We start from the raw sequence: 57,029 nt of genomic DNA, 5'->3' as shown, positions 1-57,029 counted from the left end.
GTTGAGTGACGTAAGGCCAGTCACACGCCCTGTGAGCATCCGTGCGGCCCGGGGTATTTACGAGGTAGATTTCAGCTTCTAGACGGACGCTGAACATTGAGCAAGATGTGTTGGGCAGACGCTTACGGCCAATATACTTGGGCGGCTCCACGTGGCCACTCATACCAAGTGCTGAAGCATACTTGACCTCCTCACCCTACACCTAAACTTGCGCAGCCACCAAGCCTTAACGGCCTCTTCTTTGAGCTGAAAAGCTGCGATTTCTCCCCTAAACCTTTCGAAGATTCTCTTTGATTCAGCCTAAATGGCTCAGCTTGCATCGTCTAAAGAGAAGTCTGGGCACTTATTATAAATATTCTCCTTGCGTCGGTGTATCTCATTGATTATCATTGATAAATATTATATCGAATTTAAGATTCCAGGTCGGTTCACCCAGATAAGGGTTCGAACCGGCCCTGGGACACCAGATTCAGAGCCCCGCACAGCTCATTTGGCTGCCGGGGCTTTTTTGTGCGCGTTTGGCGCGGATCCAGTCGAACCTTGCTACTGATCCGGGTTCACAGCAGGGGCATCCTGTATTTCTCTTGAAGGTGTACCTTCCATGCGCTCGCGCGGCGTCTGAGCTGTAGTTAATCATTTTGAACAAATTAATCTCCGCAAACAGCGCGTATCGCCTGTCCGGATTCGGCGACACGGGACTATCATTCCGCTAGCCCTGACCCCCACTGCAAGGAGCCGCTCGGAACGCCGATGCGCCAAATCTGGAAATCTTTTCGAGCCCTTTATTTCGCCTCATTAATGATGCTGATCGGCTCAGGCCTGCTCAGTACTTACCTGGCACTGCGCCTTGCGGCCGATCATGTCGACAGCCTGTGGGTGGGTGCCTTGATGGCCGCCAACTATTTCGGCCTAGTGCTGGGCGGCAAGATCGGGCACCGCCTGATCGCCCGCGTCGGGCATATTCGTGCCTATGCCACCTGTGCCGGCATCGTCGGTGCGGCCGTGCTGGGCCATGGTCTGATCAATTGGCTGCCGGCCTGGATCGTACTGCGTGTCATCGTGGGCTTGGGGATGATGTGCCAATACATGGTCATCGAGAGCTGGCTCAATGAGCAGGCCGAAGCCAAGCAGCGTGGCCTGGTATTCAGCGGTTACATGATCGCCTCCTACCTGGGTCTGGTGCTGGGTCAGTTGATCCTGGTGATGCATCCCCAGCTCGGGTTGGAGCTGCTGATGCTGGTGGCTTTGTGCTTTGCCCTGTGCCTGGTACCGGTGGCCATGACGCGCCGCATTCACCCGGCGCCCCTGCACCCGGCGCCGATGGAGCCGCGCTTCTTTATAAAGCGCGTGCCGCAGTCGCTGAGTACGGTGCTGGGGGCCGGGTTGATCGTCGGTTCGTTCTACGGTTTGGCGCCGCTGTATGCGTCCCAGCAGGGGCTGACCACTGAGCAGGTCGGCCTGTTCATGGGCTCATGCATTTTTGCCGGGTTGTTGGTGCAGTGGCCGTTGGGCTGGTTGTCGGATCGTTATGACCGCGCGTTGCTGATCCGCTGTTTCGCCTTGTGCCTGGCGGTAGCGGCACTGCCATTGGCGATCATGACCAGGGTGCCTTTGGAAGTATTGTTCGTTGCGGGCTTTTTCTGTTCGTTGGTGCAGTTCTGTCTGTACCCGCTGGCCGTGGCGTTTTCCAATGACCATGTCGAAGGTGACCGCCGCGTGTCGCTGACAGCCATGCTGCTGGTGACCTACGGCGTGGGTGCCAGCATCGGACCGCTGTTGGCCGGTGTGGTAATGAAGATGTTTGGCAGCCACATGCTGTATGCGTTTTTCAGCCTGTGTGCCCTGATCCTTGTATGGCGCATCCGGCCGAAGGCTGTGACCAACCTGCATCAGGTGGACGATGCGCCGTTGCACCATGTGGCGATGCCCGACAGCATGTCCAGTTCGCCACTGGTGGCTGCGTTGGATCCGCGTGTGGATGAAGCGGTGGTGCAGGAACAGATGCAGACACCGGTCCCGGACGCTGAACCTGAACCTGAATCCGAGTCGCCGCCACCGGTTGACGAACCAGACGCTGAAGCAGCTGTGACACCAATGGACCCGGAAGAACACCCTCATGACCTCAGCAGGGCGCGCCCCTGAAAGCAAAAACGGGCAGATCCTGTCAGGATCTACCCGTTTTTTTGTCGCGATTCGCCCTGTCAGAAATCATCGTCCTTGTCGAACCGCCGCGCTTCGCGTTGCAGTTGATATACGAAGCGTTCGACCTGACGCTGCACAAGACCGCTCATGTTATGAAAGCGCACGCCGGCAAAGGTGGTATTGATGCGATCCTCGAAATGCAGGTGACGCAATTCGACGGACGTGGTCATGTTGCCAAAAGGCAGGGCTGCGATAAACCGGTCGTAAACCTGGCCCAGTTGCAGGCGCTCCGAGATATCGCCCTCAAAGCGTAGTTTGCAGCCAGTGGCGGAGATATCGAGCAGTTTTCCGTTGGCCGGAAATTTGAGCCTTTCGCCACCCAGCTCAATGTTCACCAGTTGAGCCAGCTTCAGCGCGGCGCGGAAGGCATTGCGGCGCTGATGATAAACCACCTCGTCCGGCATGTTGCCGGTATAGATACGGTGGCCATCTTTCTCGCTGATGGCGAGGGTGCCGTTGCTTTCCCAAGCGACACGCACGCCATCGTGGAAGCCCTCGATGCGAAACGGTTCGCCGCTCTCAAGGTGACGTTCACCATCGCGCGGGATCATTTCGTCCATGATCAGGATCTTGCCGTCGCGGTCCACGTCCACCAGGTAACTCTGGAAGCGCTGGCTGCGTTCGTGGAAGGTGATGATCAGCGGGTCATGGCTTTCTTGCAGCATCCGCAACGTGCTGGCGATTTCCAGAGGCGTGGTGAGCACCTTGGGTGGCTGCGGGGCATCTTCCGCATTAAGGGCGTTGAACACGGTTCTTCCATCTCCAGACAAAATACGACTACTCGCAAGAACCGGCATTTTGCCAGTATGTGGCGCGCCTTGGATAGGCCACGCTGCAAACCAAACTCAGGCTTGGCTGCGGGTACTGGGTTTGACCAGGCGGGAGGTGGAACCCTGAGCGTTGTACAGCGCAGGTGGCTCACCGCCATGAAGTATACGCAACTGATTGGCGGTCGTAGCTTGCTGCAGCTGGATCGACTGGCCGTTGAGCAAATTGGCTTCCTGGCACTGGGTGAGCAATTGGTTGAGCGCTTTGCTCTGTGCCAGCAATTGGTCGCCAACCGAGGAATGGCTGGCCAACTGGGCGAGGCCGTCGTGGTCGGCCGGCAGGCCGAGGCTGGTCAGAATCTGGCTGCGCTTCTTGCCGTGCTGTTCGAGCAGGACAATCAACGATTGTTTGCGCGCCAGTATTTCTTCGAGCAAGGGCATGTCCCGACCGTAGAGGGCCAGGGATTCTTCTTTGAGCAGCTCGAGCAATTGTTGCGTCGGCGCCAGATCATCGATGATCAGTTCAAGCAAGGTTTCGTCGTGGTGCATGGCAGGCCTTGGGGTTTAAGCGTCCAAAAGCCCGGCGCAGGCCAGTGCCTAGCGCTCGGCTTCGAAATTAAGCAGCTTGCTGGCTACGCGGTTGCTGTCGACTTTGTAGCTGCCATCGGCGATCGCCTGTTTCAATTCGGCCACGCGGGCTTTGTTGACAACCGGTTGGTCGCGCAGCGAGTCAGTGACCTTCTGCAACTGCTGAGCCTCATTGCTCAAGTGTACGGATTCCCCGCTCTGGCTGGCGCTGGCCTGTTCCGTCTTGGCGGCAGGCGCTGGCTGGGCCTTGGCTTCTGCGCTTTCTTTGGTGCCGCTGGTGCGCGTAGTACCTGGCAATGCCGGGGAGTTATTTAAACGGCTGAAATCGATGACCATGATAAAAAACCTCTGGGTATTTGGACGCTTGCCATGTTTTCGGCCATACCCAAACAAACTTTAGGCTCGATAGACAATAAAACTGTGCGCACGAAAGTCTCGCCCACAGTGTAGGAAAACCCGGCGTCCTATACCAGTGCTCTATAAAGCCACCTCCACTTGGCCAGGGGCCGTCACGCGTGCCTTGATCACGCGGTTGGAGTTGAGGTTCTTCACCCGAATCTGTTCACTCATGCCGCCGTTGGACAGCGCTTCCCCCGGCATTCTCACGTTCAGCCCGCCACTGCTGGCGGAAATCACCACCTGATCGCCTTTGCGGATGACCTCGGCCTGTTCCAGGTGGACGAGGGTTATTACCTGGTCGGTAACCACTGGTCGGGTCAGTTTCTGCCCGATGGCTTGGTCGACCGAGGTCAGATAGCCCTGGCTGATCTGGCTGATGTCGCGTTCACGCAGCACCACATCCTCGAAACCGATGATGCCGGTGCGCTTGAGTGGGCGCGCCACCACCACCACGTCGCGGAACAATTTGACCTGGGCCGGCACGAACACGGTCCAGGGCGACGCACCTTCGCAACGTACTTTTACCGTCACGCGCCCGATTGGCTGGGCCGGGCTTTCCAGGCTGGCTGTCAATTCCTTGTCGCACATCGGCATGCGCAAACGTGGGTCGAGCTGCTTGACCTCGATCTCATAACGGCCCGGCGTCTGTGTGCTGGCCAGATAATCTTCTACAGTGAACTCAAGAAAGCCCTGAGTGACGCCGATAAGGAGATCAGGCAGGGTGACGTTGTCGGCGCGAGCCGCTGCGCCTGAGCCCAAGGCAAGCAATGTCAGCGTGACGCAAAGCAATCTGCGGTACGTTGGAAGGCGTCGGGAAACTGTCGTTTTAAGGTCCATGACCAATAAATAGCAAAGCTCGTGCCGTTTAGAGTGGAGTGCGCGTCGCACCCCCAAAGGTTTAGCGTAGGAGTCTGGGCATGGCAGGTGTAATGGATTCAGTAAACCAGCGCACACAGCTGGTAGGGCAGAATCGCCTCGAGTTGCTGTTGTTTCGTCTGGACGGCAAGCAGCTGTATGGCATCAACGTGTTTAAAGTGCGGGAAGTGCTGCAGTGCCCCAAGCTGACAATCATGCCCAAGTCCAGCCCGGTGGTGTGTGGCGTGGCCAACATCCGGGGCGCGACCATTCCGATTCTTGATCTGGCGCTGGCCACCGGTTCCGCCGGGCTGCAGGATCGCCAGAGCCCGTTCGTGATCATCACTGAGTACAACACCAAGACCCAGGGTTTCCTGGTGCGCTCGGTGGAGCGCATCGTCAACATGAACTGGGAAGAGATCCATCCGCCGCCCAAGGGCACCGGTCGCGATCACTACCTCACGGCAGTGACGCGGGTCGACAACCAGTTGGTGGAAATTATCGACGTGGAGAAGATCCTCGCTGAAGTGGCACCGACCTCGGAGAACATCTCGGTGGGCGTGGTGGATGCCGACACGGCGCACAAGGCGATTTCGCTGCGCGTGCTGACGGTGGATGACTCTTCCGTGGCGCGCAAGCAGGTAACCCGTTGCCTGCAAACCGTCGGTGTGGAGGTGGTGGCCCTCAATGATGGTCGCCAGGCCCTGGATTACCTGCGCAAGCTGGTGGACGAGGGCAAGAAGCCGGAAGAAGAGTTTCTGATGATGATTTCCGACATCGAAATGCCGGAAATGGATGGCTACACCCTGACGGCCGAGATACGCAACGATCCACGCATGCAAAAATTGCATATCATCCTGCATACTTCGTTGTCGGGTGTTTTCAATCAGGCAATGGTCAAGAAAGTCGGCGCCGATGACTTCCTGGCCAAATTCCGCCCTGATGACCTCGCATCCCGGGTAGTCGACCGGATCAAGGCAGCAGATCACGGCTAGGGGATTCCCCTGGCGGTCACACGATTTAAGAGGCGGTATCTTTGTCTACGGGTAATTTGGATTTTGAACAGTTCCGGGTCTTCCTGGAAAAGGCCTGTGGCATATTGCTCGGTGAAAACAAGCAATATCTGGTATCCAGCCGCCTCAACAAATTGATGGAGCAGCAGGGCATCAAGTCTCTGGGCGAGCTGGTACAGCGCATCCAGGGCCAGCCGCGCAGCGGGCTCAAGGAAATGGTGGTCGATGCCATGACCACCAACGAAACCCTGTGGTTTCGCGACACCTACCCGTTCGAGGTGCTCAAGAACAGAGTGCTGCCGGAGGCTATCAAGGCCAGCCCGGGTCAGCGCCTGCGTATCTGGTCAGCCGCGTGTTCGTCGGGGCAGGAGCCTTACTCGATCTCGATGGCCATCGATGAGTTCGAGAGGACCAATATCGGTCAGTTGAAGGCCGGCGCGCAGATTGTTGCCACCGACCTGTCTGGCACCATGCTCACCAACTGCAAGACCGGCGAGTACGATAGCCTGGCCTTGGGGCGCGGCTTGTCGCCGGAGCGGCTGCAACGGTTCTTCGACCCCAAAGGGGCAGGGCGCTGGGCGGTGAAGGCGCCGATCAAGAGCCGGGTGGAGTTTCGCTCGTTCAACCTGCTCGACAGCTACGCCAGCCTGGGCAAGTTCGATATGGTGTTCTGCCGCAACGTGCTGATCTACTTCTCGGCCGAGGTGAAGAAAGACATTCTGTTGCGCATCCACGGCACCCTCAAGCGTGGTGGCTATCTGTTCCTCGGTGCCTCGGAGGCACTCAATGGTCTGCCGGACCATTACCAGATGGTGCAATGCAGTCCTGGGATCATTTACCAGGCCAAGTGATGCTCACTTGAAAAAACGGGAGGCCCTGCAAAGGCCTTCCTTTTTTATGCGCGCAGCAAAACCGGATCCCACCGCTGGCGGTATTCAGGGCCGGGGCTGCATCCGAATATTGCTCAAGGACAAGCGATGAGTGCCGTGAGGCACGCTCTGGTTAAAAATGCCCAGCCGAACATCGCCCGTCAGCGCTGCGGTGAATGATCCGGTGCCGGTTTGCGGTTGAGCCTGGGTAATGTTTTGTACGGTGGCGCCGATCCGGCTGCCGTTTATCGTCAGGTACAGGGCCGAGCCATCGGCCGCGGGCGAACCGCCAATAACCTCAAAGCTGCAATCATAGGTGCGCCCCGCAATCACCGGAACGGCACGGGTGATGAGGTGAGCACTGCTGGCCTGGCTGATGAACAGGTCAACGACCACGTTGCCATTGATGACATGCAATAACCCGCCTACGTAGGGGCCCTGGGGCACCCAGCCCTGGAAAGTGTCATCGCTGAAATCCCATACGGCGGCAGGCAGTGGCACGACGACGGGGCTTGAGTTGATAAGGACTTTGGCGGGTGGCGCAGCGGAGTTGCTCCCTGCACGGTTGATGGTCAGCAGCAATTGCACGACTTTGCCTGCGCTGGCTTCAACAAAGCCTTTGGGTATCAAAAACTCGAGCTTGGGAGCGTTCGTGGCGATCAGAAAGCTTTGGTTGAATTCGCCACCGCGTACGCTGCTGCTCAGGGTCAAAAAAACCCGATCATTCGGCATGACCGGGAAATCGGCGGTCAGCCCTGCGCTGTTACCGATAATAAGTCGGGTGTTCAGCTCCGGCGGGGTGGACGCGGAGTTTTGTTCGTTGAATCTTGGCGGCGGGATAATCAACATTTCGAACCTCTGCGGCATATATCAAGGGTGTCCGCCGAATAAGGCATTCAGACCATAGGCACGACAACTGTCAGAAATGACAGTCAAGACCAGCGGTGATCCCATCCCGCCGTCCAACTGACGTTATCGCCTGATTGCCGCCCCTGCGTAAAAGCGGCAAGCACTGTTGCCGCTTTACTGGCGCCACGCGGAAGCCTGTTGCCGCTTTTCTGGCATTGACGCTGCATCGATCCCCGGCAACCCCTTGAATTCAGGGGGTTGAGCACGTTGGCATGCGCCTTGCTATGACCTTGTTACGAACAGCAGGTCAGCCTAAAGGTTTCCGCCATGAGCATCAGCTTCGATAAAGCGCTCGGTATCCACGAACAAGCCCTTGGCTTTCGCGCCAAGCGTGCCGAAGTCCTGGCCAACAACATTGCCAACGCCGATACCCCGAACTACAAGGCTCGGGATCTGGACTTCTCCGCCGTGCTCGCCGCACAGCAGGACAAGACCCAGAACGGCACCTTCGCCCTGAATATGACCAACAGCCGTCATATCGAGGCGCAAGGCCTGAGCAGTGGTGACGAGTCGTTGCTGTATCGCACGCCGATGCAGCCGTCGATCGACCAGAATACCGTCGATGCCCAGCTGGAACAGTCGAACTACGCCGAGAACTCGGTGAACTTCCAGGCCAGCTTCACCCTGCTCAACAGCAAATTCAAAGGGCTGATGTCAGCCCTGCGTGGAGAGTAAGCCATGTCCCTGTCCAGTGTTTTCAATATTGCCGGTAGCGGCATGAGCGCCCAGACCACGCGCCTCAACACCGTGGCCAGTAACATCGCCAACGCCGAGACCGTGTCTTCGAGCATTGACCAGACTTACCGCGCGCGTCACCCGGTATTCGCCACCATGTTCCAGGGCGGACAGAGCGGCGGCAGCGATTCGTTGTTCCAGGATCAGGGCAATGCAGGCTCCGGCGTGCAGGTGCTGGGTGTCGTCGAGGACCAGAGCAACCTCGAAGCCCGTTACGAGCCCAACCATCCTGCTGCGAACGAAAAGGGTTATGTCTACTACCCCAACGTCAACGTGGTCGAGGAAATGGCGGACATGATCTCGGCCAGCCGCTCGTTCCAGACCAACGCGGAAATGATGAATACCGCCAAAACCATGATGCAGAAGGTCCTGACCCTGGGTCAGTGATAAGGGGCGCCAACTAATGGCCATCGTTGATACGTCAAGCAACTCGGCAGTCCAGGACCTTTTCAATTCGAAGGTCAAGACTGCCCAGGACAATACCAGCCTCACTGACGCCGCCGCAGGCGCGACGGGCAGCCAGGCCATGGGCAAGGATGCTTTCCTGAAACTGCTGGTGACCCAGTTGAAAAACCAGGACCCCTTGTCGCCTCAGGACAACGGTGCGTTCGTGGCCCAGTTGGCGCAGTTCAGCAGTCTTGAAGGCATCAATAACCTGAACGACTCGGTCAAGTCGATTTCCACCAACGTTACCTCGTCGCAGGCGCTGCAAGCGTCCTCGCTGGTGGGCCGCTCAGTGATCACCCAGACCGACAGGACACTGGTCGACACGAGCAAGAGCATGACCGGCTCTGTAAATGTGCCGGCGTCAGTGGGCAATGTCTCGATCAAGATCACCGACAAGGACGGCAACACCGTGCGCACCCTTGACATGGGCGCGCAAACCGCCGGCTCCCAGAGCTTTATCTGGGACGGCAAGAACGACAAGGGTGAGGTTGCGACGTCGGGGACTTACACGTTCACGGCCACCACCAAGAATGACGCGGGCGATTCCGTCGCCCTGGCCACCTCGCTGCCGGCCACGGTAACGAGCGTGACCCTGAGCCAGACCGGCGGCGAAATGCTGCTCAACCTGGCAGGCGGAAGCAGTATCAAGCAGTCGCAAATCCAGACCATCGGTTTATAGAGCCCGCTAACTACGGTGCAAGGAGAAATACATGTCTTTTAACATCGGCCTTAGCGGCCTCTATGCAGCCAACAAACAACTGGACGTGACCGGCAACAACATCGCCAACGTTGCAACCACCGGCTTCAAGTCGTCCCGTGCGGAGTTCGCCGACATCTACGCGGCGTCCAAACTGGGCACCGGCCAGAACAGCATCGGCAACGGTGTGAACCTGGCGGCCGTATCCCAGCAGTTCACCCAGGGTGACGTGAACGGCAGCGGCGGCGTCCTTGACATGGCGATCCAGGGTGGCGGCTTCTTCGTGCAGAAGGGCAGCGACGGTGCGTTGCAATACACCCGCAGCGGCGCCTTCCGTGCTGACAAGGACGGCTACATCACCAACAACACCGGCACCGCGCGCCTGCAAGGTTATGCTGCGGATGACAACGGCAAGATCATCAAGGGCGGCCTGACCGACCTGCAACTGAACCTGTCGAACCTGCCACCTAAGGCCTCCAGCAAGGTCGATTCGGCCAGTAACCTGAACTCCTCGGAACCGGTGATCGACCAGGTGGCCAAGCCGTTCAACCCGAACGACACCAGCACCTTCACCACCCAATACAGCACCACCTTGTATGACACCCAGGGCAACTCCCACGCCATGGTGCAATACATGGTCAAGTCGGACTCCAACCAGTGGAAGTCCTATACCTTGATCGACGGGCGCAACCCTGATGGCAGCGCGCCGACGGGCACTGGCGCTGTCGCTCCGGTCGCCTCCACGCTGTCGTTTGATACCGCCGGCAAGCTCACCGGAATCGTGACCCCGCCAAGCACGGCGTCCAACACCACGTTGACCATCTCCAACTGGGTGCCGGGCACTGTGACCGACGGCGTGTGGAAGGCTAACGGCGCCGCCGCCAACGCCGGTGGTGTGGCCGTCAACATGGCCACGATCACACAGTACAACTCGGCCAGCTACCGCAACCCGCCGGTCACCGACGGTTATGCCACCGGCCAGATCACAGGCCTGAAAATCGACGGTAACGGCGTGCTGTTCGCCACCTTCAGCAACCAACAGAGCAAGGCCGTCGGCCAACTCTCCCTGGCCAGCTTCAACAATGAACAAGGTTTGCAGCCGGCGGGCAGCACCACTTGGAGAGAAACCTTCGCTTCGGGCCAGCCGGGCTACGACACTCCGCAATCCGGTACTCTGGGTTCGATCGTGTCCAACTCCCTGGAAAACTCCAACGTCAACCTGACCAACGAGCTGGTGGACCTGATCAAGGCCCAGAGCAACTACCAGGCGAACGCCAAGACCATCTCCACCCAGAGCACCATTATGCAGACCATTATCCAGATGACCTGATGCGGTAGTGTTCCACAGAAAGCCCCTCTTTTAGAGGGGCTTTTTTGTGGGCGCAGGAAAAGCGCCTGGCGCCTATCAGGTGATGCCTTGAAATACCGGCAACGGGAACGCGCCATGCCCGCTTTACCACTGATGAGTCAGGGCCCACGAGGCTCACCAATCAAAAGGGCGGATTATGTGGAATTCAGGCGTATCAGGGTTTGCTGGCGCGCGTGCGGGCGTTACCCCAGGGGTGGTTCGTGGCGAGACGCCGACGGTGGCGCCGGTGGTCGAGGTGACGGCGGTCAGGCGGTTGCTGAACGAACTTTTCGATGCGCAGCAGGACCGCAAAGGCCAGACTGTCAGAGAGACGCGGGACAAGCTCAATGCTGTGCGCGAGAAGATGGGCGATGAGTCTTTCAAGAGCATGCTCAACAGGCTGATCGAGGATGCGGATCGTAAATCTCTTGAGTTTCTCAAGCTATTGCTGAGGGGGATGGTTTCCCGAGGGGGATGAGGCTGGCCCTCCACCATCGAAAGCAAAAAACCGATAAACCCATTGCGCGGATTTATCGGTTTTTTCGAAGCCGGGCCGTCAGGCCCGAGATCGGCTCAGCTTATTGGCAAGCTTCGCAATCCGGCTCGTCAATCGCGCAGGCCTTTGGCACTGGCGCCGGGCCGGCAGGGGCTGCCAGCACCGAATCATCACCGTGGTTGCCGCTGGACACAGCGTTCAGCTTGCCGGTGTTGATGGTCGACTTCTCGGTGCTGGTCGCGGCCAGGGCACGGAGGTAGTACGTGGTTTTCAGGCCACGGTACCAGGCCATGCGGTAGGTCACGTCGAGCTTCTTGCCCGATGCGCCAGCGATGTACAGGTTCAGCGACTGCGCCTGGTCGATCCACTTCTGACGACGGCTGGCGGCGTCAACGATCCACTTGGTATCCACTTCGAACGCTGTCGCGTAAAGCTCTTTGAGCTCTTGCGGGATGCGCTCGATCTGCTGCACGGAACCGTCGTAGTACTTGAGGTCGTTGATCATGACCGAGTCCCACAGGCCGCGGGCTTTCAGGTCGCGAACCAGGTACGGGTTGATCACGGTGAATTCGCCCGACAGGTTCGATTTCACATACAGGTTCTGATAGGTCGGTTCGATCGACTGCGACACGCCGGTGATGTTGGCGATGGTCGCGGTCGGTGCGATGGCCATGATGTTGGAGTTGCGAATGCCTTTTTGCACACGGGCGCGTACCGGCGCCCAGTCCAGGGATTCGTTCAGGTCAACGTCGATGTACTTCTGACCACGTTGCTCGATCAGGATCTGTTGCGAGTCCAGCGGCAGGATGCCCTTGGACCACAGCGAACCCTGGAACGTCTCGTAGGCACCGCGCTCGTCGGCCAGGTCGCAGGAAGCCTGGATCGCGTAGTAGCTGACCGCTTCCATGGACTTGTCGGCGAACTCGACCGCAGCGTCCGAACCGTAAGGAATGTGCTGCAGGTACAGCGCGTCCTGGAAGCCCATGATGCCCAGACCCACTGGACGGTGCTTGAAGTTGGAGTTCTGCGCCTGTGGCACCGAGTAGTAGTTGATGTCGATTACGTTATCGAGCATGCGAACGGCGGTGTTGACGGTGCGTTCCAGCTTGGCGGTGTCCAGCTTGCCGTTGACGATGTGGTTCGGCAGGTTGATCGAGCCCAGGTTGCAAACGGCGATCTCGTCCTTGTTGGTGTTCAAGGTGATCTCGGTGCACAGGTTCGAGCTGTGGACCACGCCCACGTGCTGCTGCGGGCTGCGCAGGTTGCAAGGGTCCTTGAAGGTCAGCCATGGGTGGCCGGTTTCGAACAGCATCGACAGCATCTTGCGCCACAGGTCTTTGGCCTGGATGGTCTTGAACAGCTTGATCTTGCCAGGGTACTGGGACAGGGCTTCGTAGTACTCGTAACGCTCTTCGAAGGCCTTGCCGGTCAGGTCGTGCAGGTCTGGTACTTCGGACGGCGAGAACAGGGTCCACTGGCCGTCATCGAAGACGCGCTTCATGAACAGGTCAGGGATCCAGTTGGCGGTGTTCATGTCGTGGGTGCGACGACGGTCATCACCGGTGTTCTTGCGCAGCTCGATGAACTCTTCAATGTCCATGTGCCAGGTTTCCAGGTAGGCACACACAGCGCCTTTGCGCTTGCCACCCTGGTTGACCGCGACGGCGGTGTCGTTCACGACTTTAAGGAACGGCACAACACCCTGAGACTTGCCGTTGGTGCCCTTGATGTACGAACCCAGCGCACGCACGGGGGTCCAGTCGTTGCCCAGGCCACCAGCGAATTTGGACAGCATGGCGTTGTCGTGGATCGCGTGGTAGATGCCCGACAGGTCATCCGGCACGGTGGTCAGGTAGCAGCTCGACAGCTGTGGACGCAGGGTGCCGGCGTTGAACAGGGTCGGGGTCGACGACATGTAGTCGAAGGACGACAACAGGTTGTAGAACTCGATGGCGCGGTCTTCTTTGTGCTTCTCTTCGATCGCCAGGCCCATGGCCACGCGCATGAAGAACACCTGTGGCAGCTCGAAGCGGATGCCGTCCTTGTGGATGAAGTAACGGTCGTACAGGGTCTGCAGGCCCAGGTAGGTGAACTGCTGGTCGCGCTCGTGATTGATCGCCTTGCCGAGTTTTTCCAGGTCGAAAGTGGCCAGGATCGGGTTCAGCAATTCGAATTCGATACCCTTGGCGATGTAGGCCGGCAGGGCCTTGGCGTACAGGTCGGCCATCTCGTGATGAGTGGCGCTGTCGGCCACGCCCAGGAAACCCAGGCCTTCGGCACGCAGGGTGTCCATCAGCAGGCGCGCGGTCACGAACGAGTAGTTCGGCTCGCGTTCAACCAGGGTACGGGCGGTCATCACCAGCGCGGTGTTGACGTCGGTCAGGGCCACGCCGTCGTACAGGTTCTTCAGGGTTTCGCGCTGGATCAGCTCACCGTCGACTTCTTCCAGGCCTTCGCAGGCCTCGGTGATGATGGTGTTCAGGCGGCCCAGGTCCAGCGGTGCAAACGAACCGTCAGCCAGGGTGATGCGGATCGACGGGTGCGCTTGCACGGCGGCGTCTTCGGCCGGGGCGCGCACGGCACGCTCCTTGGCGCGCGAATCACGGTAGATGACGTAGTCGCGGGCGACTTTCTGCTCACCGGCACGCATCAGGGCCAGTTCAACCTGGTCCTGGATTTCTTCGATGTGGATGGTGCCGCCCGAGGGCATGCGACGCTTGAAGGTCGCAGTGACCTGTTCGGTCAGGCGGGCAACGGTGTCGTGGATGCGCGACGAGGCGGCAGCATTGCCGCCTTCAACTGCAAGAAACGCTTTGGTGATGGCGACGGTGATCTTGTCATCGGTGTAAGGAACGACAGTGCCATTGCGCTTGATCACGCGCAGTTGGCCAGGTGCGGTGGCGGACAGATCCAGGTTCGAATCAGCGGCCTGCGGCACGGAGCCCTGCGGGTTCTCGCGAGTTGTGTCGGTTTGCATGGGGGGGTTGTCTCCACGTTCTATATTTGATTGCGAGTGTCAGGCTTCTGCCTGCAACACCCGTACCGTTTTCCATATCGGGATGGAGAACAGCTGCCATCCGCTTAAGCGATTTGGTCTACTGAAAAAAATCGGTTGTTCTACGCTGCACACGCCATAAAAAACTTGAATCAGGGACTGCTTCTGTGGTTGGGCGGATTTGGCAAAAACCCCACATGTAGGGTCTCCCTTGCCGCCGAGCTACAAGATAATGCGTTTTGGAGGGGTTAGCAACGCAGTAACCTGTGGATAACTCGTGGGTAAAATGTGTAAGAAAGGTTCAGTGCCGGTGTAGGCCGCATTACTGCTGCATCTTACCGTTTGTCGTTGAACATTCAGCTCGCAACGCAGGCCGCGCAATTTCGAAGGGCGCGAACCCTACCATAAAAAAACGCGATCACCGAATGCACTGCCTGGCTTGTGTCAGAGGGCTGGCCCATGGCTACAATCGGCCTCACTTATGCCCCCCAAATATGACAAAGACGCTATGGCCTGCAGCTTCAAATGTGGGAAAGGGCTGGTGTCTGCCGGGAGGGCGTTTCATGACAACGAGGATCACCCGTGGAGCAAGAACCCTGGCACCTGTTGATCGTCGAGGACGATGTGCGATTGGCCGAGCTGACCCGTGAATACCTGCAAGGCAACGGCCTGCGGGTGTCGGTGGAAGGTAACGGTGCGCTGGCCGCGGCGCGCATCATTGCCGAGCAGCCGGACCTGGTGATCCTCGACCTGATGCTGCCCGGCGAGGACGGCCTGAGTATCTGCCGCAAGGTGCGCGCGCGGTATGACGGCGTGATCCTGATGCTCACCGCACGCACCGACGACATGGACCAGATACAGGGTCTGGACCTGGGCGCCGACGATTATGCGTGCAAACCGGTGCGCCCGCGCCTTTTATTGGCGCGCATCCAGGCACTGTTGCGGCGTAGCGAACCGGCAGAACCGACTATCGCCGCCCACCAGCGTCGCCTGCAGTTCGGCCCTCTGGTGGTCGACAGTGCGCTGCGCGAAGCGTGGCTGCACAACGATGCTATCGACCTCACCAGCGCCGAATTCGACCTGCTCTGGCTGCTGGTGGCGAATGCCGGGCGCATCCTGTCCCGCGAGGAAATCTTCATCGCCCTGCGCGGCATCGGCTATGACGGTCAGGACCGCTCCATCGATGTGCGCATCTCACGCATTCGCCCCAAGATCGGCGACGATCCGCTCCACCCGCGCCTGATCAAGACCATCCGCAGCAAAGGTTATTTGTTCGTCGCCGAAGCCGCTGCGGACACGCCGCTGTGAACTCGATCTTCCTGCGCATCTACGGCGGCATGTGCGCCGCACTGGTGCTGGTGGCGCTGCTCGGCGTGCTGGCCCTGCACCTGCTCAACGAAGTGCGCAGCGACCAGTACCGCGAGCGTCTGGCCCACGGCACCTTCGCGCTGATGGGCGACAACCTGCAGACCATGAACGCGATCGAGCGCCAGCGGGCTTTGGCCATGTGGGAGCGTCTGCTGGGCATCCCTCTGCAACTGCGTCCGCTGGCCGACGTCCGGCTGGACCTCGGCCAGCGCAGTCGCCTGCAGCGCGGCCAGGTACTGGTGGAGCAGACCGGCCCCCATGCCGCGCGGGTGCTGCGCCTGGTCAGCGAACAGGAGCAACGGGTGCTGACGGGCGAGGTGCAGCAGATCAGCGAGCAACTGGCCCGTGCGACGATTTACCTGCTGGCCGACGAATTGGTACGTTTCCCCGTGGCCGAGCAGCCGCAGCGCCTGGCCGACCTGAAAGAGGCCAAGGGTTTTGGCTTTGACATGCACCTGTTGACCCTTGACCAGGCGGATATGGACGACGACCAGCGCCGTCGCGTGTCGGAGGGCGATACGGTGATGGCGCTGGGCAAGGGCGGTGACGCAATCCGCGTGTTTGCCGGCATGGCTGGCACACCCTGGGTGCTGGAAATCGGCCCGTTGTATCAAATGAATCCGTATCCGGTGCAATGGCTGATTCTGATTGCGCTGGCAGGCCTGACCCTGATCGGTTTGATCGTCTATTTCCTGGTGCGCCAGCTGGAGCGGCGCCTCAAAGGCCTGGAAGCGGCGGCCACGCGGATCGCCGAGGGTGATCTGCAGGTGCGCGTACCCGCTCGCGGCGCCGATTCGGTGGGGCGCCTTGCCGCTGCCTTTAATGGTATGGCCGAGCACCTTCAGCAATTGCTCGCGATCCAGCGCGAACTGGTGCGCGCGGTGTCCCACGAGTTGCGCACGCCGGTGGCGCGCCTGCGTTTTGGCCTGGAGATGCTCGGCGACGCAGCCACGCCCGAGGCGCGGCGCAAATACCTGGACGGCATGGACGGCGATATCCAGGACCTCGATGGCCTGGTCGACGAAATGCTCACCTACGCGCGCTTGGAGCAGGGCGCACCGGCGCTGAATTTTCAACGGGTCGACCTCGATGCACTGCTCGACCAGGTGATCGGCGAGTTATCGCCACTGCGCCGCGAAGTCATCGTCAGTCGAGGTGACTGCCTGTCATCAGCACAAGGGGGCGACGCCTGGGTCGACGCCGAACCGCGCTACCTGCACCGGGCCCTGCAAAACCTGGTGAGCAATGCCATGCGCCACGCACAGGCGCACGTGCTGATCAGCTATCAAGTGGGCGAGGCGCATTGCCGTATCGATGTTGAGGACGACGGGCCGGGCATACCGCAAAGCGCCTGGGAGCGCATCTTCACGCCGTTCCTGCGCCTGGACGACAGCCGTACACGTGCTTCCGGCGGGCACGGCCTGGGCCTGTCGATCGTGCGGCGGATTATTTACTGGCATGGCGGACGGGCGTTGATCGGCAAAAGCCATAACCTGGGCGGGGCGTGTTTCAGCCTCAGTTGGCCGAGGGAGCAAGGTAGACCCTGATAGCGGTGTATCAGCCGCTGATTGCCACCAGGCTCAACAATTGTCCATCGCTCACCGCAAACTGCCCCTCCAGCTCCTTGCCAGCACACCACTCGCTGGAAAGGTCCGTCAGCAACCGCAGCCGCACGTGACCTGTGTCCGACCACGCCAGCACCTCGGCATGCTCAAAATAGAAGCGCTTTTGCACAATCGGATACAAGGCCTTGAACAGGCTTTCTTTCGCCGAAAACGTCAGGGTCACCAGTTGAGCAATCTGCTCCTGTGGCACCAGCGCCATACGCTGCAACTCATCGGCCGTCAGAATCTCCCCGGCCAGACGCTCCGCCCGCTCCAGCGTGAGCATGTTCTCTACATCCATCCCCAACCCGCGCCACTGCGCCTTGTGGCCGACAATCGCTGCCGCATGCCCGGTGCTATGGGTGATGGAGCCACTGATATGCGCAGGCCACACCGGCGCGCGGTCTTCGCCAATCGCCGGGGTGCAGTTCAGGTTATCAAGGCGTTGCAGGGCGGCGCGGGCACACACGCGACCGGCCAGGAACTCTGCCTGGCGCTTGGCTACCGAGCGCTGGATGCTCGCCGGGGGCGGCACTGCGCAGCGCTGAAAATCGCCGTTGTCCAACCGCGCCGGGTCAAAACGGGTGCTGAAGAACACTGTGCCGGGCAAGGGATCGGGCAGCGGCCAGTGGCTATCGAATGGGGTGCAACAGGTGGGTAGGGGCGTCATGCGCGGTATTCTGCCGAGTTGGCGCGCCAGTGGATAGTCCGCGGTGGTTCAGGCCAGGTTCAGAGCTTGTTCAGGGGGAGTTCAGGGGCGCGTGCGTAGTCTGCATGGGACCAGCCGTCGGGTGCTGGGCTGTGCAGGCGGGTTAGCGCCTCAGTGGCCAGTGCAACGGGATTAAAATACGCCAGCAACCCTTGCAGGGCCGCTATGATATCCCTCTGTCGGACAGTTGAATTGCCTTGGAGAGCTTTATGAAATTGCTGGTGGTGGAAGATGAGGCGCTGCTGCGCCATCACCTGTTGACCCGCCTGACCGACAGCGGGCACGTGGTCGAAGCCGTGGCCAATGCCGAAGAGGCCCTGTATCAGACCGGGCAGTTCAATCACGACCTTGCCATCATCGACCTGGGCCTGCCCGGCATGGGCGGTCTGGACTTGATCCGCAAGCTGCGCAGCGACGCCAAGACATTCCCGATTCTGATCCTCACCGCCCGCGGCAACTGGCAGGACAAGGTTGAAGGCCTGGCCTCCGGCGCCGACGACTATGTGGTCAAACCGTTCCAGTTCGAAGAGCTGGAAGCGCGCATGAACGCCTTGCTACGCCGCTCCAGCGGGTTCACCCAGTCGACCATCGTTGCCGGCCCCTTGCTGCTCGACCTCAATCGCAAGCAAGCCTCGCTCGACGAGCAACCGCTGGCGCTGACCGCCTACGAATACCGAATCCTCGAGTACCTGATGCGTCACCATCAGCAGGTGGTCGCCAAGGACCGCTTGATGGAACAACTCTACCCTGACGACGACGAGCGCGATCCGAACGTCATCGAAGTGCTGGTCGGACGCCTGCGCCGCAAGCTGGAAGGCCCGGCCGGGTTCAAGCCGATCGACACCGTGCGTGGCCTGGGCTACCTGTTCAATGAGCGCTGCCTTTGATTCGCTCGCTTCGTGTGCGCCTGATGCTGGCGGCCGCTACCCTGGCCGTGCTGTTCATGCTGGGCTTGCTGCCGGCCATGCAGGGTGCTTTCAGTCTGGCGTTGCAGGATTCCATCGAGCAGCGCCTGGCCTCGGACGTCACCACCCTGATCTCGGCGGCGCGGGTTGAAAACAACCGCCTGCTGATGCCAGCGCAGTTGCCGGACGAGCGCTTCAACCTCACCGACAGCCGGCTGCTCGGCTATATCTACGACCGCGAAGGCCATCTGGTGTGGCGCTCGCGGGCGACCCAGGAAGAAAACATCAACTACAAGCCGCGCTATGACGGGCGCGGCAATGAATTCGCGCGGATTCGCGAGGCCAATGGCCAGGAATTCTTCGTGTACGACGTGGAGGTCAAGCTGCTCGGCGGCAAGAGCGCCGCGTTCAGTATCGTCGCCCTGCAACCGGTGCGCGAATACCTGCTGACCCTCGAAGGCCTGCGCGAAAACCTCTATCTGGGCTTTGGCGCCGCGTTGCTGGTGCTGCTGACCCTGTTATGGCTGGGCCTGACCTGGGGCTTGCAAGCCCTGCGGCGGCTGAGCCAGGAACTCGACCAGATCGAGGGCGGCACCCGCGAAAGCCTCAGCGAGCAACACCCGCGTGAATTGCTGCGCCTGACCGGCTCTCTCAACCGCCTGCTGCACGGTGAGCGCGAGCAACGCGCACGCTACCGCGACTCCCTCGACGATCTGGCCCACAGCCTGAAAACCCCGTTGGCGGTGCTGCAGGGCGTGAGCGAGGACATGGCGCAGCGCCCCGCAGACCGCGATCAGGCCTGGGTGCTGCAATCGCAGATCGAGCGCATGAGCCAGCAGATCGGTTACCAGTTGCAGCGCGCCAGCCTGCGCAAAAGCGGTCTGGTGCGCCACCAGGTAAGGCTTGAGCCTGTGCTGCAAAGCCTGTGCGACACGCTGGACAAGGTGTACCGCGACAAGCGCGTGGCCGTGTCCTTCAACTTGCCGGATGAATGCTATGTGCCGATCGAGAAGGGCGCCTTGCTCGAATTGCTCGGCAACCTGCTGGAAAACGCCTACCGCCTGTGTGTGAGAGAGGTGCGTATCAGCCTGCTGGAAAGCCTCGAAGGCGCCGAGCTGTGCATCGAGGACGACGGCCCTGGCGTGCCCCCCGACCAGCGCGCGAGGATTCTGCAGCGGGGCGAACGGCTGGACCGGCAGCACCCGGGGCAGGGGATTGGCCTGGCGGTGGTCAAGGACATCATTGAAAGCTATGGCGCACGCTTGACTCTGGGCGATTCGCCATTGGGTGGCGCGGCGTTCAAGATTCATTTTCCGGCTGTTTGATCTTCATTGGCTACACTGGCTCTATCGCATGCAAGCCAGCTCCCACAGTTTGATTGGTGAATACATTCAAATGTGGGAGCTGGCTTGCCTGCGATGGCGTCATCCAACGCGCCACATCTCCCCCGTCATCTCGACAAGGCGGATATCCGCCAAATTGTAGGACGATAGAGTGCTGACCGGCGGAAATCCGCCACATTGTCCGCCCCGGAAAACCATGTCTGTCCGCCTTGATGCCTGATGTCCAAAGGCCTTACGGACGTTTGCGCAAAGTGGCACGGGGTTTGCGATCAGGATCGTAGCGCAGGCGTGTCGTACACACCTCGCAAACAACAAATCCCTCCAGTGCAGGAGGGTTCGCAATTCAAGTGTCGTGGGCAATGGCGGATATTTGCCACACGGGACGATTGAGGAACTTTGCAATGACGACTCGTCAGCCAATCTACAAATCCCTGTATTTCCAGGTGATCGTCGCAATCGTTATCGGTATTTTGCTCGGCCACTTCTACCCGCAGACCGGCGTGGCCCTCAAGCCACTGGGTGACGGCTTTATCAAGCTGATCAAAATGGTCATTGCCCCGATCATCTTCTGCACCGTTGTCAGCGGCATCGCTGGCATGCAAAGCATGAAATCGGTGGGCAAAACCGGTGGCTACGCGCTGCTGTACTTCGAAGTCGTTTCCACCATCGCCCTGCTGATCGGCCTGATCGTGGTGAACGTCGTGCAACCGGGCGCCGGCATGCACATCGACGTCGCGACCCTGGATGCGTCCAAAGTCGCCGCTTACGTCACCGCCGGTAAAGACCAGAGCATCGTCGGCTTTATTCTCAATGTGATCCCGAACACCATCGTCGGCGCGTTCGCCAACGGCGATATCCTGCAAGTGCTGATGTTCTCGGTGATCTTCGGTTTCGCCCTGCATCGCCTGGGTGCCTATGGCAAGCCGGTGCTGGACTTCATCGATCGCTTCGCACATGTGATGTTCAATATCATCAACATGATCATGAAGCTCGCGCCGCTCGGTGCCCTGGGCGCCATGGCGTTCACCATCGGTGCCTACGGCGTGGGTTCGCTGGTGCAACTGGGCCAGTTGATGATCTGCTTCTACATCACCTGCCTGCTGTTCGTGCTGGTGGTGCTGGGTGGTATCTGCCGCGCCCACGGTTTCAGCGTACTCAAGCTGATCCGCTACATCCGTGAAGAGCTGCTGATCGTGCTGGGTACGTCCTCTTCCGAGTCCGCCCTGCCACGCATGCTGATCAAGATGGAGCGTCTGGGCGCGAAGAAATCCGTGGTGGGTCTGGTGATCCCGACTGGCTACTCGTTCAACCTCGACGGTACATCCATTTACCTGACCATGGCTGCCGTGTTCATCGCCCAGGCGACTGACACTCACATGGACATCACCCACCAGATCACCCTGCTGCTGGTGCTGCTGCTGTCCTCCAAAGGCGCTGCAGGCGTGACCGGGTCGGGCTTCATCGTACTGGCTGCAACCCTGTCGGCTGTCGGCCACCTGCCGGTTGCCGGCCTGGCGCTGATCCTGGGTATCGACCGCTTCATGTCCGAAGCCCGCGCGCTGACCAACCTGGTGGGTAACGCCGTTGCCACCATCGTTGTGGCCAAGTGGGTCAAGGAATTGGACACTGACAAGCTGCAAAGCGAGCTGGCGTCCGGCGGCACCGGTATCTCGGAAACCCGCGAAGTCGACGATCTGGGTGTGGCCGAAGGCCCAACTCCAGTGGTCAAGTAAAACGCTGATGGCGTGAACTGACGCCAATCAACCCGCAAACGCCCCGACCTGTTCGGGGCGTTTGCGTTTGTGCACGCTCCCTTTTGGAATTTTTTGCTTTAGAGTCAATCGATACCTCATCAACAAACGCTCACAGGAGGATAGATGGACAGTGTGGATCTGAACGTCCTGCGTAGCGTATTGGCGTGGCGCCAGTCCGGGCATCGCGTGGTGCTGTACAGCGTGGTGCAGACATGGGGCAGCGCGCCGCGTCCACCCGGGGCGATGCTGGCCCTGCGTGGCGATGGCGTGGTGATAGGTTCGGTGTCTGGCGGTTGCATCGAAGATGACCTGATCGCGCGCCTGCAGGATGGCCGCCTGGCCGATGACGGCCCGCCGGTGCAGATGGTGACCTATGGCGTTACCCGCGACGAGGCGGCGCGCTTTGGCCTGCCATGCGGCGGCACCCTGCGCCTCACCGAGGAGCGAGTGGTCGAGTGGGCGTGGGTCGCGCAGCTATTGGCGCGTTGTGAGGATCACCAGATCGTCGCCCGCGAGCTGAACCTGGCCACGGGTGAGGTGACGCTCAGCGACGCCAGCAAGAGCGATGTGGTGAGCGTTGACGACCAGCGTCTGCGGGCCATCTACGGTCCGCGCTGGCGGCTGTTGCTGATCGGTGCCGGGCAGCTGTCGCGGTACGTGGCGGAGATGGCGCGGCTGCTGGATTTCGAAGTGCTGATCTGCGACCCGCGCGAGGAATTTGTCTACGGCTGGGAAGAGCAGCACGGTCGCTTTGTGCCGGGCATGCCGGACGAAGCGGTGCTCAATATCCAGACCGACGAACGCACGGCGATCGTCTGCCTGACCCATGACCCTCGCTTGGACGACATGGCCTTGCTGACTGCCTTGAATTCCAGTGCGTTCTATATCGGCGCGCTGGGCTCGCGGGTCAACAGCCAGAAACGCCGGGAAAACCTCGCGGAGCTGGGCCTGTCGAATGATGCCATTGCGCGTTTGCATGGGCCGATCGGCTTGCACATCGGCAGTCACACCCCGGCGGAAATTGCGCTGTCGCTGATGGCGGAAATCGTCGCGATCAAGAATGGCGTGGCGCCGATGCAGAAGAAACCGCTGGCGGCGGTGGCTGAGTGATGCCGACCGCGATTGTGCTGGCAGCGGGGCAGGGCAGTCGCTTCCTCGCCGAAACGGGTCAGGATAAATTGCTGGCCCGATGTGTCGGCCGGGACGGCATAACGCGGCCGGTGATCGAACATGTTTTGCTGAACTTGCCTGAGCGTGTCGTCTCGCGGCTGTTGGTGACGTCGCCGGACCGTACAGAGGTTATCCGATTGGCCAAGGCGTATGGCTGCGAGGTTTTGCTGCTGCAATCGGCGGGTATGGGCGACAGCATCGCGGCGGCGGTTGCCGGCAGTGCGTCTGCCGATGGCTGGCTGGTGGTGCTGGGGGATATGCCGTTTGTCCAGTCCGCGACGATTGAGCGTGTGATTGCTGATCTGGAAAGTATCAATGTGCCGGTGCACGCTGGGCAGCGTGGGCATCCGGTTGCATTCGGTCGCGCATTTGGCCCTTCGTTAATGGCGCTGACGGGGGATCGCGGCGCAAAGCCTTTGTTTGCTCGGGCTGTTGTGAAGCAAGTGGTAGTGGATGATGCCGGCGTACTCTGGGATGTGGATGTGCCGCAAGGGCTGAGTTTCAACGCAGACTAAAACGAGGGAGGCTCCATTACCTCTTCGACGTAGCGCTGGCGCGCAGCAAACTGGGGAGCCTCCGTTCAGTTAAGCAAAATGTGTGGGCTTATTGTGGCGAGCGGGCTTGCCCCGCGTTGGGGTGCGAAGCGCCCCCACTCCAGCAAAACGCGGTGTACCTGATACGGCCCAGTGCCTGGTTTTGGGGCTGCTGCGCAGCCCAACGCAGGACAAGCCTGCTCGCCACAGGGATGTGGCTGCCTGAAATTTCGACCTTTTTAGTTGATAAGCGTCTGCTGGTTAAGGCTTTTGGACAGACAAAAAAAGCCCCGCCTGATCACTCAGGCGGGGCTTTTCAGTGGCTGATGGAATCAGACGAGAGGTTTAGGCTCGTGCTCTTCTTCCATTGCCTTTGAAGCCTGGGCAGCGGCGGCTGCCTCGGCTTCCTTGCGGCGGCGACGCACTTCACGTGGGTCGTTCGGCGCACGGCCGTTTTCAGTCAGGGCGCTGGCAGGAGCAGCTTCAACCGCAGGGGCTGCCACTTCAGCTTCCACCGGCGCTTCAACCACTGGCGCAGGCTCGATGACCGGGGTTGGTTCAACCACCGGAGCAGGTTCAGCAGCGACGACCTCGGCAACCGGGGCTGGCGCTTCTTCCACTACCGGGGCTGGCGCTTCAACCACAGCGGCCGGTTCGGCAGTCCACTGGAAGGCGGTCTGTTCTTCACGAACTTCACGAACTTCACGAACTGCCGGGGCCGCTTCTTCGAAAACCGGTGCTTCGACAGTCGGCGTCTCAACCGTCGCTTCAACCACGGGCTGAGGTTCGACCACTGGCGCAGGCTCTACGGCAACCACTTCGGTCTGCGGCTGGGCGTCGCGCTCCAGTGCAACTTCCACTTCCGGAACCGCGGGGGGTTCGATCGGGGTGGTCGCTTCGACGACTGGCGCTTCAACCACGGCGGTTTCGGCGACAGGCGCCTCTGCAGCAGGGGTCTCTTCAACAGCAGCGGTGGCACGTTCAGCCTGCTCGTGAGCCTGGGCTTCAGCCGGTGCACTGATGACCGAACTGGCCACGGCAGCGGTAACAGCCAGGCCTGCGGCCAGTTCGTTGCCTGTCGCTTCGTTATTGGCGCTTTCGGTGTTTTCGCCGGTCTCTTCCGAGCCTTCGATCACATTGCCGTTGGCATCACGCTGACGCTCACGGCGGTTGCTGCGACGACGCTGGCCACGGGAGCGGCGACGTGGACGATCGCCTTCGGCGTTGTCCTGGCCATCTTCCTGCAGTTGCTCTTCGCCGGTCAGCACTTCTTCTTCACTGCTGGCTTCAGCGTGCTCGGCACGTGGCTGACGCTCTTCACGCGGCTGGCGCGGTTGGCGCTCTTCACGTGGGGCGCGTTCTTCACGCGGCTGGCGAGCCGGGCGCTCTTCGGTGCTGGCGGCAGCGACGGCTGCAACGGCTGGCGAGGCGTCCAGTGGCTCGCGCAGTTCACGTACACGCTCTTCACGCTCGCCACGCGGCTTGCGATCTTCGCGCGGTGCACGCGCGGTACGAGGTGCGCGCTCTTCGCGGGGGGCACGCTCTTCACGGGCTACGGTCGGGGTGTCCTCACGGGCTTCGCGCGGAGCACGCTCTTCACGTGGCGCGCGTTCTTCACGCGGGGCACGTTCTTCACGTGGTTTGCGTTCTTCGTCGCGACGGCCGTTGCGGTTACGGCTCTGCTGACGGCCGTTACGGCGTTCTTCATTGCGCGCAGGGCGCTCGGCAGCTGGCTTTTCAGCCACAACCGGCGCAGCCGGCTCTTCCTTGGTGGCGAACAGGCTGACCAACGACTTCACCAGGCCCTTGAACAGGCTTGGCTCAGGCAGGGCGGCCGGTGCGGCAACCGGTGCAGCGGCTTCAACCGGAACGGGTGCATTGGCGCGTGCCGGGGCGGTCTTGACGGCCGCTTCCTGGCGCACCAGGGTGCGGGTCGCAGCGGCTGGCTGGACTTCTTCCACTTCAGCGGCAGCCGCAGCGATTTCGTAGCTGGACTGGTTGGTGTGGGCTTCCGGGCTGTCATCACGCAGGCGCTGCACTTCGAAGTGCGGCGTCTCAAGGTGATCGTTCGGCAGGATGACGATACGGGCACGGGTGCGCAGTTCGATCTTGGTGATCGAGTTGCGTTTTTCGTTGAGCAGGAACGCCGCCACAGGGATCGGCACTTGTGCGCGAACTTCGGCGGTGCGGTCTTTCAGGGCTTCTTCTTCGATCAGGCGCAGGATCGCCAGGGACAGCGATTCAACGTCACGGATGATGCCGGTGCCGTTGCAGCGCGGGCAGACGATGCCGCTGCTCTCGCCCAGGGAGGGACGCAGGCGCTGACGGGACATTTCCAGCAGGCCGAAGCGCGAGATGCGGCCCACTTGTACGCGGGCACGGTCGGCTTCCAGGCACTCGCGGACTTTCTCTTCCACGGCGCGCTGGTTCTTGGCCGGGGTCATGTCGATGAAGTCGATCACGATCAGGCCGCCGATGTCACGCAGGCGCAGCTGGCGGGCGATTTCTTCAGCCGCTTCCAGGTTGGTCTGCAGGGCGGTTTCTTCGATGTCGCTGCCTTTGGTTGCACGCGCCGAGTTGATGTCGATGGACACCAGAGCTTCGGTCGGGTCGATCACGATGGAGCCGCCGGAAGGCAGTTCGACCACGCGCTGGAAGGCGGTCTCGATCTGGCTTTCGATCTGGAAACGGTTGAACAGCGGAACGCTGTCTTCGTACAGCTTGATCTTGCTGGCGTACTGCGGCATCACCTGGCGGATGAAGGTCAGGGCTTCGTCCTGGGCTTCAACGCTGTCGATCAGCACTTCGCCGATGTCCTGGCGCAGGTAATCGCGGATGGCGCGGATGATCACGTTGCTTTCCTGGTAGATCAGGAACGGCGCGGAGCGATCCAGCGAGGCTTCTTTGATGGCGGTCCACAGTTGCAGCAGGTAGTCGAGGTCCCACTGCATTTCTTCGCTGCTGCGGCCAAGACCGGCGGTGCGCACGATCAGGCCCATGTCGGCAGGAGCGATCAGGCCGTTGAGCGCTTCACGCAGTTCGTTGCGTTCTTCGCCTTCGATGCGACGGGAGATGCCGCCGGCACGCGGGTTGTTCGGCATCAGCACGAGGTAACGGCCGGCCAGGGAGATGAAAGTGGTCAGGGCGGCGCCCTTGTTGCCACGTTCTTCTTTCTCGACCTGAACGATGACTTCCTGGCCTTCGCTCAGGACGTCCTTGATGTTTACGCGGCCTTCGGGGGCTTTCTTGAAGTATTCGCGGGAGATTTCTTTGAGGGGCAGGAAGCCGTGGCGCTCGGAGCCGAAATCGACAAAGGCAGCCTCGAGGCTGGGTTCGATGCGAGTAATACGGCCTTTATAGATGTTGGCCTTCTTTTGCTCGCGCGCACCGGATTCGATGTCCAGGTCGTAGAGGCGCTGGCCATCTACCAGTGCAACACGCAACTCTTCGGGTTGAGTTGCGTTAATCAGCATTCTTTTCATGTTGTACCGTCGGTTTCCGGGCTGCCGGAAACGGCGTTCGGCACACACGACTTCTCACGGTCGGTGTCAGGTGCGTCAAGAGTGGTTGGCCACTCCAGTGTCCAGCAATACCTGCCAATTGGGCGAGCATCGCGACGGACGCGTCCTGCTTGTTAGCGGTGGTGACAAAGGCACCACTTCAACAAAAGCTAAGGTCAGGAGGAGGAATCAACCGGCGACTGTGGACGAGATGAAGCGTCTAAATATAAGCCTAGTGCTACACGGTCCGACGGTTGTGCATCTCCACCCTACACGTATCCCTGATAATTCGGGTGCTGCCGCGCGCAGAATCCGCAGCGGGTTGGCATTTACCGTGGGCTCCAATGGGGAGTCCACGCTCATGGCTAAACAAGACTCAATGTGGGCGATTGCGCTCACATCCAGCTCTTAACAGGCGTTGTTTCCGAAGCATTCGCCGTGGTCCGGCACAAGACTGACTGCACTTTGTGAACTGGCCGTAAATATCGGCGCAAAACGCGAGTATTCACTCTGCGCATCGCACTCGCTTCAGGCCTCATGTCACCTGCGCTTGTTACAATCCTGAGCCTTCCAGGGTGGCAAACGCCCCGTAGGACGGCCTCGCGTCCTGATGAATTGCGATGGTCAGGGCCGGCAGTTTGCCGCAAGTCCTCTGTCCAGGCCGCTTTTGGCGGCGTTCGCGACTATAGCAGCAATGATTAAGTGCTTCAATTCCATAAAAAATTGTTATCATCGCCGCCATGACGACTACCGCCCCCCCGACCCCCAGCGTCCAGCTGCTTGAGGTCTCGCCGGAATATGCCGGCCAACGCATCGACAACTTTCTCCTGGCCAGGCTCAAGGGCGTGCCCAAGACCTTGATCTACCGCATTTTGCGTAAAGGCGAAGTGCGCGTGAACAAGGGGCGCATCAAGCCCGAATACAAGCTGCAGGCTGGCGATATCGTGCGGGTGCCGCCGGTGCGCGTGCCTGAGCGTGACGAGCCGGTGCCGTTGGCGCAAGGCCTGCTGCAGCGCCTCGAAGCCTCCATCGTGTTCGAAGATAACAAACTGATCGTGATCAACAAGCCCTGTGGCATTGCGGTGCACGGCGGTAGCGGCCTGAATTACGGTGTGATCGAAGCTTTTCGTCAGTTGCGCCCGGACGCCAAGGAGCTGGAACTCGTGCATCGTCTGGACCGAGACACGTCCGGCCTGCTGATGATCGCCAAAAAGCGCAGCATGCTGCGCCACCTGCACACCGCCCTGCGTGGCGACGGCGTGGATAAGCGCTACATGGCGCTGGTGCGTGGCAACTGGGCCAGCTCGATCAAGAGCGTGCGTGCGCCGTTGCAGAAGAGCAATCTGCGCTCCGGCGAGCGCATGGTCGAAGTGGACGAGGAGGGCAAAGAGGCCCTGACCCTGTTCAAGGTGCTGCGTCGTTTCGGCGATTTTGCGACCATGGTCGAAGCCAAGCCGGTCACCGGCCGTACCCATCAGATTCGCGTGCACACGCTGCATGCGGGCCACTGCATTGCCGGCGACACCAAGTATGGCGATGAGGGGTTCTCCAAAGAGATTCGCGATCTGGGCGGCAAACGCCTGTTCCTGCACGCCTACATGCTCACGGTGCCGTTGCCCGATGGTGGCGAGCTGAAGCTCCAGGCGCCGGTCGATGAAATGTGGGCCAAGACCGTGGAGCGCCTGAGTGTCGCACCTTGACTACAAACTGCTGATTTTTGATTGGGACGGTACGCTGGCCAACTCCATTGGCCGTATCGTCGAGTCGATGCACATGGCATCGACCCGCTCGGGCTTTGAGCAGTGTTCGGATTTTGCGGTCAAGGGCATCATCGGTCTGGGCCTGCCTGAAGCGATCCGCGCCTTGTATCCGGAAATCGGCGACGCCGAGTTGATCGCGTTCCGCAATCATTACGCCGACCACTATATCGCGCTGGAAGCCACGCCTTCGCCGCTGTTCGAGGGTGTGGCGCAGTCGCTGGACGCGTTTCGCGCCGAGGGTTATCACTTGGCGGTTGCCACCGGCAAAGCCCGTCGTGGCCTGGATCGCGTGCTCAAGGCCCATGGCTGGGAGGATTACTTTGACATCACCCGCGCCGCCGACGAGACCGCCAGCAAGCCCCATCCGTTGATGCTCGAGCAGATCCTTGCCCATTGTGGCGTGTCGCCGCGTCAGGCCTTGATGGTGGGCGATGCCTCCTTCGATCTGATAATGGCGCGCAACGCCGGCATGGACAGTGTGGCGGTCAGCTACGGCGCCCAGTCCGCCCAGGCCTTGCAGCAATATGAGCCCAGGCTGACCATTGATCATTTTTCGCAATTGCAGGCCTGGCTTGGTCGGGCCCACTAAGTTTTGCTGGGGTTAAGCGTATGAGTGACGAGTGGAAAGCGCCCGAAAAGGCCGAGAGCGGTGATGAGAAAAGCTGGAAGCTGCTGGAGAAGACCCTCCTGGCTGGCGTTCAGGAGCAGCGCCGTGCGCGGCGTTGGGGGATTTTCTTCAAGCTGCTGACGTTCACTTACCTGTTGCTGATGCTGGCATTGTTCAGCCCGCTGATGGACATGGAAAAGAGCGCCACCCGTGGCGCCCATTACACCGCCCTGATCGAAGTGCGCGGGGTGATTGCCGACAAGGAGCCTGCCAGTGCCGACAATATTGTCGGCAGCCTGCGTGCGGCGTTTGAAGACACCAAGGTCAAGGGCGTGATCCTACGCATCAACAGCCCGGGCGGCAGTCCGGTGCAGTCGGGTTATGTCTATGACGAGATTCGTCGCCTGCGTGCCCTGCACCCGGACACCAAACTGTACGCGGTGATTTCCGACCTGGGTGCCTCGGGCGCCTACTATATTGCCAGCGCGGCCGACCAGATCTACGCCGACAAGGCCAGCCTGGTGGGCTCCATTGGTGTGACGGCGGCCGGTTATGGCTTTGTCGGCACCATGGAGAAGCTCGGTGTGGAGCGGCGCACCTACACCTCGGGTGAGCACAAGGCGTTCCTGGATCCGTTCCAGCCGCAGAAAGCCGATGAAACCCAGTTCTGGCAGAGTGTGCTCGACACCACCCATCGTCAGTTCATCGCCAGCGTGAAACAGGGGCGCGGTGATCGGCTGAAGGACAAGGACCATCCGGAGCTGTTTTCCGGGCTGGTGTGGTCGGGCGAGCAAGCCTTGCCGTTGGGCTTGATCGACGGCCTGGGCAGTGCCAGTTCGGTGGCGCGGGATGTGATCGGCGAGAAGGAGTTGGTGGACTTCACGGTCGAGGAATCGCCGTTTGACCGCTTCTCCAAGAAGCTCGGTGCCAGCGTTGCGGAGAAGCTGGCTTTGTACATGGGCTTCCAGGGGCCGGTGCTGCGCTGATCTCTCAAGGCCGATGTGATTCATAGGGGGAGGGGGCTTGCTCCCGATAGCGGTGCATCAGTCAGCTTATCTACAAGCTGGCCCACCGCAATCGGGAGCAAGCCCCCTCCCACATTTGGTTGTGTGTGGCTTCAGGGGATTTGTACGCCTTCGGCCAGCAGCATATCCACCAGTCGAATCAGCGGCAGGCCAACAAGGCTCGTTGCATCCGGCCCTTCGGTGCTCCGGAACAGGCTCACACCCAGTCCCTCCGCCTTGAAGCTGCCCGCGCAGTCATAGGGCTGTTCGATCCGCAGGTAGCGCTCGATGCGTTCCGCGTCCAGTTCACGCATGTGCACGGTAAAAGGCACGCAGTCGACCTGGCAGTGCCCTGTGTCGCTGTTGAGCAGTGTCAGGCCTGTAAGAAAGCTCACACGCTTGCCGCTGGCTGCCAGTAGTTGCTCACGGGCGTTTTCGAATGTATGGGGTTTGCCGATAATCCGGCCTTCAAGCGCAGCGACCTGATCGGAACCAATAATCAAATGGCCGGGATGGCTGGCGGCGAGGGCGCGCGCTTTTTGTTCGGCCAGGCGCTTGACCAGTTCAATGGCTGACTCATCCTGTCGGTGGCTTTCATCGATATCCGGCGAGCCGCAGGTGAACGGCAGTTGCAGGCGGCTGAGCAATTCCCGGCGGTAAACCGAGCTGGATGCGAGTAATAAAGGCAGCATGGGCATCTCCTCAAGGCAGCGGCCGATTCTAGCGGCGTGACCGGCTGACGCACAGGGCTGAATTTCCTTTGACATGGCCGGGTGCATCCCTATAATGCTGCGCCTATGTTGAATGACCCGATTCCACCTCACGTTGACCCGCGCAAATTGGCTGATCGTGGCACTTCCCTTCAAGGTGAAGTACTGCTGGCCGATTTGGAGAGACTCTGCGACCCGCTTTCCGACACTGTCGGTACGGTCCAGGCCAAATTCGTTTTTGAACGAGATGAACGTAAAGCTGTGGTCATTCACAGCGTTATCGACACCGAAGTCAAAATGGTTTGCCAGCGTTGTCTTGAGCTGGTCACCCTGCCGATCCACAGCGAGTGCAGTTATGCCGTGGTGAAGGAGGGTGCGAATACCCAGTCGTTGCCGAAAGGTTATGACGTGCTGGAACTGGGCGAAGATCCTTTGGATCTGCATGCACTGATCGAGGAAGAGCTTTTGCTCGCCTTGCCCATTGTGCCTGCTCATCATCCGGAAGAATGCCAGCAGCCGGAGGGGCTCGATGACGAGCCCGAACCGAGCGAGGACGAGGTAACGCGGTCCAACCCGTTCAGTGTATTGGCGCAGTTAAAGCGTGACCCAAACGTTTAGGAGTTAATCAATTATGGCTGTTCAGCAGAACAAAAAATCCCGCTCCGCCCGTGACATGCGTCGTTCCCACGATGCTCTCGAGGCTAGCACCCTGTCTGTAGAAAAAACCACCGGTGAAGTTCACCTGCGTCACCACGTATCGCCAGAAGGCGTATACCGTGGCCGTAAAGTGATCGACAAGGGCGCTGACGAGTAATCACTTGTCTGCTCAAGTCATCGCGATTGACGCAATGGGCGGGGACTTCGGTCCCCGCAGCATTGTTCAGGCCTGCATTGCCAGCCTGTCTGCCACGCCCTCGCTGCACCTGACCCTTGTCGGTCAACCCTCACTACTTGAAGAATTGATTGCCGGCCATCCGGCGGTGGATCGCGCGCGCCTGACGATTACCCCGGCCAGCGAAGCCATCGGTATGGCTGAAAAGCCGTCGATGGCCCTGCGCGGCAAACCTGACTCTTCCATGCGGGTGGCCCTTGAGTTGCTGCGCGATGGCAAGGTGCAGGCCTGTGTCAGTGCCGGCAACACTGGTGCGTTGATGGCATTGTCGCGTCATGTGCTCAAGACGCTGCCGGGGATTGATCGACCTGCGATGGTGGCGGCAATTCCGACGCAGAAAGGCTATTGCCAGCTGCTGGACCTGGGGGCCAACGTCGATTGCAGTGCCGAGCACCTGTTCCAGTTCGCGGTGATGGGCTCGGTGGCCGCCGAAGCGCTGGGCGTTTCCCGGCCACGGGTGGCCTTGCTGAATATCGGCACTGAAGACATCAAGGGCAACCAGCAGGTCAAGCTCGCCGCTGCTTTGTTGCAAGGTGCGCGCGGCTTGAACTACATCGGTTTTGTCGAGGGTGACGGTTTGTATCGGGGCGAAGCCGATGTAGTGGTGTGCGACGGGTTTGTCGGCAATATCCTGCTCAAGTCGAGCGAAGGCTTGGCGACCATGATTGCGGCGCGTATCGAGGCGCTGTTCAGGCAGAACCTGCTTTCGCGTATGGTCGGTGCGCTGGCGTTGCCCTTGATGCGCCGCTTGCAGGCTGACCTGGCGCCAGCCCGGCATAACGGTGCGAGTTTTCTCGGTTTGCAGGGCATTGTGGTCAAAAGCCACGGCTCGGCGGGTGTGCAGGGTTTTCAGAGTGCGATTGCGCGGGCCGTGATCGAGATCCAGGAAAACCTGCCGCAACGCCTGCATGGCCGTCTCGAGGGCCTGTTGCCTTAGGCGAATCGGCCCGGGGATGCTTAAATGTGACCGGCCAGTTCAATTGACCATCCAATCTGTCAGTTTCGTGCGCTCCCATCGTAGGGGTGAGCATTTTCTACGACCAGATCATTAGGGGCTTGTTACATGTCTACATCCCTCGCATTCGTCTTTCCAGGGCAGGGTTCGCAGTCCCTCGGCATGTTGGCCGAGCTGGGCGCGCAATTCCCGCTGATCCTGGATACCTTCAAGGAAGCTTCCGACGCCCTGGGTTACGACCTCTGGGCACTGACCCAGCAAGGGCCGGAAGAGCAACTCAATCAAACCGATAAAACCCAGCCGGCCATCCTGACCGCCTCGATTGCCTTGTGGCGCGTGTGGCTGGCCGAAGGGGGCGCGCGTCCGGCCTATGTCGCCGGTCACAGCCTTGGCGAATACAGCGCCCTGGTAGCCGCCGGCAGCCTGACCCTCGCCGAGGCGGTCAAGCTGGTCGAGCGTCGTGGCCAGTTGATGCAGGAAGCCGTCCCGGCCGGGCAGGGCGGCATGGCCGCGATCCTCGGTCTGGACGATGCGGTGGTGATCCAGGCCTGTGCCGAAGCGGCCCAGGGTGAAGTGGTCAGTGCGGTGAACTTCAACTCCCCCGGCCAGGTGGTCATCGCCGGGGCCAAGGCTGCGGTCGAACGCGCCATTGAAGGCTGCAAGGCTCTGGGCGCCAAACGTGCCTTGCCGTTGCCGGTGAGCGTGCCATCGCACTGCGAGCTGATGCGTCCGGCAGCCGAGCGGTTTGCCGAGTCCATCGCCGCCATCGACTGGCAGGCGCCGCAGATCCCGCTGGTGCAGAACGTCAGTGCGGCCGTTGCCGTCGACCTCGACACCCTCAAGCGCGACCTGCTGGAGCAACTCTACAAGCCGGTACGCTGGGTTGAGTCGGTGCAGACGCTGGCGGCCAATGGCGCGACCACGCTTGTCGAGTGCGGCCCGGGCAAAGTCCTGGCCGGCCTGAACAAGCGCTGCGCCGACGGCGTGTCGACTGCCAACCTCAATACCCCGGATGCCTTCGCTGCCGCGCTTGCGGCACTGGCCTGAAACCTTTTAGGAGAAGCCTGCATGAGTCTGCAAGGTAAAGTTGCACTGGTCACCGGCGCAAGCCGTGGCATTGGCCAGGCGATCGCCCTGGAACTGGGCCGTCAAGGCGCCGTTGTGATCGGCACCGCCACTTCCGCCGCGGGCGCCGAGCGTATTGCCGCGACCTTGAAGGAAAACGGCGTTCAGGGCACCGGTCTTGAATTGAATGTGACCAGCGATGAATCCGTTGCGGCGGTACTGACCGAGATCACGGCACAATTCGGCGCACCGGCTATTCTGGTCAACAATGCCGGCATCACCCGCGATAACCTGGTGATGCGCATGAAAGACGACGAGTGGTACGACGTGGTCGATACCAACCTGAACAGTCTGTTTCGCCTGTCCAAGGGCGTTTTGCGTGGCATGACCAAGGCGCGTTGGGGGCGAATTATCAATATTGGTTCCGTAGTGGGTGCCATGGGCAACGCAGGCCAAGTAAACTATGCCTCCGCCAAGGCCGGCCTGGAAGGTTTCAGCCGTGCACTGGCGCGGGAAGTCGGCTCGCGTGCCATCACGGTCAACTCGGTGGCCCCAGGGTTCATCGACACCGATATGACCCGCGAACTGCCGGATGTACAGCGTGAAGCCTTGCTGGCGCAGATTCCGCTGGGCCGTTTGGGCCAGGCTCAAGAGATCGCGAATGTGGTCACTTTCCTGGCATCTGACGGTGCGGCATACGTGACTGGGGCTACAATCCCAGTGAACGGCGGGATGTACATGAGCTAAATTGTGACGGATCGCTTCAAAAAAATGTCATACGAGCTGTCTAAAATCCGTTATAAAGCTGCAACTTAATTTATAGGCAGGTGGCCGACCGGGTACAGGGTGAAGCTTTCAGTTGAAAAGCTGAAATGGCTTTCTATACACTTACTCACTGGCCAGCTGCCTGAATTTGTCCATTAGGAGTTAAACAAGGTATGAGCACCATCGAAGAGCGCGTCAAGAAAATCGTTGCCGAGCAACTGGGCGTTAAGGAAGAAGAAGTGGTCAACACTGCTTCCTTCGTAGAAGACCTGGGTGCCGATTCCCTTGACACCGTTGAGCTGGTGATGGCTCTGGAAGAGGAATTCGAGACCGAAATCCCGGACGAAGAAGCTGAAAAAATCACTACTGTTCAAGCTGCTATCGACTACGTTACCAGCCACCAGGCGTAATAGTTTGTAGTCGTCGCTTGCTGTCAGGGAAAAACCGCACTGCTGTAACGGCGTGCGGTTTTTTCTTTAGCGCTGATGAAAAGTGTCGTCATCAAGAAAAAGGAGAGTGCTGTGTCGCGTAGACGCGTCGTAGTCACCGGTATGGGTATGTTGTCGCCACTGGGTACGGATGTGCCGAGCAGTTGGCAGGGCATTCTGGCTGGCCGCAGTGGTATCGGTCTGATCGAACATACGGACCTTTCTGCCTATTCCACCCGTTTTGGCGGCTCGGTAAAGGGCTTCAATGTCGAGGAATATCTCTCGATCAAAGAGTCCCGCAAGCTCGACCTGTTCATTCAATACGGTCTGGCCGCAGGTTTTCAGGCAGTGCGTAACGCAGGTCTGGAAGTCACTGACGCCAACCGTGAGCGCATCGGCGTGGCCATGGGTTCGGGTATTGGCGGTTTGACCAATATCGAAGAAACCAGCCGCATCCTGCACGATTCTGGCCCGCGTCGAATTTCACCGTTCTTCGTGCCCGGCTCGATCATCAATATGATTTCCGGCTTCCTGTCCATCCACCTGGGTGCGCAGGGACCCAACTACGCTATTGCCACGGCGTGCACCACGGGCACCCATTGCATCGGCATGGCGGCGCGCAATATCGCCTACGATGAAGCTGACGTGATGATCGCCGGTGGCGCCGAGATGGCCGCCTGCGGGCTGGGCATGGGCGGCTTCGGTGCCTCCCGTGCGCTGTCGACCCGCAACGATGAGCCAACCCGTGCCAGCCGTCCGTGGGACAAGGGCCGTGATGGCTTCGTGCTGTCCGATGGCGCCGGTGCGCTGGTGCTCGAAGAGCTGGAGCACGCCAAGGCGCGCGGTGCCACCATCTACGCTGAGCTGATCGGCTTTGGCATGAGCGGCGACGCGTTCCACATGACCTCCCCACCGTCCGACGGTGCCGGTGCTGCGCGGTGCATCACCAATGCCCTGCGCGATGCCAAGGTCAACGCCGACCAGGTGCAGTACATCAACGCTCATGGCACCTCGACCCCGACCGGCGATCTGGCGGAAGCCGAAGCCATCAAATCGGTGTTCGGTGAGCACGCCTACAAGCTGGCGGTCAGCTCCACCAAGTCCATGACCGGCCACTTGTTGGGCGCGGCGGGCGCGGTCGAAGCGATCTTCAGCGTCATGGCCATCAAGGACCAGGTCGCTCCGCCGACCATCAACCTCGATGAACCTGACGAAGGCTGCGACCTGAACTTCGTGCCCCACGAAGCCCAGACGATGCCGATCGACGTGGCGATTTCCAACTCGTTCGGCTTTGGTGGCACCAACGGTTCCCTGGTGTTCCGCCGGTTCGCAGAGTGATGCACAGCTGGGTCGACGGTCAGCCAGCGGACAGCGTGCCCCTGAAAGATCGTGGCCTGGCTTACGGTGACGGCCTGTTCGAGACCCTTGCGGTCAAGGGTGGGCGGCCGGTGCTGCTTGAGCGTCACCTGCAACGTCTCGAAGAGGGTTGCAGGCGCCTCGCTCTGGCGGCGGATCATGAGCTGATCCGCAGCGAAGTACAGGCCTTTGCCGCCGCCCTGGGTGACGGCGTGCTCAAACTGATCCTTACCCGCGGCGACAGCCTGCGCGGCTACGGCATCAACCCCGGCGCGCCGGTGCGGCGTATTCTGCAAGGCTCTGCGCCTGCGACCTATCCCCCGGCCCATGAAACTGTCGGCATCCGCCTGTTTCCGTGCGCCACCCGTTTGGCCGAGCAGCCGTTGCTGGCCGGCCTCAAGCACCTCAACCGTCTCGAACAAGTGATCGCCCGCGCAGAATGGCAGGACGCCGAGCATGCCGAAGGCCTGATGCTGGACAGGTCCGGTCGCGTCATCGAAGGCGTCTTCAGCAACCTGTTTCTGGTGCGCGACGGCAGGTTGCTGACCGCTGATCTGAATCGTTGCGGCGTGGCCGGGGTGATGCGCGCCGAGATCCGGGCCCAGGCACAAGCGCTGGGCATCCCCGTGGCCGTGGCTGACATCAGCCTGGAGCACCTGCAACAGGCCGATGAAGTCTTCATCTGCAACAGCGTTTATGGCATTTGGCCGGTGCGCGGCTGTGCTGCGATGAGCTGGTCGGTTGGGCCGCTCACCCGTAAACTGCAGGGCATCGTTCGCGCGCTATTGGATATTTGAGTTGATACGAAAACTGATTGTACTGCTGCTGATCGGCCTGTTCTCGGCAGCGTTGCTGGTGGGGATTGGCGCCTGGAAATACGAGTCTGCCTTGAAGCAGCCGTTGAAACTGACCCAGGAGCAATTACTCGACGTACCGGCCGGGGCCACGCCAACCGGCACGTTCAACCGCCTGGAAAACGAAGGCGTGATCGACGGTGCCTTCTGGTTGCGTTTGTACTGGCGTTTCAATCTCGACGGCCAGCCCCTGCACAGCGGCGAATACCGCATGACCCCGGGCATGACGGCCCAGGACCTGATCGGCCTGTGGCAGCGCGGCGAAGTGGTGCAGTACAGCCTGACCCTGGTGGAAGGCTGGAATTTCCGTCAGGTGCGGTCCGCCCTGGCCAGGCACGACAAGATCGTGCAATCCCTGTCCGGTCTCAGCGACAGTGAAGTGATGGACAAGCTTGGCCATCCCGGTGTATTCCCCGAGGGGCGTTTTTTCCCGGATACCTACCGCTTCGTGCGGGGCATGACCGATGTCGAATTCCTGAAAAAAGCCTACAACCGCCTGGACGACGTACTTGCCCAGGAATGGAGCAAGCGCGCCGCCGATGCGCCGTATACCGATCCTTATCAGGCGCTGATCATGGCGTCCCTGGTGGAAAAGGAAACCGGTGTGCCGGAAGAACGCGCGCAGATCGCCGGCGTGTTTGTGCGTCGCCTGAAGATCGGCATGCAGCTGCAGACCGATCCCACGGTGATCTACGGCCTGGGTGAGCGCTACAACGGCAAGTTGACCCGTGCTCACCTCAAGGAAGCCAACCCCTATAACACCTATATGATTGCCGGCCTGCCGCCGACGCCGATTGCCATGGTCGGGCGCGAGGCGATCCATGCCGCGCTGAACCCGGCGCCGGGCAGCAGTCTGTATTTTGTCGCCCGTGGCGATGGCAGCCATATCTTCTCCGACGACCTGGATGCGCATAATGCCGCCGTGCGCGAGTTTCAGCTCAAGCGCCGCGCCGATTACCGCTCCAGCCCGGCGCCAGCGGTGAAGCCGCTGGACGAAGTGACGCCTCCAGCCGACTCACCGGCCGACGCACCGGCCGACTCACCGGTCGAGTCCGCGCCGGATACAGCCGCGCCGCAAAGCCCGCAATGACTCTGACTAAGGACCACCTGTGACTGGCCTGTTTATTACCCTGGAAGGCCCGGAAGGCGCCGGCAAGAGCACCAACCGCGATTACCTGGCCGAGCGCCTGCGTGCGCAGGGTATCGAAGTGGTATTGACCCGCGAACCTGGCGGTACGCCCCTGGCCGAGCGCATTCGCGACGTGCTGCTGGCCCCGGCCGACGAGCCGATGAACCCCGACACCGAGCTTCTGCTGGTGTTTGCCGCCCGTGCCCAGCACCTTGCCGAAGTTATTCGCCCGGCCCTGGCGCGCGGCGCGGTGGTGATCTGCGACCGTTTTACCGATTCCACCTACGCCTATCAGGGCGGTGGCCGGGGCCTGTGCCTTGAGCGCATCGCCAGCCTGGAAACCTTCGTGCAGGGCGATTTGCGTCCCGACCTGACACTGCTGTTCGACCTGCCGGTGGACGTGGGCATGGCCCGTGCCAGTGCGCGTGGTCGTCTGGACCGGTTCGAGCTCGAAGGCCATGGCTTCTTCGATGCCGTGCGCAGCGCCTTTATCCGCCGTGCCGAGGCCGAGCCTGCGCGTTATCACCGGCTGGATGCCGCTCAGCCGTTGGCCCAGGTGCAGCAGAATATCGATGCCTTGCTGCCAACCTTGCTGGAGCGCGGCCGTGGCTGAAGCCTACCCGTGGCAGGACGGCCTCTGGCAGCAACTGGCCGGCCGTGCCCAGCACGCCCATGCCTATTTGCTGCACGGGCCGATTGGCATCGGCAAGCGCGCCCTCGCCGAGCGTCTGATGGCCAGCCTGCTGTGCCAGCGCCCGGTCAACCTGCATGCCTGCGGTGAGTGCAAGTCCTGCCTGCTGCTCAAGGCCGGCAGCCACCCGGACAACTATCTCCTGGAACCTGAGGAAGCGGACAAGGCGATCAAGGTCGACCAGGTGCGCGATCTTGTCAGCTTCGTGGTGCAAACCGCGCAGATGGGCGGGCGCAAGGTGGTGCTGATCGAACCGGTGGAAGCGATGAACATCAACGCCGCCAACGCTCTGCTCAAAAGTCTGGAGGAACCGTCCGGCGACACCGTACTGCTGCTGGTGAGCCATCAGTCCAGTCGCCTGCTACCGACCATTCGCAGCCGCTGTGTGCAGCAGGCGTGCCCGTTACCCAGTGAGGCGATGAGCCTGCAATGGCTGGCGCAGGCGCTGCCGGACTGCGGCGAAGAAGAACGCGTGGAGCTGCTGACCCTTGCCGCAGGCTCGCCATTGGCTGCGGTGAAACTGCAGGCTCAGGGCGTTCGCGAACAGCGCGCGCTGGTGGTGGACGGCGTGAAGAAGCTGCTCAAGCAAGAGCTCTCTGCCACGCAACTGGCCGAAACCGCGTGGAAGGATATTCCGCTGCTGCTGCTGTTCGACTGGTTCTGCGACTGGTCGAGCCTGATTCTGCGCTATCAGTTGACCCAGGACGAAAGCGGCCTGGGTCTGCCGGATATGCGCAAAGTGGTGCAGTACCTTGCGCAGAAAAGTGCGCAGGACAAGGTGCTGGCGATCCAGGATTGGATCCTCGCCCAGCGCCAGAAGGTACTCGGCAAGGCCAACCTCAACCGCGTGCTGTTGCTTGAAGCACTGCTGGTGCAGTGGGTCGGCCTGCTCGGGCGCCGTTAATTTCCACGGCCCACGGGTGTACCGTTGGCCCGCCACTCCTGAAGTCGTGATTTCCTATGCTTGTAGACTCCCATTGCCACCTCGACCGTCTTGACCTCGCCCAGCACGGCGGCTCCCTCGATGCCGCCCTGGAAGCAGCCCGCCAGCGCGGGGTAGGACACTTTCTATGCATCGGCGTCAGCGCCGAAAACGCCGCCAGCGTCAAAGCCCTGGCTGAACGCTATGCCGATGTGGATTGCTCGGTGGGCATTCACCCGCTGGACCTCAAGCCTGGTGAAACCCCGGCCCTCGACTGGCTGCTTGGCGAACTCGACCACCCGCGCGTGGTGGCCATCGGTGAAACCGGCCTGGACTACCACTACGAGCCCGAAGCCGCAGACGTGCAGCAGGCCTCGTTCCGCCTGCACCTGCAGGCGGCCGCGCAGACCGGCAAACCGGTGATCGTCCACACCCGTGGCGCCCGCGCCGACACCCTGACCCTGCTGCGCGAAGCCGCGCTGCCCCAGGCGGGCGTGTTGCATTGCTTCACCGAAGATTGGGACATGGCCAAGGCCGCTCTGGACCTGGGGTTCTACATTTCACTGTCGGGCATCGTCACCTTCCGCAACGCCGATGCGCTGCGCGATGTGGCCCGTCAGGTGCCCGCCGACCGATTGCTGGTGGAAACTGACTCGCCGTACCTGGCGCCGATCCCCCATCGTGGCAAGCCTAATCTGCCGGAATACGTGCGCGACGTCGCGGACTACCTGGCGATGCTGCGCGGTGAGTCCTGCGAGCGTTTTGCCGAGCAGACCACCGAGAACTTCAAGCGTCTATTCCCCCTGGCACACGTCGCCGATTGATCCCCCACAAATCGCAGGCAAAAAAAACCCGGGTTCTGGGGGGATGAATCCGGGTTAAGACCATTAGGAGTAAACAAGGGCACTCAGTCCGTCGGTACCCAGGTCGCCGCGTCACTTGGGGGAGATGCCGCGCCGACAGTTGAAGTATTGATCAGTATCGGATTCAGTCCAGTCGCGGTTGGTCGTTTTTTAAACAGATTTGGAATACGCGCGCTTCCCTTGAGTTCTCATTGGGCGGGCACCGGCACCGGCACTGCGTCTTGTTTTTGACTGATACAGGCAAAAACGTTGGCGGATTGAAGGTAAAGTGCCGGACGGGTTCACATAGGCGTTGCTCAACGACCGTTCAGTCGGGATAATCCCTCGCATCGGGTAAATCGTATCGCCACGTATCCGTGGCCCTGCGTGACCCTTCCCATTCCGACCTCTGCAGAACTCTTCCTCATGCACAAAGAACCCCGTAAGGTCCGTGAGTTTCGCCGCCGTGAGCAGGAAATTCTCGACACCGCACTCAAGTTGTTTCTCGACCAGGGTGAGGACAGCGTCACCGTCGAGATGATTGCGGATGCCGTGGGTATCGGCAAAGGCACCATCTACAAGCACTTCAAGTCCAAGGCCGAGATCTATCTGCGCCTGATGCTCGACTATGAGCGTGACTTGAACGAACTGCTGCACTCGGCCGATGTCGACAAGGACAAGGAAGCCCTGTCGCGTGCCTACTTCGAGTTCCGCATGCGCGACCCGCAGCGCTACCGCCTGTTCGACCGCCTGGAAGAGAAGGTGGTCAAAGGCCATCAAGTGCCGGAAATGGTCGAGGAACTGCACAAGATCCGCGCCTCCAACTTCGAACGTCTGACCTTGTTGATCAAAGGCCGCATCAGCGAAGGCAAGCTCGAAGACGTGCCGCCATACTTCCACTACTGCGCGGCCTGGGCCTTGGTGCATGGCGCCGTGGCGCTGTACCACTCGCCGTTCTGGAGCAATGTGCTGGAAGACCAGGAAGGCTTTTTCCAGTTCCTGATGGACATTGGTGTGCGCATGGGCAACAAGCGCAAGCACAGCGGCGAGCTGCCAGGCGCGGAGCCGAAAACCGGCGAGACCCCGGCCACCTGAGCCATTCGCCACAATGATGGCGTGATGATTTGCTGCCGGGCGCATTACCCCAGGAATATACTCAGGCATGGACCTTGCTAAAAGCTGAGTTATAAGTCAGTTTTCAGTGCGCCAGAATTATCCGCTGCCGGAGTGATCCATGATCGTTGATCGTCAAGGCAGGCGTTTTCGCAATTTGCGAATCAGCCTGACCTCAGCCTGCAATTACGCGTGTACCTACTGCGTGCCCGACGGCAAGCGGCTGGTGGCTGCCCAGGATGAACTCTCGGCCCAGGCCATGGCCCGTGGCGTGGCGTACCTGATCGAAGCGGCCGGTATCGATCGTCTGCGCATCACTGGCGGCGAACCGCTGGTGAGCCCCAAGCTGGAAGCCTTCATGGGCGAAGTGGGGCAAATGGGGCTCAGCGATATCAGCCTGACCACCAATGGTCAGCTGCTTGCGCGCAAACTTGCGCTGCTGGTGGACGCCGGCATTCGGCGCATCAACGTCTCTCTCGACACCCTGGACGCCGACGCTTTTCGCAGCATCGCCCGTGGCGGCGACCTGGCTACGGTGCTGGACGGCATGGACCAGGCCCGCGCCGCCGGTATCAAAATCAAGGTCAACATGGTGCCCCTGCGCGGGCAGAACCTCGACCAGGTGATGCCGCTGCTCGACTACTGCCTGGAGCGCGGCTATGAATTGCGCTTTATCGAATTGATGCGCATGGGCCACTTGGCCAGGGACTCCAACGCGTTCCTGCAGCAGTTCGTCAGCCTGCAGCAACTGCTCAGCCTGATCGGCGAGCATCACGAATACCTGCAGGCCAATGCCCCCGTGGATGCCACGGCGGTACGTTATGAAGTGCCGGGCAAGGGCTTCTTCGGGGTGATCGCCAACGAGAGTGTGCCGTTTTGCCGTACCTGTTCGCGATTGCGGCTGTCGTCCACCGGGTGGCTGCACGGTTGCCTGTCGTCGAGTAACCGTCACTACGTCGGCGACCTTCTGGACAAACCGCGTCATCAGGCGCTGCCTGCGTTGCAGGGCCTGTTGATGAAGGCGTTGGGCGATAAACAGGAAGTCGCCTTTTCGGGCGGGGCAACAATCATGAAAATCATCGGCGGCTGACGCTATCCCGTGATTTCACAGCATCCATGGGGGAGGGGGCTTGCTCCCACATTTGATTGAGTAGCCCTCAAGCTGGCGCAGAATCTGCATCTCGTGCCCATTCGCCGGTTTTCCGTCACCGGCTTCTGGAGAGTTGGGATGCGTAGTCTGGTTTTGTTGCTGGCGTCGTTGGCGCTGGGTGGATGCATGACCGTCAGCGATATGGCCGAAGGCACTCGCTATCAAATGAGCGATGCCGGGTTGCTCGACCACAGCGACACGCGACGAACGGCCTCCGTGCGCATACAGCCCGATTCCTTTGTCTTTATCGCCCAGGGCAGCTTTGTGCCGCCGGGCAGCGCCTACCCGCGACCGAACGTGGTGGCCGAAGAAGCCTTCAACGGTTTCGTCGAATATTTCCCCATGGTGCGCCGCGCCCGTAAACCCGAAGGCCTCGAACAGGCGATGTCCGAGGCCCGTGCGGCCGGTGCTCATTACCTCCTGTACTGCCGTTTTGCCGCCGCCGATGACCGTATCGGCAACGCCGACGAATGGTCGGACCAGGAGGCGCTTGACCGCGTCGGACTGGACAGCGGGGTGATCCAGATCATGCTGATCGAGACCAGCACCCAGTATTTGATTGATACTGCACGTATTCGCAGTCGTGGCGGTTTACTGACGTTCCACGACAACAGGCCACAGGACCTGATTGCCCGCCCACTCGCGCAATACGCGCGCAGCCTGCTGGGCATGAGCAATCAGTAAAAACAAGGAGACCCCCATGACCGATTCCGCCAAGGCCAACGATCTGTTGGCGCAACTGCCCAAGGGCAAGGGGCCGGCGCCGGTGCATCTGTGGAACCCGGATTTCTGCGGCAACATCGACATGCGTATTGCCCGCGACGGCACCTGGTTCTATCAAGGCACGCCGATCGGGCGCAAGCCGATGGTCAAGCTGTTCTCCAACATCATCCGCCGCGATGGCGATGATTATTTTCTGGTTACACCCGTGGAAAAAGTCGGCATCCACGTGGATGACGCGCCGTTCGTGGCCGTTACCCTGGAGGTGCAAGGGCAGGGCGAAAGCCAGGTGCTGCGCTTTACCACTCACGTCGACGACGTTGTCGAGGCCGGCCTTGAACACCCGCTGCGGGTGGTCACCGACCCCGTCACCCAGGAACCTTCGCCTTACCTGCGGGTGCGCACCAACCTTGAAGCCCTGGTCCATCGCAATGTGTTCTACCAATTGGTGGAACTGGCGGTAAGCCGTCCGATAAACGGTAGTCACTGGCTCGGGGTATGGAGCGGCGGGGTGTTTTTTCCCATCGGCCTGGAGCCCTGAGGCCGGAATGTTCATCTCCCTGAAATAATTCGCTTGCTGCACACCTGCGCTTTCGGTATCAATTTGTACATGATTAGACATGTTCGATTTGATAAGAAAAAACGCGTCGTCGACGAACTCATCCGCCGTATCGAAGCCGGGGTGATGGTCGACGGTTTCCTGCTGCCAGGCGAGCACCAGTTGGCCGAAGAGTTTGCGGTCAGCCGCGGCACCTTGCGTGAGGCGCTGGCCGAACTCAAACGCCGCAATTACATCGCGACCCAAAGCGGCGTCGGCTCCATTGTCACCTTTGACGGTATGGTGCTGGACCAGAACAGCGGCTGGGCCCAGGCCCTGGCGGACACGGGCGCACGGGTCAACACCGACATCCTGCGCCTTGAAGCCGTGACCCGCAGCGATCTGCTCAGCCGCTTTGGCAGTGACCAATTCATCGCCCTCGACCGGCGTCGGCGTACCACCGAAGGCACTGCTGTGTCCCTGGAACGCTCACTGATGCCCGCGTCCGGTGGACTGGAAAGCCTGCCTCGCGTCGGCCTGATCGACAATTCCCTGACCATCACCCTGGCCGCCTACGGTTTCATTGGCGACACCGGCGACCAGTGGATCGGCGCCGAGCCCCTGAACGAAGAAGACGCCCGCTTGCTGGGCCGCCCCACGGGCACGGTATTTCTCAAGGCTTCGCGCACCACCTACGATCGGCGCGAGCGTTTCATGGAGTACGTCGAAAGCCTGCTCGACCCCGTGCACTTTCGCCTGCACCTGCAGTTTGGAGCTTCAAAATGACCCCTGAAAATCGCGCACTCGGTGCGTTCCATGGCTTGGCCCTGGGCGATGCGCTCGGCATGCCCACCCAGTCCCTGAGCCGCGAGCAGGTGCAGCAGCGCTTTGGCGCGATCACCACCCTTGAAGCCGCCGGGCCCGACCAGCCCATCGCGCCGAACATGCCCGCCGGCTCCATTACCGATGACACCGAGCAGGCCATCCTGGTGGGCCAATTGCTGGTGGAGGGCCGGGGCAACATCGAGCCCACCGTGCTCGCCCAGCGCCTGATCGACTGGGAAGCGGCGATGCGCGCCAAGGGCTCCCAGGACCTGCTGGGCCCGTCCACCAAACGCGCCATCGACCTGATCCTGGCCGGCCACACGCCGGAAGAGTCAGGCCGCTACGGCACCACCAACGGCGCGGCGATGCGCATCACGCCAGTGGGAATCGCCGCCGATATCAGCGATCCCGCACGGTTCATCCAGGCGGTGATTCAGGCGTGCCAGGTTACCCACAACACCACCTTGGGGATTTCCAGCGCGGCGGCGGTGGCAGCGGTGGTATCGGCGGGCATCAATGGCGCGGACCTGGGCGAAGCGCTGAACATCGGCGTGCAGATCGCGCAAAAGTCCGAAGGTCACGGCCACTGGATTGCCGGCGGACGTATTTCCACACGCATCAGTTGGGCGCGCACCTTGAGCGTCGGCAGCGGCGACAAAGCCCTGTTCGCTGACCTGCTCTACGAATTGATCGGCACTTCGGTCGCTTCCCAGGAATCGGTGGTGGTGTCATTCGCCCTGGCTCAGCAGGTAGCGGTTGGCGCGATGAACGCGTTTGAAGCTGTGTGCCTGGCCGCGAGCCTGGGCGGCGACACCGATACCATCGCCGCGATGCTCGGCGCCATGCTCGGTGCCTGCCTGGGCATGCAGTGCTGGCCGTCGGCATTGATTGAACAGGTCAAACAGGTCAATGGCCTGGATTTGCAGCCGTTGGTGAAGGGCCTGCTCGCATTGCGCTAAGCGCCGCAGGGCCCACATCGAAGAGATTTGCCACAACCACAACAATACAGGCATCAGGAGCCCCCTCATGAGCAACCCCTCTTCCGGCCAAAGCGCCGGGCAATTGGAAACACGCGGCATCGAACCGGTGCCGGAAGGCGAGTGCAACGGCCATCCGCTGCAGCTGTTCTGGGTGTGGTTCGCCGCCAATATCAGCATCCTCGGCCTGCCGCTTGGCGCCACGCTGGTGGCGTTTCGTGGCCTAGCCATCTGGCAGGCGATCATTGTCGCGATCCTCGGCGCCGCCGGCTCCTTTGCGGTGGTGGGGATCATTTCCATCGCCGGCCGTCGTGGCCGTGCGCCCAGCCTGACGCTGTCCCGCGCGATCTTCGGCGTGCGCGGCAATATCGGCCCGACGCTGGTGTCGCTGATGTCGCGCCTGGGCTGGGAAACCGTCAACACCACCACGGCCGCCTTTGTGCTGCTGTCGTTGTGTTCGATCCTGTTCGGCTCGCCGGTCGAGGCCAAAAGCGCACCCGTGCTTACGCTGATCTTTATCGGCATCTTCGTGCTGCTGACCCTGGCGGTCTCCGGCCTCGGTCATGCCACCCTGCTGGTGATCCAGAAGTGGGCCACCTACGTGTTCGGCGCCTTGAACATTCTGGTGGGCGGCTTCCTCTGTGCCACCATCGACTGGAGCGCAGTGTTCAACGCCACCCCGGCACCCCTGAGCGCGATGATCATCGGCGTCGGCACCATGGCGGCCGGCACCGGCATCGGGTGGGCCAACGCCGGTGCCGACATGTCGCGCTACCAGCACCGCAGCGTCAAGGCCGTGCGTCTGGTGGCGTCCGCAGCTTTCGGTGCAGGCATCCCGCTGGTGTTGCTGATTACCCTCGGCGGCCTGCTGTCGGTGGGTAATAACGACCTGGCCTCGGCCACCGACCCGATCATCGCGATCCGCGACATGCTGCCCACCTGGATGGCCGTGCCGTACCTGATCACCGCCTTCGGCGGGCTGCTGCTGTCGAACAACCTGTCGGTGTACTCGGCTGGCCTCACTACCTTGACCCTGGGCTTGAAGGTCAAGCGCGTGCACGCGGTGATCGTCGATATCGTGGCAATCTTCGCCGGCTCTATCTATTTCATGCTGATCGCCGACAGCTTCTACGGTCCGTTCATCACCTTCATCTCGCTGTTGGCGGTGCCGATCACTGCGTGGGTCGGGATCTTCGTGGTCGACCTGATCCACCGTCATTACTACAGCCCCAAGGATTTGCTCGACGTGAGCCCAAGCAGCGCCTACTGGTATCGCGGCGGTGTGGAATGGCGTGCCTTCGGCGCCTGGGCCGTGGCCATCGTGCTGGGTTTCAGTTTCACCACCATTGGCACCACCGCCGAAAACATCTGGTTCGCCGGCCCGTTGTCCGACTCCTGGCTGGGCCACAACGGGCTCGGCTGGATCGTCACCTTCCTGGTGGCTGGCGGGATCTATGCGGTATTGGGCGGCGCGGCTGACCGTCGCCCGGCGCGGGTCGAGCACGTCCATGTCTAGATTGCTGCACACCGGGCAGGTCATCGTCGACCTGGTCATGGCCCTCGACACCCTGCCTGCCAGCGGCGGCGACGTGCTGGCGCAAACCGCCAGTTTCGAAACCGGCGGCGGCTTCAACGTCATGGCGGCCGCGCGCCGCAATGGGTTGCCGGTGGTATACCTCGGCCGCCATGGTAATGGCCGTTTTGGCGACCTGGCACGCGCAGCGATGCAGGCCGAGGGCATCGAAATGGCCCTGCCGGCCAGCAGCGGCAAGGACACCGGCTTGTGCGTGGCGCTGACCGAAGCCAGCACTGAGCGCACGTTCATTTCCCATATGGGCGCCGAAGGGGAGCTGAGCGCCGAGGACCTGGCCGGCGTGGTGCCCGCTGCTGACGACTACGTGTATGTCAGCGGCTACAGCCTGCTGCTCGACGGCAAGGCGCAACCGTTGATCGACTGGCTGCTGGCGCTGCCAAGGCAAATCATGGTGGTGTTCGACCCGGGGCCACTGGTCAAGGCGCCGGAGTCGGCCCTGATGCGCGCACTGCTGCCGCGTATCGATTTGTGGACCAGCAACGGCCCGGAAGTCCTCGCCTTCACCGGCGCGGCGGATATCGCCACGGCATTGCCATCGCTCAAGCGGCACCTGAACGCCGACACAGTGTGGGTAGTGCGAGACGGCCCGAACGGTTGCTGGGTCGGGCGAGGCTCGGTCATCGAGCATGTGCCGGGCTTCAAGGTGCAGGCGGTCGACAGCAATGGCGCCGGAGATGCGCATGCGGGAGTGTTCATTGCCGGGTTGGCCAAAGGCTTGCAACCCGCAGACGCCGCACGCCAGGCCAACGCCGCCGCCGCGCTGGCGGTAACACGGTGGGGCCCGGCTACATCACCCGGCACCGCCGAACTCAATGCCTTCCTTATCGACTAAACACGCGCGCAAAAAGGTGGGAGGGGGCAATCCCCCTCCCACCTGTGTTTAAACCGGGGTTCAGCCCGCTTTGCGCAACGCTTCGATCAATTGATCCTTGCGCATGGTGGAGCGGCCCGGAATATCCTTGGCTCGCGCCTCCTGCATCAGGCTTTCCTTGATCTGCGTGCCCAACGACGTTCGGCTGCTGCGCGGATGTCCTTCACGACTGGCTGCCGCGCGCCTGGCCGAATCCTTCCGGTCCTGGGTCTTCTTTGCCGGCGCTTTGCGCTGGCCCGAACCGCCGGCCTTTTCGCCGCCGCCGGACTGCTTGTTGACGGTGGCCCAGGCACGGGCTTCGGCTTCATCCTTGGGCAGACCCTGTTGCTCATAGCTGTCTTCGATATGAGCGGCCTTGCGTTTCTGTTCGCTGGTGTATTTGGCTTTGCTTCCACGAGGCATCGTCAAAACTCCTTCCGGCCCCGTGAGCGGGGCCGGACCTGCAATGAATTTACTGAGTGCTTCCACCATCAAGCTTGCGCGCCTCATCCACACCCGAGGCGGTCAGCTTGATCGGCAGGTTCAGCGAGTATTCACCGTCGTTGTCGGTGGTCACATGTCCATCCTTGATCAATCCACGGTCCTGGAGAAACGCCAGCACACTGGCCACCTCCTTTTCACCGCGGTAGTTGTCCAGCACCTCCTTGCCCAGCCCTTGCGGGTGAGCGTGCAACAGGCGGGTAAGGACTTCTTTCTCAAGGTTTCTATCGACGTTCATGCGTACCTCTTCACGGGGAAATGATCGGCTGTTCGTCCTGCTTTCGATGTATCAAGGCGCGGGTTGTTTTGGCGCGCCTGGCACGTTCGAGTCGTTACCGGTATTGATTTTCGGCTCGTTGACCGATGGGCCCATTTTGCCGTTGCCGACAGCAGCAGGTGCCTTGCGGTCAGTGTCGTGGCCCTTGGTGTGCGGGTCGGCGCCATTGGTGTTGTCGATGACCGCGCCACCGTTGGTGTCCATGCCCGTGCCCATGGATTTTTGCGACTCGGTGGTGGCGTCCGGTGTCGGGTTGGTCGGGCCGGTGGTGGAGCTGGCCGCAACGGCGCTCAGCGAAGCAGCGGACAGCAGGCCGGTGAGGGCGAGGGCAGCAAACTTGGAAGTCTTCATCAGGGTGTCTCCATATGATTAATGTCCTTACCCCTTATTGGTCAGCCCCCCTTTGCGGTTCGTGCCTTGATGCCGACGAACGGTCTTGAGGCACCTGTAAGATTTTGTGTACCGCATGTGCAGTCGTTCAAGCGCCGTACAGCTGGCCTTTGCGATAGTCCTTTGGCGTTATCCAGGTCTTCGGGTATCTGTCGCCTTCCAGGCAGAGCTCAGGGGATCCATTCGCCCGGATGTGTATCGAGGGTGATACGGAGTGGATACGCAACATTACGTATCGGCGCCTTAGCCGGATGGCCCCCACACAGCGAACACTGCCGCCATGACTACCGTGAGCTTGCTGAAAGACCCCGTGAACACGCGCTCGAGCGAGGTGTTGTACGGCCCCCTCCAGCCTGAACTGTTGCGTGACGAGGTGCTCGCCGACCTGCTCGAAGCCACCGCCAAACGTGACCCCCGGCAGGTGGCGCTGATCGACGGCGAGCGCCAGCTCAGCTACGGCGAGTTGGACCGGCAGGCCGCCTGTGTGGCCTCGCGCCTGATCGAGGCGGGGGTGCGGCCGGGGCAGATCGTCGGCCTGTGGATGCCGCGCGGCATGCCGTTATTGGTGATGCAGGCCGGCATCGCCAAGGCCGGCGCCGCCTGGCTGCCGATGGACGAGGACACGCCGCTCGAACGCCTGCAAGTGTGCATGGAAGACGCCCAGGCGGTCGGCGTGATCTGCGCGCGCAGCAGCGCAGCGGCATTGGCGGAGGTGGGGCTTGTCGCCTGGGGCGCAGACGATCTGCTTGCGCCGCTGCAGGGCGCGCTGCAACGCCGCAGCGGTGCCCGGCCCGAAGACCCGGCCTACGTCATCTATACCTCGGGTTCCACCGGCAAACCCAAGGGCATTCTGATTTCCCAGGGCAGCATCTGCCACTTTCTACGCAGCGAAAACGCGGTCCTCGGCATCCAGGCCAGCGACCGCGTCTACCAGGGTTTTTCCGTGGCCTTCGACATGTCGTTCGAGGAGATCTGGATCGCCTACCTGGTGGGCGCGACCCTGTGGCTCGGCCCCAAGGACATCACCGGCGACCCCGAAGCCCTGCCGCGCATGCTCACCCGCCAACGCATCAGCGTGCTGCACGCGGTGCCCACCTTGCTGGCGCTGTTCAGCGAAGACGTGCCGAGCCTGCGCCTGATCAACCTCGGCGGCGAAATGTGCCCCGAATCGCTGGTAGAGCGCTGGAGCCGCCCCGGTCGGCAGATCTTCAACACCTACGGCCCCACCGAAGCCACGGTTTCCGCCAGCCTGGCACGGCTGCAACCTGGCGTCGCGGTGACCATTGGCACGCCGCTGCCCAACTACGGCTTGCTGGTGATCGAAGCCGACCTGGCCGCGGGCGCCGCGCCGACGTTGCTGGCGCGCGGGCAGACCGGCGAGCTGTGCATCATCGGCCCGGGCCTGGCCGCAGGCTACCTGGGGCGCCCGGATCTGACCCGCGAAAAGTTCATCGACAACCCCTGGGCCAGCGGCTACCACGACGAACGCCTGTACCGCACCGGCGACCTCGCGCGCATCGACGCCGACGGGCAAGTGGTGTGCCTGGGGCGCGCCGATGATCAGGTGAAGATCCGAGGATTTCGCGTCGAGCTGGGCGAAATCGAAGCCTTGCTCGCCCAGCAGCCTGGCGTTGGCACGGTGGCGGTGCTGTTGCGCAATGACGCCGGCATGGACCAGTTGATTGCCTACCTGGTGGCGGAGGGCGGCGTGCCGGTCGAAGGCCTGCCGGTGCAGTTGCGCAAGGCCTTGCAGGCGCGCCTGCCGGCCTACATGGTGCCCAGCCGCTTCGAACTGCTCGACAGCATGCCGCGCCTGACTTCCGGCAAGATCGACCGCAAAACCCTCAAGGCCCGGCCGCTTGGCGTCGACACCAGCGGCGCGAACCTGGAGTCGGACAGCCCCGAAACCCCTGGCGAAAGCGTGCTGTTCGCCGCCTTGCACACCCTGTTCCCCGGCCAGCCGATTCGTCGCGAGGCCGATTTTTTCAGCGACCTGGGTGGCCACTCGTTTTTCGCCGCGCGACTGGCCTCGGCGTTGCGCGCCGACCCACGTTTCGCCCATGTCACCGTGCGCGATATCTATCAGCAGCGCCGCGTCGGCGCGATTGCGCAGGTGCTGCAAGCCATGCCGCAACCGGCTGCGCAACAAGCCGCCTGGACCCCGCCTTCGGCGCTGGCGCGCTGGCGTTGTGGATTGGCCCAGGCCGCGCTGCTGCCGGCGATGGTGTGCCTGCGCATGAGCCAGTGGCTGGCGCCCTTTTTCACCTATCACTACCTCACCGGCAGCCCCGGCGACTCGGTGGCCGTGGCCACGGCGGCGTCCATTGGGGTATTCCTGCTGGCGACGCTGGTGCAGTTCGTGCTGGCCATCGCCGGCAAATGGCTGATTGCCGGGCGCCTGAAACCGGGTGTCTACCCGTTGTGGGGCCTGACCTATTTTCGCTGGTGGGCCGCGTCGCGCATGATCGAGTCGGCGCCGGTCTACCTGCTCAGCGGTTCTTCGCTCTACAGTGTGTGGCTGCGGGCGCTCGGTGCCAGGGTCGGGCGCGAGGCCAATATCGGCTCCGTCGGCGTGCGCGTTCCCGACCTGTTGCACATCGGCCATGAGGTCAGCATCGGCAACGGCGTAAGCCTGGAAAACGCCCGCGTCGAGCGCGGCCAACTGCATCTTGGGCAGGTCACGCTCGACGACAACGCCTGCCTGGGCTCCTACACGATTCTGGAAGGCAACACGGCGCTCGGTCGCAGCGCTCACCTGCAAGGGCAATCGGCGCTGGCCGACGGTGCGAGTGTGCCGGCCGAGCGCATCTGGAGCGGGTCACCGGCCGTCGATATCGGCGCATTCGACCCGGCCAGCCTGCCGCCGCGGCCGGTGGTGGGGCGTGGGCAATTGCTGCTGGAAAACCTGTTCTACGGGTTCGGCATCCTGCTGATCGCCACGCTGTTTTTCATCCCGGTGTTCCCGACGTTTTTCCTCATCGACTGGTTCGATGAGCAGCAGATCCTGCCCTGGTTGCAGGCGCAAAACGTCGGCGTGCAACTGCTGCGCTACTTTGCCCTGGCCCTGCCGGCCGCTGCCGTGCTGATCGTGGCGATGGTGCTGATTTCGGCAGCGCTGCGCTGGGCCGTGCTGCCGCGCCTCAAACCGGGCAACTACCCGGTGCACAGCCGGGTGTATTGCAGCAAATGGCTGGTGAGCCATATTCAGGAAGCCAGTCTCAACGTGTTGTCCGGCCTTTACGCGACGGTCTACGCGCCGCTGTGGTATCGCCTGCTGGGCGCGAAGGTGGGCCGCGATGCGGAAATCTCCACCGCCCAGGGCGTGATTCCCGACATGCTTACCCTGGGCGATGAAACCTTTATCGCCGACGCCGTGATGCTTGGCGATGAACAGGTCGACGGCGGCTGGATGCGCATTCAGCCAACCGTGGTGTCGCACCGCAGCTTCGTCGGCAATGGCAGCTACATTCCCGACGGCACGACGTTGCCCGAGAACGTGCTGATCGGTGTGCATTCCCGTGCGCCGCTGAACGCCGACATCGCCAGCGGTGACACCTGGCTCGGCTCACCGCCGATCAACCTGCCGGCGCGCGAACAGGTCAGTGGCTACCCGGACCACCTGACATTCCGCCCTACGCCGTGGCGTCGTCTGGCCCGTGGCAGCATCGAGGGCCTGCGCATCGTGTTGCCTCACGCCACGGTGATCGCCGTGGGCTACACGGTCATGCTCGACCTGATGCCGGTGGCGCAGGACGAACGCTGGGGCGCGGTGTTCGGTTACCTGGCGCTGATCGGCCTGGCCTACAGCCTGGGCAACTACCTGTTGGTGGCGGCGTTGAAATGGCTGGTGCTGGGCCGCTATCGCAAGCGTTGCGAAGCGATGTGGACGCCTTTTGTGTGGCTGTCCGAAGGCATCACCAGCCTTTACGAAGGCATGGCCGCGCCCAATTTCATGAGCTACCTGCGCGGCACGCCGTGGCTGCCGCTGGCCTTTCGCGGCCTGGGCTGCCGGATCGGCCGTGGCGTGTACATGGACACCACCGACATCACCGAATTTGACTGCGTGAGCATCGGCGACCACAGCGAGTTGAACGCCGGCGCCTGCCCGCAGACGCACCTGTTCGAAGACCGTGTGATGAAAATCGACCGCGTGCTGATCGGTGCGCGGGTCTACATGGGGCCGCGCAGTGCGGTGCTGTACAGCGCCGAGGTCGGCGACGGTGCGCGGCTGGGGCCGTTGACCCTGGTGATGAAGGGCGAGAGCATCCCGGCATGCAGCAGCTGGGTGGGCTGCCCGGCGGCACCGGCACGCGCCTGATGCCGGTGCCCGTGTGCATGTGGCCGCAGGCGACACCGCGTTGGCAGGCCGGCATCCTGTTGCTTGGCCTGCGGCACGCGGCCGGCACCACCCGCGATGCGGCACGCACGCGGGTACGTCAGGTGCTGCTGCAACTGCTGGAAGTGCCGGGCTGCAGCATCGAAGCATCCGCCGGGGCCGGGCAAGTGCCGCAGATTCAGGTGCCGGGGCATGCGCGTGCCGGGCTGTCGATCAGTCACGACGGCGATTTTTCGGTAGCGGCGGTGCATTTGCATGGCCCGGTGGGCGTGGACGTGATGGCCGTGCAGGACACGGCGGACTGGCGCGGCGTTGCCAGCGATTACCTCGGCCCGCAGGTGCTGGCGCGGTTGTGCGCCGCGAACCAGGCGCAGCGGGCGCGTTTGTTTGCCCGGGCCTGGTGCGAGCGCGAGGCGCGGCTCAAATGTGCGGGGCTGGGCTTGAGCGAATGGTCGCCACAGTCGCAGCCTTCGGCCCGCACCCTGGAGCTGGCGTTGCCGGCGGGGCTGGTCGGCGCATTGGCGCTGCCGGTATGAATTGCGCTGCATTCGGTCATGAAACCGCCTTAGTATGTGTGCTTTGAAACTGCCAAGGCGCCCCCATGACCATTGAGATTCGCCCCGCCGTGCCCAGCGATGCTGCGCAGATCCTGACTTTCATCACCGAGCTTGCCGAATATGAAAAGGCCCGGCATGAAGTGATCGCCAGCGTGGTGGATATCGAACGCAGCCTGTTCAGCGAGGGGGCCACCGCCCATGGCCTGATCTGCCTGCGTGACGGTTTGCCGATTGGGTTTGCGGTGTTCTTTTTCAGTTATTCCACGTGGCTGGGCAGCAACTGCCTGTACCTGGAAGATCTGTACATCAACCCGGAACAGCGCGGCGGTGGCGCGGGCAAGAAGTTGCTGCGCCACCTGGCCAAAATCGCCTGTGACAATGGCTGCGGGCGTTTCGAATGGAGCGTGCTGGACTGGAACGAGCCGGCGATTGCGTTCTACAAGTCCATCGGCGCCCAGCCCCAGGAAGAGTGGGTACGCTACCGCATGGAAGGCGACGCGCTGCGCGACTTTGCCCTTGGCTGACATGCATCTCTGAAAACGCTGGGATCAACTGTGGGAGCTGGCTTGCCTGCGAAGGCGGTTTTTCGGTGTACATATCAAGAGCGCGGCGGCCTGAGAGCCGACCGAGATTGTCTGCCGAACCCTTTACACAATGTGGGAGGGGCTTGCTCCCGATGGCGTCGGCCCAGCAAACATTAATGTTGACTGACCCACCGCTTTCGCGGGCAAGCCCGCTCCCACTCTTTTCTAATGGGTTTTCTCACTATGTGGGATGTAAATTTATATATTGAGATATTTCAGTCTCCGGGTTTATAGTCGCCTGCATCAGCACTCACTGCCAAAAATAAAACAGGTGAAGCGATGCAGGCACAACCGTTGTCACTCCCCGCCGTGCCCGAGCCCGTGTATGGCGAGCGGCTGAAGAACAAGGTGGTGATCATCACCGGCGCCGCCCAAGGCATCGGCGAGGCCATCGTGGCCTGTTTCCAGGCGCAGCAGGCGCACCTGGTGATCGCCGATATCCAGGCCGACAAAGTCGAGAAGGTCGCTGCCCACTGGCGCGAACGCGGCGCCGAGATTCATGCGCAAGCCGTCGACATCACCTCAAAAGCGCAATGGCAGGCGCTGGTCGACACGGCCCTCGAGCGCTTTGGTCGCGTCGATGTGCTGGTCAACTGCGCCGGGGTCAATGTGTTCCGTGACCCGCTGGAGATGACCGACGAAGACTGGCGCCGCTGCTTCGCCATCGACCTTGACGGCGCCTGGTACGGCTGCCGCAGTGTGTTGCCGCACATGATCGAGCAGGGTATCGGCAACATCATCAACATCGCGTCCACCCACTCCAGCCACATCATTCCCGGTTGCTTCCCGTACCCCGTCGCCAAGCATGGCCTGCTCGGCCTGACCCGCGCCCTGGGCGTCGAATACGCGCCCAAGGGCATCCGCGTGAATGCGATTGCGCCGGGCTATATCGAAACCCAGCTCAACGTCGATTACTGGAACACCTTCCCCGACCCCCATGCCGAGCGCCAGCGCGCGTTCGACCTGCACCCGCCCAAGCGCATCGGCCAGCCCATCGAGGTGGCGATGACCGCGCTGTTTCTGGCTACCGATGAGGCGCCCTTTATCAATGCCACCTGCCTGATGATCGATGGCGGGCGGTCTGTGATGTACCACGACTGAAACGTTGCTCAATAACAAGAATGAGGTGGTTCATGCTGGTTAAAAACAGGCTTAAGAAAACCCTGGGTGCCGTGGCATTTGCATTGGCTTTCAGTGGGGCTGTTTCTGCTGAAGAAGTAAAAATCGGCTTCCTGGTCAAACAGGCCGAAGAACCCTGGTTCCAGACCGAATGGGCCTTCGCCGAAAAAGCCGGCAAGGAACATGGCTTCACCGTGATCAAGATCGCCGTGCCCGATGGCGAGAAAACCCTGTCGGCCATCGACAGCCTCGCCGCCAACGGCGCCAAGGGCTTTGTGATCTGCCCGCCGGATGTATCCCTCGGCCCGGCCA

General features: G+C 61.4%; 54 protein-coding genes and 1 pseudogene. 43 read left to right on the top strand and 12 right to left on the bottom strand.

The features are described 5' to 3' along the window. Positions 1-750 precede the first annotated feature (750 nt). Entirely contained in the window at positions 751-2,142 is a 1,392-nt protein-coding gene (locus TU75_RS25120) for an MFS transporter (RefSeq protein ID WP_060550472.1), read from the top strand. A gap of 59 nt (positions 2,143-2,201) precedes the next feature. On the opposite strand, the gene TU75_RS25115 is transcribed toward TU75_RS25120, so the two are convergent. The 4 genes from TU75_RS25115 to flgA form a co-directional block, all read right to left on the bottom strand. Continuing rightward, positions 2,202-2,951, bottom strand: a complete 750-nt coding sequence (locus TU75_RS25115) for a flagellar brake protein (RefSeq protein ID WP_003233508.1) — start codon at positions 2,949-2,951, stop codon at positions 2,202-2,204. A 96-nt stretch (positions 2,952-3,047) separates the two neighbouring features. After that, positions 3,048-3,518, bottom strand: coding sequence for a flagella synthesis protein FlgN (locus TU75_RS25110; RefSeq protein WP_015372772.1), 471 nt, complete (start codon positions 3,516-3,518; stop codon positions 3,048-3,050). 48 nt (positions 3,519-3,566) lie between these two features. Continuing rightward, positions 3,567-3,893, bottom strand: a complete 327-nt coding sequence (gene flgM, locus TU75_RS25105) for a flagellar biosynthesis anti-sigma factor FlgM (RefSeq protein ID WP_003233506.1) — start codon at positions 3,891-3,893, stop codon at positions 3,567-3,569. Between the two features lie 141 nt (positions 3,894-4,034). Then, positions 4,035-4,793, bottom strand: coding sequence for a flagellar basal body P-ring formation chaperone FlgA (gene flgA, locus TU75_RS25100; protein WP_032870414.1), 759 nt, complete (start codon positions 4,791-4,793; stop codon positions 4,035-4,037). An 80-nt stretch (positions 4,794-4,873) separates the two neighbouring features. Between flgA and TU75_RS25095 the strand changes: the two genes are divergently transcribed. Both TU75_RS25095 and cheR read left to right on the top strand, forming a co-directional pair. After that, positions 4,874-5,806: a chemotaxis protein CheV gene (locus TU75_RS25095; RefSeq protein WP_003233504.1), complete on the top strand. Its 933-nt coding sequence runs from the start codon at positions 4,874-4,876 to the stop codon at positions 5,804-5,806. A 41-nt stretch (positions 5,807-5,847) separates the two neighbouring features. Continuing rightward, entirely contained in the window at positions 5,848-6,675 is an 828-nt protein-coding gene (gene cheR, locus TU75_RS25090) for a protein-glutamate O-methyltransferase CheR (protein ID WP_015372770.1), read from the top strand. A gap of 84 nt (positions 6,676-6,759) precedes the next feature. Here cheR and TU75_RS25085 read toward each other — a convergent pair whose 3' ends face one another. Next, positions 6,760-7,542, bottom strand: a complete 783-nt coding sequence (locus TU75_RS25085) for a hypothetical protein (RefSeq protein ID WP_003233502.1) — start codon at positions 7,540-7,542, stop codon at positions 6,760-6,762. 327 nt (positions 7,543-7,869) lie between these two features. On the opposite strand from TU75_RS25085, the gene flgB reads away from it, so the two are divergent. The 5 genes from flgB to TU75_RS25060 all read left to right on the top strand — a co-directional run bounded on the left by flgB (position 7,870) and on the right by TU75_RS25060 (position 11,307). Further along, entirely contained in the window at positions 7,870-8,277 is a 408-nt protein-coding gene (flgB, locus tag TU75_RS25080; protein WP_003233501.1) for a flagellar basal body rod protein FlgB, read from the top strand. Between the two features lie 3 nt (positions 8,278-8,280). After that, positions 8,281-8,724 (top strand): flagellar basal body rod protein FlgC, encoded by a 444-nt coding sequence (gene flgC / locus TU75_RS25075; protein ID WP_003233500.1) that lies wholly within the window; start codon positions 8,281-8,283, stop codon positions 8,722-8,724. 16 nt (positions 8,725-8,740) lie between these two features. Beyond that, positions 8,741-9,463 carry a flagellar hook assembly protein FlgD gene (gene flgD, locus TU75_RS25070; RefSeq protein ID WP_060550471.1) on the top strand — a complete coding sequence of 241 codons (723 nt, stop codon included), beginning with the start codon at positions 8,741-8,743 and terminating at the stop codon, positions 9,461-9,463. Between the two features lie 31 nt (positions 9,464-9,494). After that, positions 9,495-10,811, top strand: a complete 1,317-nt coding sequence (flgE, locus tag TU75_RS25065) for a flagellar hook protein FlgE (protein WP_003233498.1) — start codon at positions 9,495-9,497, stop codon at positions 10,809-10,811. A 175-nt stretch (positions 10,812-10,986) separates the two neighbouring features. Then, the gene (locus TU75_RS25060; protein WP_169794367.1) at positions 10,987-11,307 is read left to right on the top strand and encodes a hypothetical protein; all 321 of its coding nucleotides are present in this window, start codon (positions 10,987-10,989) and stop codon (positions 11,305-11,307) included. Between the two features lie 100 nt (positions 11,308-11,407). Here TU75_RS25060 and TU75_RS25055 read toward each other — a convergent pair whose 3' ends face one another. Continuing rightward, complete coding sequence (locus TU75_RS25055; protein ID WP_003233496.1) at positions 11,408-14,302, bottom strand: ribonucleoside-diphosphate reductase subunit alpha; 2,895 nt, start codon at positions 14,300-14,302, stop codon at positions 11,408-11,410. 600 nt (positions 14,303-14,902) lie between these two features. Here TU75_RS25055 and TU75_RS25050 point away from each other — a divergent pair. Continuing rightward, the gene (locus TU75_RS25050; RefSeq protein ID WP_060550470.1) at positions 14,903-15,628 is read left to right on the top strand and encodes a winged helix-turn-helix domain-containing protein; all 726 of its coding nucleotides are present in this window, start codon (positions 14,903-14,905) and stop codon (positions 15,626-15,628) included. After that, the gene (locus TU75_RS25045) at positions 15,625-17,235 is read left to right on the top strand and encodes an ATP-binding protein (protein ID WP_015372766.1); all 1,611 of its coding nucleotides are present in this window, start codon (positions 15,625-15,627) and stop codon (positions 17,233-17,235) included. Before TU75_RS25050 ends, TU75_RS25045 begins: the two co-directional genes overlap by 4 nt. A 10-nt stretch (positions 17,236-17,245) precedes the next feature. On the opposite strand, the gene TU75_RS25040 is transcribed toward TU75_RS25045, so the two are convergent. Further along, entirely contained in the window at positions 17,246-17,962 is a 717-nt protein-coding gene (locus tag TU75_RS25040; protein WP_060550469.1) for a 4'-phosphopantetheinyl transferase family protein, read from the bottom strand. Positions 17,963-18,210: 248 nt separating this feature from the next. Between TU75_RS25040 and TU75_RS25035 the strand changes: the two genes are divergently transcribed. The 5 genes from TU75_RS25035 (at position 18,211) to TU75_RS25015 (ending at position 23,688) form a co-directional block, all read left to right on the top strand. After that, positions 18,211-18,888, top strand: coding sequence for a response regulator (locus tag TU75_RS25035; protein WP_003233491.1), 678 nt, complete (start codon positions 18,211-18,213; stop codon positions 18,886-18,888). Beyond that, positions 18,885-20,231, top strand: coding sequence for an ATP-binding protein (locus tag TU75_RS25030; protein ID WP_003233490.1), 1,347 nt, complete (start codon positions 18,885-18,887; stop codon positions 20,229-20,231). Before TU75_RS25035 ends, TU75_RS25030 begins: the two co-directional genes overlap by 4 nt. A 419-nt stretch (positions 20,232-20,650) precedes the next feature. After that, positions 20,651-21,982, top strand: coding sequence for a dicarboxylate/amino acid:cation symporter (locus TU75_RS25025; RefSeq protein WP_003233489.1), 1,332 nt, complete (start codon positions 20,651-20,653; stop codon positions 21,980-21,982). Between the two features lie 144 nt (positions 21,983-22,126). Continuing rightward, positions 22,127-23,113, top strand: a complete 987-nt coding sequence (locus TU75_RS25020; protein WP_060550468.1) for an XdhC family protein — start codon at positions 22,127-22,129, stop codon at positions 23,111-23,113. Continuing rightward, positions 23,110-23,688 carry a nucleotidyltransferase family protein gene (locus TU75_RS25015; RefSeq protein ID WP_141719119.1) on the top strand — a complete coding sequence of 193 codons (579 nt, stop codon included), beginning with the start codon at positions 23,110-23,112 and terminating at the stop codon, positions 23,686-23,688. The genes TU75_RS25020 and TU75_RS25015 overlap by 4 nt, the downstream gene beginning before the upstream one ends. Positions 23,689-24,038: 350 nt before the next feature. Here TU75_RS25015 and rne read toward each other — a convergent pair whose 3' ends face one another. Beyond that, positions 24,039-27,188 (bottom strand): ribonuclease E, encoded by a 3,150-nt coding sequence (gene rne / locus TU75_RS25010; protein WP_428838910.1) that lies wholly within the window; start codon positions 27,186-27,188, stop codon positions 24,039-24,041. 758 nt (positions 27,189-27,946) lie between these two features. On the opposite strand from rne, the gene rluC reads away from it, so the two are divergent. Genes rluC through TU75_RS24995 form a run of 3 tightly spaced genes read left to right on the top strand, consistent with a single transcriptional unit; the run spans position 27,947 to position 30,559 of the window. Next, on the top strand, positions 27,947-28,906 hold the full coding sequence (gene rluC / locus TU75_RS25005; protein ID WP_003233485.1) for a 23S rRNA pseudouridine(955/2504/2580) synthase RluC: 960 nt from the start codon (positions 27,947-27,949) through the stop codon (positions 28,904-28,906). Next, on the top strand, positions 28,893-29,555 hold the full coding sequence (locus TU75_RS25000) for an HAD-IA family hydrolase (RefSeq protein WP_003233484.1): 663 nt from the start codon (positions 28,893-28,895) through the stop codon (positions 29,553-29,555). The genes rluC and TU75_RS25000 overlap by 14 nt, the downstream gene beginning before the upstream one ends. 20 nt (positions 29,556-29,575) lie before the next feature. After that, positions 29,576-30,559, top strand: a complete 984-nt coding sequence (locus TU75_RS24995) for a S49 family peptidase (protein WP_060550465.1) — start codon at positions 29,576-29,578, stop codon at positions 30,557-30,559. A 131-nt stretch (positions 30,560-30,690) separates the two neighbouring features. Here the strand turns inward: TU75_RS24995 and TU75_RS24990 are convergent, their stop codons facing one another. Continuing rightward, positions 30,691-31,269 carry a Maf family protein gene (locus tag TU75_RS24990; RefSeq protein WP_060550464.1) on the bottom strand — a complete coding sequence of 193 codons (579 nt, stop codon included), beginning with the start codon at positions 31,267-31,269 and terminating at the stop codon, positions 30,691-30,693. A gap of 105 nt (positions 31,270-31,374) precedes the next feature. Here TU75_RS24990 and TU75_RS24985 point away from each other — a divergent pair, with 105 nt between their 5' ends. The 20 genes from TU75_RS24985 to TU75_RS24890 all read left to right on the top strand — a co-directional run bounded on the left by TU75_RS24985 (position 31,375) and on the right by TU75_RS24890 (position 48,935). After that, entirely contained in the window at positions 31,375-31,905 is a 531-nt protein-coding gene (locus tag TU75_RS24985; RefSeq protein WP_003233480.1) for a YceD family protein, read from the top strand. A 13-nt stretch (positions 31,906-31,918) separates the two neighbouring features. Further along, positions 31,919-32,101, top strand: a complete 183-nt coding sequence (rpmF, locus tag TU75_RS24980) for a 50S ribosomal protein L32 (protein WP_003179396.1) — start codon at positions 31,919-31,921, stop codon at positions 32,099-32,101. Positions 32,102-32,105: 4 nt separating this feature from the next. After that, on the top strand, positions 32,106-33,116 hold the full coding sequence (gene plsX / locus TU75_RS24975; RefSeq protein WP_080627519.1) for a phosphate acyltransferase PlsX: 1,011 nt from the start codon (positions 32,106-32,108) through the stop codon (positions 33,114-33,116). A 126-nt stretch (positions 33,117-33,242) separates the two neighbouring features. Then, a complete protein-coding gene (gene fabD / locus TU75_RS24970; protein ID WP_041931518.1) occupies positions 33,243-34,181 on the top strand; it encodes an ACP S-malonyltransferase in 939 nt (312 codons plus the stop codon). 21 nt (positions 34,182-34,202) lie between these two features. Continuing rightward, positions 34,203-34,946, top strand: a complete 744-nt coding sequence (gene fabG / locus TU75_RS24965) for a 3-oxoacyl-ACP reductase FabG (RefSeq protein WP_003233474.1) — start codon at positions 34,203-34,205, stop codon at positions 34,944-34,946. A 191-nt stretch (positions 34,947-35,137) separates the two neighbouring features. Continuing rightward, positions 35,138-35,374 carry an acyl carrier protein gene (gene acpP / locus TU75_RS24960; protein ID WP_003175607.1) on the top strand — a complete coding sequence of 79 codons (237 nt, stop codon included), beginning with the start codon at positions 35,138-35,140 and terminating at the stop codon, positions 35,372-35,374. A gap of 111 nt (positions 35,375-35,485) precedes the next feature. After that, positions 35,486-36,730 (top strand): beta-ketoacyl-ACP synthase II, encoded by a 1,245-nt coding sequence (gene fabF, locus TU75_RS24955; protein ID WP_060550463.1) that lies wholly within the window; start codon positions 35,486-35,488, stop codon positions 36,728-36,730. Further along, positions 36,730-37,545, top strand: coding sequence for an aminodeoxychorismate lyase (gene pabC, locus TU75_RS24950; RefSeq protein WP_060550462.1), 816 nt, complete (start codon positions 36,730-36,732; stop codon positions 37,543-37,545). Before fabF ends, pabC begins: the two co-directional genes overlap by 1 nt. Before the next feature lies 1 nt (position 37,546). After that, positions 37,547-38,692, top strand: coding sequence for an endolytic transglycosylase MltG (gene mltG / locus TU75_RS24945; RefSeq protein WP_060550461.1), 1,146 nt, complete (start codon positions 37,547-37,549; stop codon positions 38,690-38,692). A 19-nt stretch (positions 38,693-38,711) separates the two neighbouring features. Beyond that, complete coding sequence (gene tmk, locus TU75_RS24940; RefSeq protein ID WP_060550460.1) at positions 38,712-39,344, top strand: dTMP kinase; 633 nt, start codon at positions 38,712-38,714, stop codon at positions 39,342-39,344. Next, positions 39,337-40,326: a DNA polymerase III subunit delta' gene (locus TU75_RS24935; protein WP_015372760.1), complete on the top strand. Its 990-nt coding sequence runs from the start codon at positions 39,337-39,339 to the stop codon at positions 40,324-40,326. Before tmk ends, TU75_RS24935 begins: the two co-directional genes overlap by 8 nt. A 56-nt stretch (positions 40,327-40,382) precedes the next feature. Beyond that, complete coding sequence (locus tag TU75_RS24930; protein ID WP_003233462.1) at positions 40,383-41,168, top strand: TatD family hydrolase; 786 nt, start codon at positions 40,383-40,385, stop codon at positions 41,166-41,168. Between the two features lie 444 nt (positions 41,169-41,612). Further along, the gene (locus TU75_RS24925) at positions 41,613-42,281 is read left to right on the top strand and encodes a TetR/AcrR family transcriptional regulator (protein WP_003233460.1); all 669 of its coding nucleotides are present in this window, start codon (positions 41,613-41,615) and stop codon (positions 42,279-42,281) included. Between the two features lie 139 nt (positions 42,282-42,420). Beyond that, positions 42,421-43,389, top strand: a complete 969-nt coding sequence (locus TU75_RS24920; protein WP_003233458.1) for a GTP 3',8-cyclase MoaA — start codon at positions 42,421-42,423, stop codon at positions 43,387-43,389. A gap of 138 nt (positions 43,390-43,527) precedes the next feature. Further along, complete coding sequence (locus TU75_RS24915) at positions 43,528-44,133, top strand: DUF4823 domain-containing protein (protein ID WP_003233456.1); 606 nt, start codon at positions 43,528-43,530, stop codon at positions 44,131-44,133. A 16-nt stretch (positions 44,134-44,149) separates the two neighbouring features. After that, on the top strand, positions 44,150-44,710 hold the full coding sequence (locus TU75_RS24910; RefSeq protein ID WP_003233454.1) for a DUF1285 domain-containing protein: 561 nt from the start codon (positions 44,150-44,152) through the stop codon (positions 44,708-44,710). A gap of 69 nt (positions 44,711-44,779) precedes the next feature. After that, positions 44,780-45,493, top strand: coding sequence for a GntR family transcriptional regulator (locus tag TU75_RS24905; RefSeq protein ID WP_032870420.1), 714 nt, complete (start codon positions 44,780-44,782; stop codon positions 45,491-45,493). After that, positions 45,490-46,491 carry an ADP-ribosylglycohydrolase family protein gene (locus TU75_RS24900; protein ID WP_060550459.1) on the top strand — a complete coding sequence of 334 codons (1,002 nt, stop codon included), beginning with the start codon at positions 45,490-45,492 and terminating at the stop codon, positions 46,489-46,491. Before TU75_RS24905 ends, TU75_RS24900 begins: the two co-directional genes overlap by 4 nt. Before the next feature lie 67 nt (positions 46,492-46,558). Next, positions 46,559-48,025 (top strand): purine-cytosine permease family protein, encoded by a 1,467-nt coding sequence (locus TU75_RS24895; RefSeq protein ID WP_060550458.1) that lies wholly within the window; start codon positions 46,559-46,561, stop codon positions 48,023-48,025. Continuing rightward, entirely contained in the window at positions 48,018-48,935 is a 918-nt protein-coding gene (locus tag TU75_RS24890; protein ID WP_060550457.1) for a PfkB family carbohydrate kinase, read from the top strand. Before TU75_RS24895 ends, TU75_RS24890 begins: the two co-directional genes overlap by 8 nt. Positions 48,936-48,995: 60 nt before the next feature. On the opposite strand, the gene TU75_RS24885 is transcribed toward TU75_RS24890, so the two are convergent. Genes TU75_RS24885 through TU75_RS24875 form a run of 3 tightly spaced genes read right to left on the bottom strand, consistent with a single transcriptional unit; the run spans position 48,996 to position 50,082 of the window. After that, positions 48,996-49,376: a hypothetical protein gene (locus tag TU75_RS24885; protein WP_060550456.1), complete on the bottom strand. Its 381-nt coding sequence runs from the start codon at positions 49,374-49,376 to the stop codon at positions 48,996-48,998. Positions 49,377-49,425: 49 nt separating this feature from the next. After that, on the bottom strand, positions 49,426-49,692 hold the full coding sequence (locus TU75_RS24880) for a hypothetical protein (protein WP_003233443.1): 267 nt from the start codon (positions 49,690-49,692) through the stop codon (positions 49,426-49,428). 51 nt (positions 49,693-49,743) lie between these two features. Then, positions 49,744-50,082, bottom strand: coding sequence for a hypothetical protein (locus tag TU75_RS24875; protein ID WP_003233441.1), 339 nt, complete (start codon positions 50,080-50,082; stop codon positions 49,744-49,746). 319 nt (positions 50,083-50,401) lie between these two features. Here TU75_RS24875 and TU75_RS24870 point away from each other — a divergent pair, with 319 nt between their 5' ends. The 5 genes and pseudogenes from TU75_RS24870 to TU75_RS24850 all read left to right on the top strand — a co-directional run. Continuing rightward, entirely contained in the window at positions 50,402-54,439 is a 4,038-nt protein-coding gene (locus TU75_RS24870) for a Pls/PosA family non-ribosomal peptide synthetase (RefSeq protein WP_060550455.1), read from the top strand. Then, positions 54,394-54,993: a 4'-phosphopantetheinyl transferase family protein gene (locus tag TU75_RS24865; protein ID WP_060550454.1), complete on the top strand. Its 600-nt coding sequence runs from the start codon at positions 54,394-54,396 to the stop codon at positions 54,991-54,993. Before TU75_RS24870 ends, TU75_RS24865 begins: the two co-directional genes overlap by 46 nt. Positions 54,994-55,058: 65 nt before the next feature. Beyond that, positions 55,059-55,538 carry a GNAT family N-acetyltransferase gene (locus TU75_RS24860; protein ID WP_003193496.1) on the top strand — a complete coding sequence of 160 codons (480 nt, stop codon included), beginning with the start codon at positions 55,059-55,061 and terminating at the stop codon, positions 55,536-55,538. Between the two features lie 339 nt (positions 55,539-55,877). Beyond that, positions 55,878-56,699, top strand: coding sequence for an SDR family oxidoreductase (locus tag TU75_RS24855; protein WP_060550453.1), 822 nt, complete (start codon positions 55,878-55,880; stop codon positions 56,697-56,699). A gap of 32 nt (positions 56,700-56,731) precedes the next feature. Beyond that, positions 56,732-57,029, top strand: a pseudogene (locus TU75_RS24850) (arabinose ABC transporter substrate-binding protein); the annotation flags it as partial.

This window comes from Pseudomonas poae (assembly GCF_001439785.1).
In the GTDB taxonomy this organism is placed as follows: Bacteria; Pseudomonadota; Gammaproteobacteria; order Pseudomonadales; family Pseudomonadaceae; genus Aquipseudomonas; species Aquipseudomonas poae.
The sequence above is the reverse complement of the archived record's forward strand: the minus strand, read 5'-3'. Positions and strand labels throughout refer to the sequence as shown.

Bases quoted from the DNA above. Each gene is read 5' to 3' on its own strand.
- TU75_RS25120 (WP_060550472.1), top strand. From the start codon at position 751: ATGCGCCAAATCTGGAAATCTTTTCGAGCCCTTTATTTCGCCTCATTA.
- TU75_RS25110 (WP_015372772.1), bottom strand. From the start codon at position 3,518: ATGCACCACGACGAAACCTTGCTTGAACTGATCATCGATGATCTGGCG.
- flgM (WP_003233506.1), bottom strand. From the start codon at position 3,893: ATGGTCATCGATTTCAGCCGTTTAAATAACTCCCCGGCATTGCCAGGT.
- flgA (WP_032870414.1), bottom strand. From the start codon at position 4,793: ATGGACCTTAAAACGACAGTTTCCCGACGCCTTCCAACGTACCGCAGA.
- TU75_RS25095 (WP_003233504.1), top strand. From the start codon at position 4,874: ATGGCAGGTGTAATGGATTCAGTAAACCAGCGCACACAGCTGGTAGGG.
- TU75_RS25085 (WP_003233502.1), bottom strand. From the start codon at position 7,542: ATGTTGATTATCCCGCCGCCAAGATTCAACGAACAAAACTCCGCGTCC.
- flgB (WP_003233501.1), top strand. From the start codon at position 7,870: ATGAGCATCAGCTTCGATAAAGCGCTCGGTATCCACGAACAAGCCCTT.
- flgC (WP_003233500.1), top strand. From the start codon at position 8,281: ATGTCCCTGTCCAGTGTTTTCAATATTGCCGGTAGCGGCATGAGCGCC.
- flgD (WP_060550471.1), top strand. From the start codon at position 8,741: ATGGCCATCGTTGATACGTCAAGCAACTCGGCAGTCCAGGACCTTTTC.
- flgE (WP_003233498.1), top strand. From the start codon at position 9,495: ATGTCTTTTAACATCGGCCTTAGCGGCCTCTATGCAGCCAACAAACAA.
- TU75_RS25060 (WP_169794367.1), top strand. From the start codon at position 10,987: ATGTGGAATTCAGGCGTATCAGGGTTTGCTGGCGCGCGTGCGGGCGTT.
- TU75_RS25055 (WP_003233496.1), bottom strand. From the start codon at position 14,302: ATGCAAACCGACACAACTCGCGAGAACCCGCAGGGCTCCGTGCCGCAG.
- TU75_RS25040 (WP_060550469.1), bottom strand. From the start codon at position 17,962: ATGACGCCCCTACCCACCTGTTGCACCCCATTCGATAGCCACTGGCCG.
- TU75_RS25035 (WP_003233491.1), top strand. From the start codon at position 18,211: ATGAAATTGCTGGTGGTGGAAGATGAGGCGCTGCTGCGCCATCACCTG.
- TU75_RS25025 (WP_003233489.1), top strand. From the start codon at position 20,651: ATGACGACTCGTCAGCCAATCTACAAATCCCTGTATTTCCAGGTGATC.
- TU75_RS25020 (WP_060550468.1), top strand. From the start codon at position 22,127: ATGGACAGTGTGGATCTGAACGTCCTGCGTAGCGTATTGGCGTGGCGC.
- rne (WP_428838910.1), bottom strand. From the start codon at position 27,188: ATGAAAAGAATGCTGATTAACGCAACTCAACCCGAAGAGTTGCGTGTT.
- rluC (WP_003233485.1), top strand. From the start codon at position 27,947: ATGACGACTACCGCCCCCCCGACCCCCAGCGTCCAGCTGCTTGAGGTC.
- TU75_RS24995 (WP_060550465.1), top strand. From the start codon at position 29,576: ATGAGTGACGAGTGGAAAGCGCCCGAAAAGGCCGAGAGCGGTGATGAG.
- TU75_RS24990 (WP_060550464.1), bottom strand. From the start codon at position 31,269: ATGCTGCCTTTATTACTCGCATCCAGCTCGGTTTACCGCCGGGAATTG.
- TU75_RS24985 (WP_003233480.1), top strand. From the start codon at position 31,375: ATGTTGAATGACCCGATTCCACCTCACGTTGACCCGCGCAAATTGGCT.
- rpmF (WP_003179396.1), top strand. From the start codon at position 31,919: ATGGCTGTTCAGCAGAACAAAAAATCCCGCTCCGCCCGTGACATGCGT.
- fabD (WP_041931518.1), top strand. From the start codon at position 33,243: ATGTCTACATCCCTCGCATTCGTCTTTCCAGGGCAGGGTTCGCAGTCC.
- fabG (WP_003233474.1), top strand. From the start codon at position 34,203: ATGAGTCTGCAAGGTAAAGTTGCACTGGTCACCGGCGCAAGCCGTGGC.
- acpP (WP_003175607.1), top strand. From the start codon at position 35,138: ATGAGCACCATCGAAGAGCGCGTCAAGAAAATCGTTGCCGAGCAACTG.
- pabC (WP_060550462.1), top strand. From the start codon at position 36,730: ATGCACAGCTGGGTCGACGGTCAGCCAGCGGACAGCGTGCCCCTGAAA.
- TU75_RS24930 (WP_003233462.1), top strand. From the start codon at position 40,383: ATGCTTGTAGACTCCCATTGCCACCTCGACCGTCTTGACCTCGCCCAG.
- TU75_RS24925 (WP_003233460.1), top strand. From the start codon at position 41,613: ATGCACAAAGAACCCCGTAAGGTCCGTGAGTTTCGCCGCCGTGAGCAG.
- TU75_RS24920 (WP_003233458.1), top strand. From the start codon at position 42,421: ATGATCGTTGATCGTCAAGGCAGGCGTTTTCGCAATTTGCGAATCAGC.
- TU75_RS24915 (WP_003233456.1), top strand. From the start codon at position 43,528: ATGCGTAGTCTGGTTTTGTTGCTGGCGTCGTTGGCGCTGGGTGGATGC.
- TU75_RS24910 (WP_003233454.1), top strand. From the start codon at position 44,150: ATGACCGATTCCGCCAAGGCCAACGATCTGTTGGCGCAACTGCCCAAG.
- TU75_RS24905 (WP_032870420.1), top strand. From the start codon at position 44,780: ATGATTAGACATGTTCGATTTGATAAGAAAAAACGCGTCGTCGACGAA.
- TU75_RS24900 (WP_060550459.1), top strand. From the start codon at position 45,490: ATGACCCCTGAAAATCGCGCACTCGGTGCGTTCCATGGCTTGGCCCTG.
- TU75_RS24895 (WP_060550458.1), top strand. From the start codon at position 46,559: ATGAGCAACCCCTCTTCCGGCCAAAGCGCCGGGCAATTGGAAACACGC.
- TU75_RS24890 (WP_060550457.1), top strand. From the start codon at position 48,018: ATGTCTAGATTGCTGCACACCGGGCAGGTCATCGTCGACCTGGTCATG.
- TU75_RS24885 (WP_060550456.1), bottom strand. From the start codon at position 49,376: ATGCCTCGTGGAAGCAAAGCCAAATACACCAGCGAACAGAAACGCAAG.
- TU75_RS24880 (WP_003233443.1), bottom strand. From the start codon at position 49,692: ATGAACGTCGATAGAAACCTTGAGAAAGAAGTCCTTACCCGCCTGTTG.
- TU75_RS24875 (WP_003233441.1), bottom strand. From the start codon at position 50,082: ATGAAGACTTCCAAGTTTGCTGCCCTCGCCCTCACCGGCCTGCTGTCC.
- TU75_RS24870 (WP_060550455.1), top strand. From the start codon at position 50,402: ATGACTACCGTGAGCTTGCTGAAAGACCCCGTGAACACGCGCTCGAGC.
- TU75_RS24865 (WP_060550454.1), top strand. From the start codon at position 54,394: ATGCAGCAGCTGGGTGGGCTGCCCGGCGGCACCGGCACGCGCCTGATG.
- TU75_RS24860 (WP_003193496.1), top strand. From the start codon at position 55,059: ATGACCATTGAGATTCGCCCCGCCGTGCCCAGCGATGCTGCGCAGATC.
- TU75_RS24855 (WP_060550453.1), top strand. From the start codon at position 55,878: ATGCAGGCACAACCGTTGTCACTCCCCGCCGTGCCCGAGCCCGTGTAT.